General features: G+C 66.6%; 53 protein-coding genes and 1 tRNA gene. 27 read left to right on the top strand and 27 right to left on the bottom strand.

What is annotated here, in order from left to right:
- Positions 1–4: 4 nt before the first annotated feature.
- The 3 genes from AC3WTE_RS03085 to AC3WTE_RS03075 all read left to right on the top strand — a co-directional run bounded on the left by AC3WTE_RS03085 (position 5) and on the right by AC3WTE_RS03075 (position 2290).
- A complete protein-coding gene (locus AC3WTE_RS03085) occupies positions 5–568 on the top strand; it encodes a nuclear transport factor 2-like protein (protein WP_492435571.1) in 564 nt (187 codons plus the stop codon).
- A 95-nt stretch (positions 569–663) separates the two neighbouring features.
- The gene (locus AC3WTE_RS03080) at positions 664–1794 is read left to right on the top strand and encodes an NDMA-dependent alcohol dehydrogenase (RefSeq protein ID WP_492435569.1); all 1131 of its coding nucleotides are present in this window, start codon (positions 664–666) and stop codon (positions 1792–1794) included.
- Between the two features lie 73 nt (positions 1795–1867).
- Positions 1868–2290, top strand: coding sequence for a nuclear transport factor 2 family protein (locus AC3WTE_RS03075; protein WP_492435567.1), 423 nt, complete (start codon positions 1868–1870; stop codon positions 2288–2290).
- Here AC3WTE_RS03075 and AC3WTE_RS03070 read toward each other — a convergent pair.
- The 4 genes from AC3WTE_RS03070 to AC3WTE_RS03055 are packed head-to-tail and all read right to left on the bottom strand — an operon-like array spanning position 2278 to position 7665.
- Positions 2278–3276, bottom strand: a complete 999-nt coding sequence (locus AC3WTE_RS03070) for an NAD-dependent epimerase/dehydratase family protein (protein ID WP_492436260.1) — start codon at positions 3274–3276, stop codon at positions 2278–2280. The two genes, AC3WTE_RS03075 and AC3WTE_RS03070, sit on opposite strands and share 13 nt — an antisense overlap.
- Positions 3276–4241 (bottom strand): SDR family NAD(P)-dependent oxidoreductase, encoded by a 966-nt coding sequence (locus AC3WTE_RS03065; protein WP_492435565.1) that lies wholly within the window; start codon positions 4239–4241, stop codon positions 3276–3278. The genes AC3WTE_RS03070 and AC3WTE_RS03065 overlap by 1 nt, the downstream gene beginning before the upstream one ends.
- A gap of 8 nt (positions 4242–4249) precedes the next feature.
- On the bottom strand, positions 4250–6490 hold the full coding sequence (locus tag AC3WTE_RS03060) for an MMPL family transporter (RefSeq protein WP_492436258.1): 2241 nt from the start codon (positions 6488–6490) through the stop codon (positions 4250–4252).
- An 8-nt stretch (positions 6491–6498) separates the two neighbouring features.
- Positions 6499–7665, bottom strand: a complete 1167-nt coding sequence (locus tag AC3WTE_RS03055; RefSeq protein WP_492435563.1) for a thiolase family protein — start codon at positions 7663–7665, stop codon at positions 6499–6501.
- A gap of 461 nt (positions 7666–8126) precedes the next feature.
- On the opposite strand from AC3WTE_RS03055, the gene AC3WTE_RS03050 reads away from it, so the two are divergent.
- Genes AC3WTE_RS03050 through AC3WTE_RS03030 form a run of 5 tightly spaced genes read left to right on the top strand, consistent with a single transcriptional unit; the run spans position 8127 to position 12466 of the window.
- Positions 8127–8750: a PaaI family thioesterase gene (locus AC3WTE_RS03050; protein ID WP_492435561.1), complete on the top strand. Its 624-nt coding sequence runs from the start codon at positions 8127–8129 to the stop codon at positions 8748–8750.
- Position 8751: 1 nt separating this feature from the next.
- Complete coding sequence (locus AC3WTE_RS03045) at positions 8752–9675, top strand: SDR family NAD(P)-dependent oxidoreductase (RefSeq protein ID WP_492435559.1); 924 nt, start codon at positions 8752–8754, stop codon at positions 9673–9675.
- 27 nt (positions 9676–9702) lie between these two features.
- Complete coding sequence (locus AC3WTE_RS03040) at positions 9703–11064, top strand: cytochrome P450 (protein ID WP_492435557.1); 1362 nt, start codon at positions 9703–9705, stop codon at positions 11062–11064.
- A gap of 10 nt (positions 11065–11074) precedes the next feature.
- A complete protein-coding gene (locus tag AC3WTE_RS03035; RefSeq protein ID WP_492435556.1) occupies positions 11075–12052 on the top strand; it encodes an enoyl-CoA hydratase/isomerase family protein in 978 nt (325 codons plus the stop codon).
- A gap of 9 nt (positions 12053–12061) precedes the next feature.
- Positions 12062–12466, top strand: coding sequence for an HIT family protein (locus tag AC3WTE_RS03030; RefSeq protein WP_492435554.1), 405 nt, complete (start codon positions 12062–12064; stop codon positions 12464–12466).
- Here AC3WTE_RS03030 and AC3WTE_RS03025 read toward each other — a convergent pair.
- Positions 12413–13966 (bottom strand): sensor histidine kinase, encoded by a 1554-nt coding sequence (locus AC3WTE_RS03025; RefSeq protein WP_492435553.1) that lies wholly within the window; start codon positions 13964–13966, stop codon positions 12413–12415. The genes AC3WTE_RS03030 and AC3WTE_RS03025 overlap by 54 nt on opposite strands.
- A 79-nt stretch (positions 13967–14045) precedes the next feature.
- Complete coding sequence (locus AC3WTE_RS03020; RefSeq protein ID WP_020098732.1) at positions 14046–14765, bottom strand: response regulator transcription factor; 720 nt, start codon at positions 14763–14765, stop codon at positions 14046–14048.
- Positions 14766–14898: 133 nt separating this feature from the next.
- On the opposite strand from AC3WTE_RS03020, the gene AC3WTE_RS03015 reads away from it, so the two are divergent.
- The 3 genes from AC3WTE_RS03015 to AC3WTE_RS03005 all read left to right on the top strand — a co-directional run bounded on the left by AC3WTE_RS03015 (position 14899) and on the right by AC3WTE_RS03005 (position 16678).
- Entirely contained in the window at positions 14899–16104 is a 1206-nt protein-coding gene (locus tag AC3WTE_RS03015) for a hypothetical protein (RefSeq protein ID WP_492435552.1), read from the top strand.
- Positions 16105–16153: 49 nt separating this feature from the next.
- Positions 16154–16228 (top strand) — tRNA-Thr (locus tag AC3WTE_RS03010).
- A 45-nt stretch (positions 16229–16273) separates the two neighbouring features.
- On the top strand, positions 16274–16678 hold the full coding sequence (locus tag AC3WTE_RS03005; protein WP_492435551.1) for an HNH endonuclease: 405 nt from the start codon (positions 16274–16276) through the stop codon (positions 16676–16678).
- Between the two features lie 35 nt (positions 16679–16713).
- Here the strand turns inward: AC3WTE_RS03005 and AC3WTE_RS03000 are convergent, their stop codons facing one another.
- Genes AC3WTE_RS03000 through AC3WTE_RS02990 form a run of 3 tightly spaced genes read right to left on the bottom strand, consistent with a single transcriptional unit; the run spans position 16714 to position 19160 of the window.
- A complete protein-coding gene (locus tag AC3WTE_RS03000) occupies positions 16714–17736 on the bottom strand; it encodes a tetratricopeptide repeat protein (protein WP_492435549.1) in 1023 nt (340 codons plus the stop codon).
- Positions 17733–18959, bottom strand: a complete 1227-nt coding sequence (locus tag AC3WTE_RS02995) for an AAA family ATPase (RefSeq protein WP_492435548.1) — start codon at positions 18957–18959, stop codon at positions 17733–17735. The genes AC3WTE_RS03000 and AC3WTE_RS02995 overlap by 4 nt, the downstream gene beginning before the upstream one ends.
- Before the next feature lie 60 nt (positions 18960–19019).
- Entirely contained in the window at positions 19020–19160 is a 141-nt protein-coding gene (locus AC3WTE_RS02990) for a hypothetical protein (RefSeq protein ID WP_492435547.1), read from the bottom strand.
- 125 nt (positions 19161–19285) lie between these two features.
- On the opposite strand from AC3WTE_RS02990, the gene AC3WTE_RS02985 reads away from it, so the two are divergent.
- The 4 genes from AC3WTE_RS02985 (at position 19286) to AC3WTE_RS02970 (ending at position 23705) form a co-directional block, all read left to right on the top strand.
- Positions 19286–20683 (top strand): threonine/serine exporter family protein, encoded by a 1398-nt coding sequence (locus tag AC3WTE_RS02985; protein ID WP_459368086.1) that lies wholly within the window; start codon positions 19286–19288, stop codon positions 20681–20683.
- Positions 20684–20689: 6 nt separating this feature from the next.
- Entirely contained in the window at positions 20690–21055 is a 366-nt protein-coding gene (locus tag AC3WTE_RS02980) for a hypothetical protein (protein ID WP_138228426.1), read from the top strand.
- 95 nt (positions 21056–21150) lie between these two features.
- Positions 21151–23208 (top strand): glycoside hydrolase family 183 protein, encoded by a 2058-nt coding sequence (locus AC3WTE_RS02975; protein WP_492435545.1) that lies wholly within the window; start codon positions 21151–21153, stop codon positions 23206–23208.
- Positions 23209–23210: 2 nt separating this feature from the next.
- A complete protein-coding gene (locus AC3WTE_RS02970) occupies positions 23211–23705 on the top strand; it encodes a hypothetical protein (RefSeq protein ID WP_492435543.1) in 495 nt (164 codons plus the stop codon).
- A gap of 9 nt (positions 23706–23714) precedes the next feature.
- On the opposite strand, the gene AC3WTE_RS02965 is transcribed toward AC3WTE_RS02970, so the two are convergent.
- Positions 23715–25634 carry an acyl-CoA dehydrogenase family protein gene (locus AC3WTE_RS02965; protein WP_492435542.1) on the bottom strand — a complete coding sequence of 640 codons (1920 nt, stop codon included), beginning with the start codon at positions 25632–25634 and terminating at the stop codon, positions 23715–23717.
- A gap of 67 nt (positions 25635–25701) precedes the next feature.
- Here AC3WTE_RS02965 and AC3WTE_RS02960 point away from each other — a divergent pair, with 67 nt between their 5' ends.
- Both AC3WTE_RS02960 and AC3WTE_RS02955 read left to right on the top strand, forming a co-directional pair.
- Positions 25702–26334, top strand: coding sequence for a TetR/AcrR family transcriptional regulator (locus AC3WTE_RS02960; RefSeq protein ID WP_492435540.1), 633 nt, complete (start codon positions 25702–25704; stop codon positions 26332–26334).
- A gap of 20 nt (positions 26335–26354) precedes the next feature.
- Positions 26355–27404, top strand: coding sequence for an oxygenase MpaB family protein (locus AC3WTE_RS02955; RefSeq protein ID WP_492435539.1), 1050 nt, complete (start codon positions 26355–26357; stop codon positions 27402–27404).
- Positions 27405–27500: 96 nt separating this feature from the next.
- On the opposite strand, the gene chrA is transcribed toward AC3WTE_RS02955, so the two are convergent.
- Together chrA and AC3WTE_RS02945 are read right to left on the bottom strand one after the other, a co-directional pair.
- Positions 27501–28658 (bottom strand): chromate efflux transporter, encoded by a 1158-nt coding sequence (gene chrA, locus AC3WTE_RS02950; protein ID WP_492435537.1) that lies wholly within the window; start codon positions 28656–28658, stop codon positions 27501–27503.
- Between the two features lie 17 nt (positions 28659–28675).
- Positions 28676–29128, bottom strand: coding sequence for a lipoprotein LpqH (locus AC3WTE_RS02945; RefSeq protein WP_492435535.1), 453 nt, complete (start codon positions 29126–29128; stop codon positions 28676–28678).
- A gap of 544 nt (positions 29129–29672) precedes the next feature.
- Here AC3WTE_RS02945 and AC3WTE_RS02940 point away from each other — a divergent pair.
- Positions 29673–29987, top strand: a complete 315-nt coding sequence (locus AC3WTE_RS02940) for a DUF732 domain-containing protein (protein ID WP_459368077.1) — start codon at positions 29673–29675, stop codon at positions 29985–29987.
- On the opposite strand, the gene AC3WTE_RS02935 is transcribed toward AC3WTE_RS02940, so the two are convergent.
- From AC3WTE_RS02935 to AC3WTE_RS02915, 5 genes are all read right to left on the bottom strand, one after another.
- Positions 29988–31133, bottom strand: coding sequence for a glycoside hydrolase family 76 protein (locus AC3WTE_RS02935; protein WP_492435533.1), 1146 nt, complete (start codon positions 31131–31133; stop codon positions 29988–29990).
- A gap of 15 nt (positions 31134–31148) precedes the next feature.
- Positions 31149–31835 carry a TrmH family RNA methyltransferase gene (locus AC3WTE_RS02930; RefSeq protein WP_492435531.1) on the bottom strand — a complete coding sequence of 229 codons (687 nt, stop codon included), beginning with the start codon at positions 31833–31835 and terminating at the stop codon, positions 31149–31151.
- Positions 31807–32718 (bottom strand): hypothetical protein, encoded by a 912-nt coding sequence (locus AC3WTE_RS02925; RefSeq protein WP_459368074.1) that lies wholly within the window; start codon positions 32716–32718, stop codon positions 31807–31809. The genes AC3WTE_RS02930 and AC3WTE_RS02925 overlap by 29 nt, the downstream gene beginning before the upstream one ends.
- Positions 32719–32742: 24 nt before the next feature.
- Entirely contained in the window at positions 32743–33555 is an 813-nt protein-coding gene (ttfA, locus tag AC3WTE_RS02920; protein WP_020098707.1) for a trehalose monomycolate transport factor TtfA, read from the bottom strand.
- A 66-nt stretch (positions 33556–33621) separates the two neighbouring features.
- Entirely contained in the window at positions 33622–34230 is a 609-nt protein-coding gene (locus AC3WTE_RS02915) for a TetR/AcrR family transcriptional regulator (protein WP_492435529.1), read from the bottom strand.
- 89 nt (positions 34231–34319) lie between these two features.
- Between AC3WTE_RS02915 and AC3WTE_RS02910 the strand changes: the two genes are divergently transcribed.
- Both AC3WTE_RS02910 and AC3WTE_RS02905 read left to right on the top strand, forming a co-directional pair.
- Positions 34320–35318, top strand: coding sequence for a 3-ketosteroid-9-alpha-monooxygenase, oxygenase component (locus AC3WTE_RS02910; protein ID WP_492435527.1), 999 nt, complete (start codon positions 34320–34322; stop codon positions 35316–35318).
- Entirely contained in the window at positions 35308–36399 is a 1092-nt protein-coding gene (locus AC3WTE_RS02905) for an NAD(P)H-dependent amine dehydrogenase family protein (protein ID WP_492435525.1), read from the top strand. Before AC3WTE_RS02910 ends, AC3WTE_RS02905 begins: the two co-directional genes overlap by 11 nt.
- Positions 36400–36665: 266 nt before the next feature.
- On the opposite strand, the gene clpB is transcribed toward AC3WTE_RS02905, so the two are convergent.
- Entirely contained in the window at positions 36666–39212 is a 2547-nt protein-coding gene (clpB, locus tag AC3WTE_RS02900) for an ATP-dependent chaperone ClpB (protein ID WP_492435524.1), read from the bottom strand.
- A gap of 186 nt (positions 39213–39398) precedes the next feature.
- Between clpB and AC3WTE_RS02895 the strand changes: the two genes are divergently transcribed.
- From AC3WTE_RS02895 to AC3WTE_RS02875, 5 genes are read left to right on the top strand one after another with little or no spacing between them, the layout of a single operon-like run.
- On the top strand, positions 39399–40064 hold the full coding sequence (locus AC3WTE_RS02895) for a GAP family protein (protein ID WP_492435522.1): 666 nt from the start codon (positions 39399–39401) through the stop codon (positions 40062–40064).
- A gap of 25 nt (positions 40065–40089) precedes the next feature.
- Entirely contained in the window at positions 40090–40734 is a 645-nt protein-coding gene (locus AC3WTE_RS02890; RefSeq protein WP_492435521.1) for a CYTH domain-containing protein, read from the top strand.
- Positions 40724–41890, top strand: coding sequence for an FAD-binding oxidoreductase (locus tag AC3WTE_RS02885; protein ID WP_492435519.1), 1167 nt, complete (start codon positions 40724–40726; stop codon positions 41888–41890). Before AC3WTE_RS02890 ends, AC3WTE_RS02885 begins: the two co-directional genes overlap by 11 nt.
- Positions 41891–41905: 15 nt before the next feature.
- On the top strand, positions 41906–42832 hold the full coding sequence (locus tag AC3WTE_RS02880; RefSeq protein ID WP_492435518.1) for an aldose 1-epimerase: 927 nt from the start codon (positions 41906–41908) through the stop codon (positions 42830–42832).
- Position 42833: 1 nt separating this feature from the next.
- Positions 42834–43574, top strand: a complete 741-nt coding sequence (locus tag AC3WTE_RS02875; protein WP_492435516.1) for a potassium channel family protein — start codon at positions 42834–42836, stop codon at positions 43572–43574.
- A 10-nt stretch (positions 43575–43584) separates the two neighbouring features.
- On the opposite strand, the gene AC3WTE_RS02870 is transcribed toward AC3WTE_RS02875, so the two are convergent.
- From AC3WTE_RS02870 to AC3WTE_RS02835, 8 genes are all read right to left on the bottom strand, one after another.
- A complete protein-coding gene (locus AC3WTE_RS02870) occupies positions 43585–45600 on the bottom strand; it encodes an acyltransferase family protein (RefSeq protein ID WP_492435515.1) in 2016 nt (671 codons plus the stop codon).
- A gap of 158 nt (positions 45601–45758) precedes the next feature.
- Positions 45759–47069, bottom strand: a complete 1311-nt coding sequence (locus AC3WTE_RS02865; RefSeq protein ID WP_492435514.1) for a mannosyltransferase — start codon at positions 47067–47069, stop codon at positions 45759–45761.
- 180 nt (positions 47070–47249) lie between these two features.
- Complete coding sequence (locus tag AC3WTE_RS02860) at positions 47250–48476, bottom strand: mannosyltransferase (RefSeq protein WP_492435513.1); 1227 nt, start codon at positions 48474–48476, stop codon at positions 47250–47252.
- A gap of 118 nt (positions 48477–48594) precedes the next feature.
- On the bottom strand, positions 48595–48954 hold the full coding sequence (locus AC3WTE_RS02855) for a heat shock protein transcriptional repressor HspR (protein WP_138228395.1): 360 nt from the start codon (positions 48952–48954) through the stop codon (positions 48595–48597).
- 30 nt (positions 48955–48984) lie between these two features.
- Positions 48985–50175: a molecular chaperone DnaJ gene (gene dnaJ / locus AC3WTE_RS02850; protein WP_492435512.1), complete on the bottom strand. Its 1191-nt coding sequence runs from the start codon at positions 50173–50175 to the stop codon at positions 48985–48987.
- A 28-nt stretch (positions 50176–50203) separates the two neighbouring features.
- Positions 50204–50842, bottom strand: a complete 639-nt coding sequence (gene grpE / locus AC3WTE_RS02845) for a nucleotide exchange factor GrpE (protein WP_492435511.1) — start codon at positions 50840–50842, stop codon at positions 50204–50206.
- Entirely contained in the window at positions 50839–52704 is a 1866-nt protein-coding gene (gene dnaK, locus AC3WTE_RS02840) for a molecular chaperone DnaK (protein ID WP_492435510.1), read from the bottom strand. Before dnaK ends, grpE begins: the two co-directional genes overlap by 4 nt.
- 191 nt (positions 52705–52895) lie before the next feature.
- Entirely contained in the window at positions 52896–53543 is a 648-nt protein-coding gene (locus AC3WTE_RS02835; protein ID WP_492435508.1) for a pyridoxamine 5'-phosphate oxidase family protein, read from the bottom strand.
- 77 nt (positions 53544–53620) lie between these two features.
- Between AC3WTE_RS02835 and AC3WTE_RS02830 the strand changes: the two genes are divergently transcribed.
- Positions 53621–55033 (top strand): aminotransferase-like domain-containing protein, encoded by a 1413-nt coding sequence (locus AC3WTE_RS02830; RefSeq protein ID WP_492435507.1) that lies wholly within the window; start codon positions 53621–53623, stop codon positions 55031–55033.
- Positions 55034–55061: 28 nt separating this feature from the next.
- Complete coding sequence (locus AC3WTE_RS02825; protein ID WP_492436257.1) at positions 55062–55778, top strand: oxygen-binding di-iron domain-containing protein; 717 nt, start codon at positions 55062–55064, stop codon at positions 55776–55778.
- Here the strand turns inward: AC3WTE_RS02825 and AC3WTE_RS02820 are convergent.
- Positions 55775–56737 (bottom strand): HNH endonuclease signature motif containing protein (locus tag AC3WTE_RS02820; RefSeq protein ID WP_492435505.1); only part of this gene is annotated, 963 nt, incomplete at its 5' end. The genes AC3WTE_RS02825 and AC3WTE_RS02820 overlap by 4 nt on opposite strands.

The raw sequence follows: 56737 nt of genomic DNA, 5'->3' as shown, positions 1-56737 counted from the left end.
GACAATGACGTCATTCCCCCGCGCACAACTCGAAGAGTGGGTCGAGCGGTGGCTGCAGGTCAACCGTGATGCCGAGGCAGCCGGTGACTGGAAGCCCATGGCCGACTTCTACACCGACGACGCCACCTACGGCTGGAACATCGGCCCCAAGGAGGACGTGATGTGCCTCGGTAAGTCCGAAATTCGCGACATCGCCCTGGGCTTGGAGATGGAGGGCCTCGAGGGCTGGAAGTACCCGTACCAGCGGGTCGTGATCGACGACAAACAGGGCGAGGTCGTCGGTTTCTGGAAGCAGATCGTGACTGATCCGGACGACGCGTCGGCCCCCGAACGGGAGATCTACGGCATCGGCGGCAGCTGGTTCCGGCTGGAGAACGTCGACGGTGAACCCAAGATCGCCTGGCAGCGCGACTTCTTCGACTTCGGCCACGTGCAGAAGCTCTATCTGGACCTGATGACCGCGGGCAAGTTGTCCAAGGGCATGCAGCAGCGCATCCAGCGCAGCCTGGCCGGCGAGCAGCTGCCGGGCTACTACCCGTTGGGCAAGGCCCCCGTCCCGATCTGGTGAAAACCGGCCAAGCAGTTGGTTGGGGGGTGGGGTGTGACGAACGTAACTATTCCCTCTAGTCTGACTGGAACAGGTTCTAGTGGAAGGCACGTGCAATGAAGACAAAAGGTGCTCTCATCTGGGAGTTCAACCAGCCGTGGTCGATCGAGGAGATCGAGATCGGCGACCCCGTCAAGGACGAGGTCAAGATCCAGATGGAAGCCTCGGGCATGTGCCACTCCGACCACCACCTGGTGACGGGTGACATCCCGATGGCCGGATTCCCGGTCCTCGGCGGCCACGAGGGCGCCGGCATCGTGGTCGAGGTCGGCCCGGGTGTGGACCATCTCGCTGTCGGCGACCACGTCGTACTGTCGTTCATCCCGTCGTGCGGTGAGTGTCCGTCGTGTCAGGCCGGCATGCGCAACCTGTGCGACCTGGGCATGTACCTGTTGACCGGCACCGCGGTTTCCGACGGCACCAATCGCGTGCACGCCGCCGACGGCACGCCCGTCATCCCGATGACACTGCTGGGCACGTTCAGCCCGTACATGGTGGTCCACAAGAGCTCTGTGGTGAAGATCGACCCGTCCATCCCGTTCGAGGTCGCCTGCCTGGTCGGTTGCGGCGTCACCACGGGCTACGGCTCAGCGGTCCGCAGCGGCGACGTGCGCCCCGGGGACGATGTCTGCATCGTCGGCGTCGGCGGTGTCGGCACCGGCGCGCTGCAGGGTGCGCTCAACGCCGGCGCCCGCAACGTGTTCGTCGTGGATCCTGTTGAGTTCAAGCGTGACAATGCCCTGAAGTTCGGCGCCACGCACGCCTACCCGGACATCTTCAGCGCCATGGCCGGCGTCGCCGAGGTCACCGAGGGTCGCATGGCCACCAAGACCATCGTCACCGTCGGTGAGCTGCACGGCGAGGACATCGACAACTACCTCAACATCACCAGCAAGGGCGGCACGTGCGTCGTGACGGCGGTCGCGAACATGGCCAGCCTGGACGTCAAGCTGAACCTGGCGATGCTGACGCTGATGCAGAAGCGCCTGCAGGGCACCATCTTCGGCGGCGGCAACCCGCACCACGACATCCCGTCGCTGCTGGCGATGTACAAGGCCGGCCGCCTCAACCTCGATGACATGGTCACCCGGCAGTACAAGCTGGAGCAGATCAACGAGGGCTACCAGGACATGCTGGAGGGCCGCAACATCCGCGGTGTCATCCGGTACACCGACGCCGACCGCTGAGCCCACTTCCGCCGAGTCGGCCTGGGGGGGCACCTCCCAGGCCGACTCGGCGTTGTTTGCAGGAGGAAAACGCTTGTCCGAGAATCCCGTTGTCACCGCGTCACAATCGTCGTGGCGCTGCGTCCAGAGCCACGACCGGGCGGGCTGGCTGGCACTGATGGCCGACGACATCGTCGTCGAGGACCCGATCGGCGAGGCCGTCACCAATCCGGACGGCACCGGCGTGAAGGGCAAGGAGGCGCTGGCCGCCTTCTATGACACCAACATCGGGCCCAACCAGTTGACGGTCACGTGCGAGGAGACGTTCCCGTCCAGCTCATCGGACGAGATCGCCTACATCCTGGTGCTGCGTACCGAGTTTCCGAACGGCTTCGTGGCCAGTGTCCGCGGTGTCTTCACCTACAAGGTCAACGGCGAGGGACTGATCACCAACCTGCGGGGCTACTGGAACCTCGAGGCCATGAAGTTCGAGCAGCCGGCCGATCAGGCCAACTGATTGTCGACGTAGAACCGGGCCGCTCGGCGAATGGCGTTCACCGTCGGCTCCGGTTCCCAGCCCAGCTCCCGCCGCGCCTTGCTGTTGTCCGCCGGCGACGTCAGGTGCAGCAGCCGCGTGATCGTCAGCAGCGGCGGTATCTTGCCCGGGCGCACCGCGCGGAGCGGCAGCGAGGCATAGGCACCCGCGTACATCACGGCCTTCGGGACACCGAATCGTGGTGGCCGCACGCCGGTTTCGTCGGCAGCGGTTGCCAGGATGGTGCGCAACGGGAGGTAGCTCTCTGAAATGATGTACCGCTGCCCGACGCGGCCGTGCTCGGCCGCCAACAGCAGCGCACGGGCGGCGTCCTCGATACCGACTACTTCCGCAGCCGCATCGGCGGCGTAGAACGGCATCCGGCCGGCCGCGGCGCGCGCCACGATCTCACCGTGCGGCGTCGGCTGCCAATCCCGCGGACCGTAGGTGTTCGACACACACATCGCCACGGCGGGCAATCCTCGTCCGGTCACCGCGTCCAGCACGAGTTGTTCTGCGGCACGGCGCGATCGGACGTAGTCGCCACCCTTGTCCGCCCAGTTGAACGGGGTGTCCTCGGTGACCACAGACCCGTCGCCGCTCACGGCGATGGTGCAGATGGTGCTGACGAAGACGAACTTGTCGAGGTCGGCAGCGACGGCGATATCGAGCACCTGGCGCAGGCCGTCGACATTGGTCCGGAACAACGGCGCCGGGTCCGGCAGCATGGCCCGGGCGTCGACGACGCAGTAGAAGACGACGTCCCGGCCGGCCATCGCGACTCGTACCGCCGCGTCGTCGAAGATGTCTCCGTAGCACGGCTCGACGTCCAGATCGTCGATGCCCTTTGTCGAGCTGCTCTCTCGCAGCAGGACCCGGACGTCGTCGCCGCGCTCGACAAGCTGACGCGTCACATGCGAGCCGAGGAAGCCACTGGCCCCCATGACCAGCGACCTGCGCGGCGTCATCAGGCCCGCGGCCCGACCGGCCGGCCGAGCAGGCGGTCCGACTGCGACCACCACGGCGCGGCATCGGACTCACCGACCCCGGTGATGTCGTTGGCCGCCACGAAGTACTCGTGCACCCGTGCCGGGTCGACGTCCGGAGCGCGTTTTCCCCACTTGACCGACAGGAAACCGCTGTCCCCCATCGACTTCCGATGCAGCACATACGGTGACATGGACCGCGCGCCGCGTCCGACGGTGACGCCACCGAACGTCCACGCGATGTACGGCAGCACGCGTCGCCAGTAGACCTGACTGAATTGCCCGCGTTCGCGCAAGATGTTCGTGCCCGGCATCACGCCCGGATCGAAGTACGCCGCGGACATGCCGGCCGGCACCAGCCGCCCGGCGGCGCGCGCGAGGTAGAACAATCCGAGTTTGGTGCGCGCGTATGCCTGGACACCGTCATCGCTGGGCAGGCACTGCTCGGCGAGCGGCTTCCATTCCGCCGTCTTCACCCGCGCCAGGCGCTGGAACAGCGTCTGGCGGATGGTCGGTGAGCCGACGATCATGATGCGCGCCTGCTCATCGAGCTGCGGACTGATGCGCGCCAGCAGCGCATGCGGGCCGAAAAGGTTGGTGGCGACGGTCAATTCGATGCCGTCGACGCTGAGCTCCCGGGCGTCGTTGCGCAGGACCGCGGCATTGAGCACGACGGTGCTCAGCGGCGGGATGACGCCGTCCGCGACGAGGCGCGCGATCTCTCCCGCGGCGCGACGCACGCTCTCCTGACTGCCCTGATCACACACCACGATGTGGGTCGTGCCACCGGCCGCGCGGTCGCCGAGTAGGGCCTTGAGTTCCTCGCCACGCTTGGCGTTGCGCACGGGCAGCACGCAGTGCCAACCCGGCGTTCCCACGACCCGTCGCGCCAATCCGAGCCCCAGCCCGGAGGTGGCACCGGTCAGCAGCAGACTTCGTGTGGCCATCTGAGCTATCACCTGACTTCCTCCGGAACCGTCGAATTGTCGGACGTTGCAGCCTCATTCAGGCCGATCCGGGCATGCAGCCGGGCCAGCGGCGCCGGCGCCCACCAGTTCGCCTTGCCCAACAACACCATGACGGCCGGCAGCAGGACGGTGCGGATCACGAGGGCGTCCACCAGGATCGCGACCGCCAGGCCGAAGCCGAAGATGCGCAGGAACGACACCTGGGATGCGACCAAACCGGCGAACGTGATCGCCATGACGAGCGCCGCGGCGGTGACGATCCGGCCGGTGCCGGCCAGGCCACGGGCCACCGACTCGCGGCCGGCCGCATCGGATTTGTCCGAGGCGAGCCAGAATTCGCGGATGCGAGCGATGATGAACACCTCGTAGTCCATCGAGAGCCCGAAGGCGACGCAGAACATCAGCACCGGCATGGTCGAAACCAGCGTGCCCACCACCGTGGTATCGAGGCCGCTGAGGTGACCCTCCTGGAAGATCCACACCAGCGCGCCGAACGTCGCGGTCAGCGACAGTGCGTTGAGCACCAGAGCTTTCAGCGGGATGATCACGCTGCCGCTCAACAGGAACAGCAGCACGAACATCACGACGGCGATCAGCCCGAGCATGGTCGGCACCCGGCCGGCGATGGCCTCGACGCCGTCGCGGTTGGACTGTGCGGCTCCCGTGAACAACGGCGTCATCCCGGCCGGCGGCGGCACGGCGTGCAACCGGTCCAGCGCTTCGTCGGACGCCGCGCTGAATGGCAGCGTCGTGGTCGTCACCGTAAGGAAGCTGGCGTCGGTACCGGTGCCGGCCTCCCGGCCGGCAGGACCGACAGCCCGTCCCCCCGCATAGGTGGCACCGGGACCGGCCGCGGCCACCACGGTCGGCACCTTGGAAAGCTCGGCCGCATAGGCGTCGATGGCGGCGTTGTCGTGAACAGCGGTATCGCGAGTGCCATTGCCGTGCAGCAGAACGATGTGCACGGGCAGGCCGGCATCCTGTGTGAAGTCACTGCGCATGTGGTCGCCAACCTGACGAGCCGACGAGGTGGTCGGCAGAATGCGGTCATCGGGGAAGCCGAATTTGATGTTCAGGAAGGGCAGCCCGACGATGACGAGCGGGATCAGGGTCACCGCGGTGGCGAACCTGGGCCGACACATCACGGCGTGAGTCCAGGTGTACCAACGTGATTCGGTCAATGCGCCGCGCTGGCCCGGCTTACCGATCCGCTTGCCGGCGACCCGGATGGCGGCCGGTGTGATGACCAATGCCGCGAGGGCGGCCATGGCCACCACCGACACCGCGCCGTACGCGAAGGACCGCAGGAAGTACATCGGGAAGACCGCCATGGTCGCCAGACACAGCGCGACAGTCGCCGCCGAGAACACCACGGTGCGACCGGCCGTGCGCATGGTGCGGCGCAACGCTTCGTCGGGGTGGGAGCCGTCGCCGATCTCCTCGCGGTACCGGCTCACCAGTAGCAGCGAGTAGTCGATCGCCAGCGCCAGCCCCAGCGCCACGGCGAGGTTGAGCGCGAACACCGAGACGTCGACGAACTCGGCCAGAACTCGAAGGATCGCAACGGAACCCGAGATCGCGAAGGCACCGACTGCCACTGGCACCAAGGCCGCGACCACCCCGCCGAAGACCCACACCAGGACCAGGAATGTCAGCGGCAGCACGATGGCCTCACTGAGGGTCAGGTCGTGCCGGCTCTGCTCGTTGACCGCCGAGTACACGGCACCAGGACCGCCTGCCGAGATCGTGAGGCCCGGATCCCGCTCGCCGACATAGCGTTCCACCAACTTGGTCGATGACGCGATGCCGGCGGTCTCGTTGCCGTCCATGAAGGCGATGACCAAGGCCGAGCGCCCGTCCCTGCTCACCAGGCCGGCCGCGACGGGGTCGGGCGCTTCGAACGGAGACAGCACCCGGGCGACGTGCCCGGTGCTGCGCAGCTCGGTGACCAACCGGTCCACGGCGGCCCGCACCGGCGTGGCGGTCACCGACACCCCCGGGTCCCTGGCCTGCACCAGCAGGTTGAGGTTCACGAAGCCGCGGTGGAACTCTTCGGTGAGTACCTTGTTGGCGCGGTTCGACTGGGCACCCGGGTCGGTGTATCCACCGGCGCCGAGCAGGTCTGCGACCGGGGCGGACAGCACCCCGAACAGCGACATCAACACGACGGTGGCGAGGAGAATCCGCTTGGGTGCGGCGATTACGGCGCGCGAGATCAGATCGAGCATCGCCCGAGTCACGCAGCCGGAGGGAAGACGTTGAGGACGACGGCGGCGCCCAGACCGCCCGCGCTCACGATGGCACCGGCACCGACACCACCGCCGCGGCGCTGCAGTTCGTTGATCAGGGTGCCGGCAACGCGGGTACCCGAGGCACCGTAGGGGTGACCGAGCGCCAGGCCGCCGCCGTGCACGTTCAGCCGGTCCCGGCCGATGTTCAGTGAGCGTTCGTAGGCGATGCCGATCGAGGCGTAGGAGTCGTGGACGTCGTACAGGTCGACGGCCTCGGTGCTGATGCCGGCGCCGTCGAGGGCACGGCGCGTGGCAGTGATCGCGGCGTCGGTCGCGCGCTCCGGCTCGGAGCCGACGACCGACCAGCCGACGATCTCGGCCAACGGGGTCAGGCCGTGAAGCGCCGCAAAGTCCGGGTCGCAGATCATCATGGCGGCGGCGCCGTCGGTCAGGCCCGTCTGGTTGCCCGGCGTCACCGTGCAGTCCTCGCCGAGGAACGACGTCAGTGCGGACAGGTTGGTCATGTTGAATTCGCGGCACGGCAGCTCGTCGGCGAAAACGTCTGTGCCGTCAACGGTTACGGCAACCTTCTCGGCGTCCAGGAGGCCGCCGTCGATGGCGTCCGAGGCCAGGGTGTGTGCCCTGGCCGACCACTCGTCGACCTCTTCACGGGTCAGGCCGAACTGCCGCGCGGTGCCTTCGCCGAGCGTGCGAGCCAGGTCGAGCGCCGGCATTTCCCCGATACCGGGATGCATCGGGGCGATCTGGGTGTCGGTGATGCCGGTGGCCGCGAAGTGCGGACCGGCCAGCGGCGACGCCGAAGGCGTATTGAGACCACCGGCGATGACGCACTTGCCCATGCCCGCCTTGATGGTCGCGACCGCTTGGTGCATCGCCATCATCCCCGACGCACACCAGCCGCCGACCGCGACGGCGGGCGTATCGAGCGGCAGCCCCATGTCCAGGGCCGAGTACCGGGCGATACAGCCGCCGCCCTGCAGCACCTCACCGAGCACGATGTTGTCGATCAACTCGGGGTCGACGCCAGAACGGTTGATCACCTCGCCGATCACGGTGCTCGCGAGGTCGAACTCAGAAACGTTGGCCAGCCCACCTATCAGCGAACGCGTGAACGGGGTTCGCGCATACGCAACGACTACAGGATTGGTCAAGGTTCTTGCCCTCCTCGGCAACGTCGTCCACGTGCGGCACCTCGCAATCCGCGGACTGCTCGAAACTGTCGTATGCGCGCGGACCTAACGGCATGGCTGCTCTTCGTCGTGCTGATCTAAGCGACTAACGGCAATAGTTTGTAGCACGCAATTCACACGCGGTCTATATTCCAACGGCGTAAATATCCACGTCAGCAGCGTTAATTATGAATTTAGCGAACTAGTTAGAACTTGTTCCAATAATCGCTTATGGCAAGTGTTGATGTAACCGCCGTCACAACCGGAACCGCATTGCCGCGCAACCGATAACAGCGTTTCAAGCAAGGGCGATCCCGGTCGCCGATCAACTCGCGGACCGCACAGTCACTTCGCCGCTACCCGCCACTGTGGCAAACCTTCAGCGGCAATCACAGCAAACGATGGGCTCGACAGCGTCCGGTAGAACATGTTCTAGTAGCGGCATGCTCGACTTCAGCACCGACACTCTCAGCCCAGAGGAAGCCGAACGCCTCCGTTCCACATTCGAGCCGCTGACCCAATCCGTCCGCGAATTGATGGACGCGACCGCCCGTAGCGACGCCGGTGCCGACGCCTTCGCGGCCGCGAAGGCCGAAATCGATTCGGCCACCGCACGTTTGCGCTCCAAGCAATTGGAGACAACCTGGGGCCTGCGCTTCACCACCGAAGGCGAATGGCTACCGTGGACCAATGCCGTTGTGGGGCTGCGTAACCCGGTCGCGCCACCGCTGACCGTCGTCCTCGAGGCGACGGACTACGTCTGGTCCGAATTCTCTCTCGGCGCGGCCTACGAGGGCCCGCCCAACCACGCGCACGGCGGCGTGTGCGCCATGATCCTCGACCACGTGCTGGGTGAAGTCTCGTCGAACGACGGCACCACCCGGTTCACCGGCACCATCAACGTCAAGTACCTGCGCCCCACGCCGCTGGGCAAGCTGCGGGCCGAGGCCCGCATCGTGCGCACCGAGGGCTTCAAGGCCTACGGCGTCGCCCACATCGCCGACGACCAGGGCATCACCGTCGAGGCCGAGGGCGTGTTCATCCAGCCGAAGTGGGCCCGCGGCTAGCATGGCCCGGTCCATCGGCACCGACGCCGCCAAGGATTGGCTCGGCGCGCACATCTGCGACCAGACCGGCCGGACGGTCCTGATCACCGGCGCCAACGGTGGTCTGGGCGCCGCCACCGCGCGGCACCTGGCCGCCGCTGGGGCCCAGGTGATCCTGGCGTGCCGCCGTCCGACACAGGCCGAGGCCCTGGCCGCCGAAATTGGTCCTGCCGCACAGACTCTGCATCTCGACCTGGCGGACCTGGACTCCGTGAGGTCCGCGGCGGCCGCATGCGGCACCGTCGACACCGTCATCGCGCTGGCCGGGGTATGCCATGTGCCCTACGGCCTGACCGCCGACGGTTTCGAATTACACACCGGCATCAATCATCTCGGGCATTTCGCGTTGGTCGGCCGGCTGCTGGACCGGATCACCGACCGGGTCGTGGTGGTCACCAGTCGCGCACACGAGTTCGTCGGCCGGCCGGGCTTCGGCAGGCTCGCGCCCGCCGATCCTGGCTGGCGCACCCGCAGGTACTCGGCGTTCGACGGGTACTGCCAGGCCAAACTCGCCAACTTGTTGTTCGCGGGTGAGCTGCAGCGCCGCCTCGCCGCCACCGGAAGCACGCTGAAAGCAGTCTCCGCACAACCTGGTTGGGCCGACACCGACGCGGGCATGCACTCCGGTCGCAAGTGGGGTGACGTCTCGTGGCGCGCCTCATGCCGGGCCATCGGCCAGCCTGCCGATGTCGCGGCCCTGTCGATCGCCTATGCCGCCGCGGCGGACGACGTGGTCGGCGGCGACTACTACGGGCCCGACAGATTCTTCGGAATGCGTGGCCTGCCGGCGCCGGCGAAGGCCGCACGCGCGGCGACCGACCAGGCCCTGATGACCGCGAATTGGGTTGCCGCCGAACACCACACTGGTGTCCGGTACGGCATCTGACCACGAAATCCGACGAGGGAGCCGACAGTGTCAACCGACGCACCGGATGTCGGCCGGCTGCCGCCGGCCCCCGATACCCCGCTGAGCCTGCGCGAACGCATCGCCGCAATCCAGTCGGCGCACAGCGGATGTGAGGTGTTCCGCGACGCCGGGGGCCCGGTCACCACCATCCGGATCGCACCGAGGTGGATGATGCCGCCGATCGTCGCTGTCACCTCACCGCAGGGCGCCCGCGATGTCCTCACCGCGACCTTTCCCACCGTCGACCGCGACTTCCCGTTCATGACCGAACAGCAGAAGCTCAACGGCGGCTCGCTGCTGAACTTCAGCCACAAGGAGTGGGTCGGGCGTCGTCGCATGCTGCAGCCGGTATTCACCACCGCGCGCATCGCCGAACTGGGCGAGCAGATGTACGACATCGCCGCCGATGCCGCGGCGTCCTGGCGCGACGGCGCCGAGATCGACCTCGACCAGGAAAGCCGGCGGATCACCATGCGAGTGCTCGGCCGCACCATCTTGGGATTCGAACCCGGTTCCTACACAGACGAATTGGTCGAACCGCTGCGCCGGATCAGCAAGTACATCGCCGACCGGGGCCGTGCCCCGGTGAAACTGCCGACCTGGGTGCCGACCAGGGAACGCCGCTTCGCGGTCAAGTTCAACAAGGTCGCGCACGACCTCGCCGCGCAGATCCTCCAGGACTGCCGCACCGATCCGCAGCTGAGCGCTCCCCTCGTCCGCGCCATGATGGACGCCCGGGACCCGGAGACCTCAGAACCGTTGACGGACGAGGAAATCTGCCACGAACTCGTCATCTTCCTGGCCTCCGGCTTGGAGACCACCGCAACGACGCTCGCCTACGCGCTGTGGGCGCTGGGCCGTCATCCCGAGATCTTCGACCGGGTCGCGGCCGAGGTGTCCGCAGTCGACGAGGCGGCGCTGCGGACCAACCCGCGCAGCCACCTGCCCTATACCGTGAGCGTCATCCAGGAGGCCCTGCGACTCGGCGGCCCGACACCCGCAGTGATGCGAATCGCCCGGCAGGACATGGCCGTCGACGGCTTCCGGGTGGAAGCGGGCAGCATGCTCCTCGTCGGCGTCTACGCCATGCATCGCGATCCGGGGTTGTGGGATCGCCCCCTGGAATTCGATCCGGACCGGTTCAGCTCAAGCCGTTCGCGTATGCAATGGCAGTTCCTGCCGTTCGGCGGCGGACCGCGCTCGTGCATCGGCGAGTTCTTCGCTCTCACCGCGGCGACCCTGGAGCTGGCGTCCGTTGTCCGTCACTGCCGGCTGACGTCACGCGAATCGACGTTCCCCATCACCGCGCCGCTCACCATAGTGCCGGACGGGCCCATCCCGGCCCTGGTCCAAACCGTCACCTCCTAGAAAGACCGCCGTGCCACGACGAGCCCCGGTCCCTGCCGCCGACCTGGACCTGGAAACCCTGACGCTGCACCAGGACGGCCGCGTCCTCACCGCGCGGTTCGACGACCCGCCCAACCAGTTCCTGTCGTTGCGGCTGGTCAAGGACATGGACCGGCTGACGCGCGCCGCAGACCAGGACCCGTCGATCGGCGCGGTGATCCTGACCGGGACCGGCGACAAGTTCATCTCGCACTCCGAGCCCGAACAGGTGCAGCTGTTCTTTCAGATGGCGACGCCACCGCTGCCGTCGCGCGCCGTGACCTGGTCCATCAAGCTCAACAACGCCGCCATGCGGGTACCGGCGCTGCTCAAGGCAACCGAGACCCGCGGCGGCGACTGGGGCACCGGCATCGTCTACAGCGCCGTCCTCAAGCGGACCATCACCCGAATGAACCGCTCGGGCGTCGTCTACCTCGCCGCCATCAATGGCACAGCGCTGGGCGGCGGATTCGAGCTCGCGCTGTTCTGCGACTTGCGCATCGCGGCCGATGCCGACCACGTCCGGATCGGCCTGATCGAGATTCTCGCCGGCCTGGTGCCGGGAGGCGGTGGCAGCCAACGACTTCCGGCCATGCTCGGCATGTCCGCCGCGCTCGAACACATGTTGGAAGGCCGCCCGCTGACCGCGCGCGAAGCACTCGAGGCGGGCGCCGTGCACCGGCTCGTAGCCGCCGACGGGCTGCTCGACGACGTGCGGGCCACCGCACAGCGACTGTCCCGCCGCTCCCCTTACGCCATCGCGGCGGTCAAGCGCGCCGTGTACTTCGGCGGTAATCGATCCCTGTCCGGTGCCCTCGACTTCGAGCTCGCGGGATTCATCGGGACCGGCCGGAATCCACGAAAACACTTGACGGCCGACGCTTTTCAGCAGGACTACGAAACCATCGGCGACAGCCCCTTCGCCACGCACATCGATCCCTGGCTATCGGGCACCCGCGTCGAGCAATAGGCTGGACTCATGCCGTCCGTCTTCAGCATGATCATCAACCGCGACCTGCCGGGCCGATTCGTCTACGAGGACGACGACGTCGTCGCGTTCCTGACCATCGAGCCCATGACCCAGGGCCACACACTCGTCGTGCCCCGGGCCGAGGTGGACAACTGGCAGGACGTGGACCCCGAGCTGTGGAACAAGGTCATGGCGGTGTCGCAAAAGATCGGCCGCGCGGTGTGCCAGGCCTTCGACACCGAGCGGGCCGGCATGATCATCGCCGGGCTCGAGGTGCCGCACCTGCACGTGCACGTGTTCCCGGCCCGTAACCTGTCCGACTTCGGGTTCGCGAACGTCGACCGCAACCCGTCACCGGAATCACTCGACGAGGCTCAGGCCAAGATCATCGCCGCCCTCGGCACCGCCGGCTGAGCCGGCCAATTCGGCAGAGTCGGCCGCGCCGTCGATGCGCGGCAGGCGCACCGTGAACCGGCAGCCCTGCCCCGGCGCGGTGGTCACCGTGACGACGCCGCCATGCGCCCGCACCAGCGAGTCGACGATCGACAGCCCCAGGCCCGTGCCGCCGCTGGACCGGGTGCGGGACGAGTCCGTGCGGTAGAAGCGCTCGAAGATGCGCTGCGCGTCCTCGGCCGACAGGCCCGGACCCTGATCGCAGACCTCCAGCACGGCATCGCTGCCCGCGGTGCCGACGCGCACCGTGATGCCCCCGGACTCCGGAGTGTGCTGCACCGCGTTCATCACCAGATTGCCCAGCACCTGGCGCAGCCGCGCTTCATCACCCATGACTTCCGGGGTGCCGGGACCGTCCAGCACTTCCAGCGACACCGCCCGCCGCGGCGCGATGGATCGCGCGTCATGCACCGCGTCGGTGGCCAGGATCAGCAGGTCGACGGGGCGCTGCTCCAGCGGTCGCTGCTGGTCCAGCCGGGCCAGCAGCAGCAGGTCCTCGACCAGCAGGCCCATGCGGCGCGCCTCGCTCTCGATGCGGCTCATCAGCATCTCGACGTCGCTGGCGGCGCCCTGCCGGTACAACTCGGCGAATCCGCGAATGGTGGTCAGCGGTGTCCGCAACTCATGACTCGCGTCGGTGATGAAGCGCCGCATCCGTTCCTCGGACGTGCGCGCCTTCTCCGCCGACTGTTCCGACGACGCGACCGCGTTCTGAATCTGCGCGAGCATGCCGTTGAGCGCCAACGACAATCGGCCCACCTCAGTGCGTGAGTCCCGTTCCGGAACACGACGGTCGAGCTGGCCGGCCGCAATGTCGGCGGCTGTGCGCTCGACCTCGTCGAGGGGCCGCAGGCTGCGGTGGACGGCCACATAGCCGGCGATACCCAGGATCAGCAGCACCGCGGCCCCGATGCCGACCTGCGACCACGCCAGCGCGCGCACCGTCGATGCCACGTCGGAAAGGTCGATCGCCACCGTCGTCAGTTCGCCGTCCGGGCCGCGCACCGTCATGGCGCGCCATTTCACGTCGGAGTGCTGGATCGAGCCGACCGTTGTCGGCACGGGGCCGACGTCGTTGCTGTCCGGCAGCGCGGGCTGGGCGTCGTTGTCATTGACGGCGATCCACACCCGGCCGTCGGGGTCGATGCCGCGGACGTAGAAGTTCGACGGCGGCCGCGCCGGGTTCGGGCCTTCGATGGGCGCGGCCGGTATGCGCCGCGGCTCCTGCGCCCAGCTGCGGGACGCGTCCAGCAGGGTCTCGTCGACGCGGTTGATCAGGCTGTGCTGCATGATCGACGTGACGGCGACGCCGGAGGCCAGCAGACCGCAGGCCGCCAGCAGCACGGTCGCGGCGACCAGCCCCACGCGCAGGGGAATGCCGCGGGTACCGTGGCCCGTCCCGTCGCTTCGCTCGCCCTGAGGGCCCGTCCCGTCGCTTCGCTCGCCCAGCCGGCCTCTCATCACTCCATTGTTGGTGATGTCCCGCCAAAAATAGTGGCTCAGCGCAGTCTGTTCTTCGCGCGAGCGCTCATCAGCGCCATCACCGCGGCTCGCGCAGGACGTAACCGACACCACGCAACGTGTGCAACAGACGCTTCTCGCCGGTGTCGATCTTGCGGCGGAGGTACGACACGTACGACTCGACGACGTTCACGTCACCGCCGAAGTCGTAGCGCCACACGTGGTCGAGGATCTTCGGCTTCGAGAGCACCGTGCCGGCGTTGATGATGAAGTAGCGCAGCAGGGTGAACTCGGTGGGCGACAGCGAAACGGGCTCGCCGGCCTTCCACACCTCGTGGGTGTCCTCGTCGAGTTCGATGTCGGCGAACGTCAGGCGGGCGCTGCGCGGTTCTTCGACGCCGCGGCCCGTGCGGCGCAGGATCACCCGCAGCCGCGCCACGACCTCTTCGAGGCTGAACGGCTTGGTGACGTAGTCGTCACCACCGAGCGTGAGGCCGGCGACCTTGTCCTGCAGGCTGTCGCGGGCGGTGAGGAAGAGGGCGGGCGCGTCTATGCCGTCGGCGCGCATCCGGCGCAGGACGCCGAAGCCGTCCATGCCGGGCATCATGACGTCGAGGATCACCGCATCGGGCTTTACCTCGCGCGCCTTGTCGAGCGCCGCCGGGCCGTTGGAGGCCGAATGGACCTCGAAGCCCTGGAACTTCAGACTGACGGAAAGTAGCTCGACAATATTGGTCTCGTCGTCGACTACCAGGATGCGTGCTTCGGGCGTCGCCTCGGGAACTGCAGCCATGGCCATGGAGCCATGGTCCTCGCGGCCCTTAAATCCTCCCTGCCCAGTAGCTGTGAAGATACTGTGAGTCACACAGGCATTTGCCAGGCCCCTCGCACCTCACGCCCACCAGGTGTGACCGGCGCCATACACTTGGCCGATGGACCTGGGTAAAGCCCTGTCAGACCTGGCCCTCACGCCGCTCCGGATCGCCAGCGCCGGCCTCGAGATCGCCGGCGGCGCGCTGTCGAGCGTGCAACACGCGCTCGGCGACACCACCCCGGGCTCGCCCGTCATGTCCATGCTCGGCCTCGACGACACGCTGAGCCGGGCCGGCCGCCTCACCCGACTGGTCGACGACGACGCTCCGCTGGGCCGGGCGCTGGCACCGGGCGGCGTGCTCGATCGGTTGCTCCGTCCGGGTGGCCTGGTGGATCAGATCAGCCAGGACGGAGGCATCCTCGACCGCCTGACCGCCGAGGGCGGTGCCGTGACACGGGCACTGGCACCAGGCGGTGTCATCGACCAGTTGACTCTCGACGGTGGCCTGTTGGACCGATTGACATCCGACGACGGCGCGTTGTCCCGAGTGCTCGCTCCCGGCGGCTTCGCCGAACAGGTGCTCGCCCCCGACGGTGTCGTGGACCGGGTACTCAGCGAGGACGGCATCGCCGCCCGCCTGATCGCGAAGGGCGGCCCGGCCGACCGCGTCCTCGCCGACGGCGGTGTGGTGGACCGCGTACTGTCTGCCGACGGCATCCTGGACCGGGTCCTCGCCCCAGGCGGCGTGGCTGACCGCGGACTCGCCGAAGGCGGCGTCGTGGAACAGATGCTCGCCGACGGCGGCCTGGTGGACCGGGTCCTTCGACCGGAAGGCATCGCCGATCGATTGGTCGGCGAAGGTGGTATCGCCGACCGGCTGTTGGCCGACAACGGCGTGGTCGACCGGGTCCTGCGCACCGACGGCATCGCCGATCGCCTGCTCGGCGATGGTGGGCCGGTCGACAAGATGCTCGCCGACGGCGGCCTGGTGGACCGACTGCTCAGCGAGGGCGGTATCGCCGAACGGCTGCTCGACGAGGGCGGCGCGATCGATGTCCTCACCGCACCCGACGGTGCCCTGATGAAGTTGAACGACGTCGTCGACAACCTCAACCAACTGGCACCCGTACTCGCCGGGCTCGCCCCGACCGTCGACAAGCTGTACGACGCGGTACTCGTCCTCAACGATGCGGTGAATCCGCTGAGCAACATCGCCGGGCGAATCCCACTGAGCCGCCAGCGCGGCAAGCGTGCCACCCGGGCAGCCGCCGCGCGGCAGGTCATCGACGAGAACGGCCAGCACCAGCCGGGATCCGGCCACTGACTCTGACGGGTTAGGATTCGGGGCGGTTTCGAACGTTTTCGGGCCACATGCCTCCCTAGCTCAGTGGTAGAGCACCGCTCTTGTAAAGCGGATGTCGTCGGTTCAATCCCGACGGGGGGCTCCAAATAGGTAGCGACCAATTGTCGGTGGCTCGTCGTAACGTCGCGCTATGAGGTCATGCCTTGGTTGTGGCACTCCGCTCGTGAGGCGCAGCCAGAAGAGCTACTGCGGTAATGCGTGCCAAGCTTCAGCACGCCGCGATGCGAGCACTAAACAGTGGCTCGAAACGGGTGTCGGGCGCATCGACAGCCACCAAGGCCATTACATCCGGGACTACCTTCTCGGCGCTCAATCCGGCTGCTGCGCGATCTGCGGCGGAGACACGACCTGGCACGACCTGCCGCTGGCGTTGGTACTGGACCACATCGACGGCAACCCGACGAACAACCGCCGGGAGAACCTGCGGCTGATCTGTCCGAACTGTGACTCGCAGCTGCCGACGTACAAGAGTCGCAACCGCGGCAACGGTCGCCACTTCCGTCGCGAGCGTTACGCCAATGGGCAGTCGTACTAGGGCAGACGAACTTCCGCCATGCCGGTCGACTCTCCCTACTGCCGGGTGAAGCGCCCGATCCAGGCCAGCGCAAGGCTGACGACGAACAGCATCGGAGCGCCGATCTGCACCACCTCCAACTGCCAGGGGCTGACGGCCGTGAGCATCCCCAGGACCACCGCGACAATGACAATCACAAGCCGCACCGCCAGCAGCGGCCGGCTTTTCAGGGCCGACACCAAGGTCCGGCGCCCGACGGTGACCACCAGCTTTCCCAGCGCGGCGCCGAGGGCGACGGTCGCCACACCGATCCCGACCCGCGGTGCCACACCCAGTGTGTTGCCCGGAGCTGCCGTGACGAGCAGCAGCCACAGCAGGAACAGCACTCCGGCAGTGCACCACCGCAGCCACCGGGCCATCGCGAGCGCGATGTTGCGGCGTGCCAAACCGCCGAGGGCGGGGTCGAGCGTGCCGGCGCCGAGAAAACCCCGCAGCGCACCCAATATCCGTCCCCGCGCCATCCGATTGACCGCCAGGTTGTGCGTCGCTATCGCATGATCGGGTTGCAGCCGGAGTGCTGCGGTGTATTCGGCATCGGATTCGGCGGTTCTGGACAACTTCCGAAAGATGTTCCCGCGCAGGACAAACAGGTCAGGATCCGAGGGCTCCAGACGGATCGCTTCGGTGACCTCGGTCAGCGCGGCATCCAGCCAGCCTTCATCCGACAGGATCTGGGCATACACCAAGTGGGTCCGGTACTCGTTCGGGTTGCCACAGACCGCTCGCCAGGCCATCCACTTCGCCTCGTGCAGCCGCCCCTGTCCACGAAGCGCCAAGGCGTACAAGCGAATCGCGTGCTCATTGTCAGGGGCAGATTTCAACGCCGCATAGAGCCGGCGCTCGGCGCCGATGTAGTCTTCGAGCCCGATGGCGGCCTGGGCGTCGAAGATGAGCAACGCCGGATCATCCGGCGCCATCGACAGCGCGTGGGCCAGCACCTCGCGGGCGCGCTGATGGTTGTCGACGTCGAGGTATACCCGCGCCTGCTGCAGCGCGGCGTCGACAGCGTCGGCTGTCACCGAATCTTGTTGCGGCGCAGGTACTTCGCCAGGTCGTCGTAGGTGCCGTCCCGATTGCCGAATTCGACGACGTTGCGCGCGGTATCGAACCACGGACCGGTCGACGGGTGAACCTGACGCAGCGCCGCCTCCACGTCGGACATTCGCACCGGCCGTACCTGCCCGGTGTGCAGCGAGTCGGCCATCGCCAATTGCGTTGCGGTGTCACAGACATGAGCCAGATCTGCGCCGGAGAACCCCGCCGTACGAGCCGCGAGCGCGGACAGGTCGATCCCCTCGATCGGGCGATCCTGCAGATGCAGCCGCCCGATACTGGCCCGGGCCGCGGTGTCGGGTAACCCGACGAAAACCATCCGGTCGAACCGTCCCGGTCGGCGCAGCGCCGCATCGACATCCCATGGCGCGTTCGTGGCGCCCAGGATGTAGACCCCGTCGTTGCTGGCCGAGGCCGAATCCAGTTCCTCCAGCAGGGTATTGACGATGGTCCGGATGCCGGACGTGCCACTCAACGCGGATCGCCGATGGCCCAGTGCGTCGACCTCATCGAAGAACAGCACGCACGGCGCGTTACGCCGCGCGGTGTCGAAGACCGAGCGGATGCTGCGCTCGCTCTCACCGAACCAGCGGTGCAACACGTCGGCGATGCCGACCTGATAGAAGTTCGCGCCCAGCTCGCCCGATACGGCCTTGGCGATGAACGACTTCCCACACCCTGGCGGGCCGTAGAGCAGCAGGCCGCCGCGAGCCGACATTTTGTAGGCCTTCATCAGCTCGGGGTTCCGAAGCGGCCCGAGCAGCGAGAGCTCCAGCTGTTTCTTGACGGCGTCCATGCCACCGACGTCGGCGAGCCGCACCCCACTGCGCGTGACCGCCTCGAAGTCGTCCTCTCCCACTGCCTGCGCGGGTTCATCGACAAAAGCAGGCTTGACGATGTCGGATACCTGGTCTTCGGCAGCCTCCCAGTCGAACGATGACTTCGGTTGCGGGACTTCAGGTTCCGGTACCGGGACCGGGGTGGCGAGTGCCGCAGTGCATTGCTGCAACAACCTCTGCGCCGTGGCGTCGGTCGGGTCGGCCGCCAGTACCGCACCGCAGTGCGCCAATGCCTCGGCGTGCCGCCCCCGCTCGGCCAGCAGTTCCGCCAGGTGCAGGCGTAGGGCCAGCGCGTCCGGACTCTGCTCGACCGCTTGAACCAACTGCGCGATCACCGGATCGTCGGTCATTCCATCCCCCTTGCCCAAGCCGGCCTCAATCCTAGGTCGGCAGTCCCGTCAGCTGCCCGGTCACCGAGGCCCGTACCATCCGGCCGCAAGCCAATGCTGCCCGCCGATCGCGAGCGCGATCGTGACCAGCAACGCCACCACCACCGGCCACCAGCGGGCCGCACGCCGCCACAGCCGGTCGCCCGGCTCACCGTCCCCCACGCACGACTCCCTCTGAATACGTTCCGCAAGGTGTAGTCGGCTGACCGGTGGTCAACCGAACGCCACCCGGCAGTGATCTGGCACACGGCGAAGGCCGGGCGCCCAGGGGACCTACGATTTTGGTTGTGACACTGCGTGACCGCGTAGCCGCTGCTCGACGCCGCGTACTCGGCGACCGGCCGTCCACCGCCGATACCGCGGGGCTGCCCGTCATCACGCCGCTGCAGCCCATCGACCAGAGCGACGAACATGCCGTCACCGAGGTCGTGGAGCTGGCGATGAACGTCGGCGAGGTGCTGCTGGATTCCGGCACCGGCGCCATCGACACCAGCAAGCAGATCGCGTTCGTCGCCGCCACCTACGGCCTGACCGACTGCGCCGTGGACGTCACCTACAACGCCATCCACGTCTCCGCCCGCCGGGGTCCCGGCCTGCCGCCCACCAATTACATGCGCACGGTGAAGTACCGGTCGCTGGACTACACCCGGCTCGAACAGGTGGACGTCCTGATCCGCCGGATCGGCCGCGGGCACCTCGGCCTGGGGCCCGCCCGCGCGGCGTTGGACTACATCGTCGCCGCCGATCATCCGTATTCGCGCAAGGTCGCGCTGTCCGGGTGGGCGCTGATGGCCGCCGCGGTGACACTGATGCTCGGCGGCAGCCCCACGCTCGCAGTCGTCTCATTCATCACCACCGCCGCCATCTACGGAACCAACGTCGCGCTCGGCAAGCTGGGCCTGCCGTACTTCTTCCAGCAGGTGATGGGCGGGTTCATGGCGACGGTGCCGGCGGCGTTCGTCTACAAGCTGGCCATCGAGCACAGCGCCGTCGTCGCGCCGTACCGCATGATCGTGTCGGGCATCATCGTGCTCATGGCGGGGCTGTCGCTTGTCGGTTCGGTGCAGGACGCCATCACCGGCGCGCCCGTCACAGCCGCTGGGCGATTCATCGAAGTCATGGTCTACACCGCGGGCCTGGTCGGTGGTGTCGGCATCGCGCTGCGGCTCACCGCCGCCCTCGGCGCGGGCCTGCCGCCGATGCAGCAGGAAGTGCTGCCCTACGCACCGCTGCCGGTCATGGTGCTCACCGGCGGGCTCGCGTCGGCAGCCTTCGCCCTCGCCAGCTATGCCTCGCTCAAAGCGCTGACCACCTCGTTCGCCTCGGGCGCTGTTGGTGCGGGCCTGGTCGGGACGATCCTGAACGCCGGGCTCGGGCCGATCGTCGCCTCGGCCACCGCCGCGACGGTCGTCGGCCTCGCCGGTGGCATGTTGGCCCGGCGCGCGGTGGTGCCGCCCATCATCGTGGCCGTCGCCGGCATCACCCCGCTGGTGCCCGGTCTCGCGGTGTATCGCGGGCTGTCGGAGATCATGGCCGGCCAGACGGTGGCGGCCATCTCCAATCTGTTCACCGCCGTCATGGTCGGGTGCACACTGGCCGCCGGGGTGACACTCGGCGAATGGGTGGCGCGCACCCTGCGCCGTCCGCGCCTTCCGCGCCGACTGCTCGGGTCGCGCGTAGCGTAGAGCGCCATGTCCGAGACCGGAATCTGGATCGCCTGGGGCCTGCCCACCCAGGGCCGTGAACTCCAAGCCCTCGCCGCCCTGCGCAATGCGCGGGGATACCTGCAGGCACTCGTCGACGACGGGCGGATCGAAGAGTTCGACATCACGATCCTGCGCCCGCAGACCACGGAGTTGGGCGGCTTCGTCCACATCAAGGGCACGCGCGTGCAGATCGACATCCTGCGCCGCACCGGGGATTTCGAGCGCTGGGCCACCGGCATCCAGCTGGTCGCGGGCCGGGTGGCTTTCGTCGACAGCTGGGTCGACCGGGGCATCGACCACGCCATCGAGTTGTACGAGGATGCGCTGCGCGAGGCCGGCCTGACCAACTGACGGTATCGGAACAAAAACAACCTGCCGAAACGCTTCCGCGGCGCGTTCCGATGTTGTTCCATAGATTAGTTAGCTGGAGTAACAGGGGAGGCACCATGGGCGCCACCAGATATGTCGGCCGGGCCGGTCGGCTCGCCTTCGCACTCGGTATCGGAACCGCGATCGCATCCGGGCAGGGCACCGCATGGGCCGACCCGTCCGGGCAATCCGGCAGCAGCGCGCCCTCGGGTCCGGCGGCGTCCTCGCCGGCCTCCACAGGAGGCGAAAACGCCGCTACGTCGGGCACTTCCGGAACCGGCACCAAGCCACCGCACAGCAAGCCCCAACCGAAAAAGGACGACCCGAAACCTGGGTCGTCGGCGACGGGGACCGCCGGCGACGCGACTGATCCGTCCGACGCGGACACCAAGACGGAAACGAAGACCGAAACCAAGACGGACAAGCCTCCGACCAAGGGCCGCGACCGCGGCAACCTGCAGAGGAACAGCGGCGCCGTCGACCCCGCGAAGCCGCCGACCGTCACTCCCCCGAAAACCCCGAGACTCACACCGCTGACCGTCTCCGCTACGCCCGTCAAGCCGCTCGCCACCCAACCGACCACGACGCCCACCCCGGTCAGCGTGGCCGCCGTCGCACCGACGGCCTTGAAGATCACCACCAGCGCGGTCACGACCTCGCCGACGCCTGTCGCCGCGACGACGAACGTGATCACCCCGACCGTCACCGCTCCGGCCGTCACAGCACTGAACCCGGTGGCCGCCGTCGTGAATGCCGTGGCCGGCGTGCTGAATTGGGCCTTCAATCCGAATGGCAGCCCGGCACAGCCGACCCTGGCCTGGACGGTACTGGCCTTCGCCCGCCGAGAATTCGACAACCTGCTGACGGCGATCAAGCCGCAGAACGCCGCGGCCGCTCTGGTCACCACGAGCCAACCACTGACCGCCACCGCGGTGGTGGCGGCGGCGACAGTGAGCAACCCACAACCGGCCTTCCCCACTCCCGGCCAGCAGATCAGCGCCTCGACGACCTTCGTCAACTGGGTCACCGGCAACTTCGACCCCAACAACACGTACACGCGGTTCGGGGTCTGGGGCACCGACGTCGGCACCATGTGGGACAACGGGATTCCCGACAATCCGAGCACCCCGATCAACGAGCACCAGGTATTGATGGCGTTCGGCGACACCTTCAGCGGGCCCAACATGACCGGCAACTGGCTGAACAACATTCTGTTCCGCACCTCGAACACCGACCTTTCCAAAGGCATTTCGATCCCGGACGGCCAGTGGTTGAACGGCAACATGTTCGGCGGCACTCCGCTGTCGTCACCGACAACGGCACGCCAGATCATCCTGCCCTCTGGCCTCCCCGCCGGACTGCCCTCCGGAGTGACGCTGATCCCGACCTCGGGCATCTCGCTGCCGACACCGGGCACCCAATTCGGTGCCACGCAGTATCTGAGCTTCATGTCGGTCAAGCAGTGGGGCGCGCCCGGTCAATGGACCACCAATTACTCGGCAATGGCTTACTCGACCGACAACGGGGAGAACTGGACCATCGCGCCGCAGAGCGTGCGGCAGAACTGGGGCGGTAACGCCAATTTCCAGCAGGCGGCGCTGCTGCGTCCCGGAGACGGCTACGTCTACTCGTACGGCACACCGAACGGTCGAGGTGGCGCGGCTTACGTGTCCCGCGTGAGCGAAACCGACATCCTCGACGCCTCCAAATACCAGTACTACAACAAGGGCAACCCCGGCTGGTTCTTCGGCCTCGGCGCCGTCAAAGCCGGCTGGTACAACGACCCGTCGATGGCCACCCCCGTCTTCGGCCAGAGCACCGGTGCGTGCGGAATCGCCCAGGCGGGCAACAACGTCGGCGAGATGTCCGTCCAGTACAACAAGACGCTGAACAAGTACGTGACCCTCTACGCCGACCAGTTCAACAACGTCGTGATGAGCACGTCGGACACTCCGCAGGGCACCTGGTCGCAGGCGAAAGTCCTGATGCCGCAGCAGAATGGCGGCATCTACGCACCGATGATGGACCCCTGGTCGCCCTCGACCCTGGGCACCGGCACCGACCTGTACTGGAATCTGTCATTGTGGAGTGAGTACAACGTCATGCTGATGAAGACCGATCTCACCAAGGTGTAGCCGTGATCCGCGTGCCTCTCCTGACCGCTGTCGCCGTCGTCCTGGCGACAGCGATGGCACCGTTGTGTGCGGCTGATCCCGTTGCACCACAACAGGATCAGTTGTGTCCGCCGACGGCCGACGAAGCGACCACCATGCCGACGACTCCGGCACCCGTATCGGGGGCCAACACGCCGCTGCAGTGCCGTCAAGGCCGCTGGCAGCCGGTCGCGCTACCTGCCGAACCCAGTGACCGGTGGTGGAGTACCGGCCCGGCCATCGCGCTGCACGGCCAGGGCATGCGCAATCCGAACCTGATGTCCGGCACATGGAGTGGTACCCCGCTGTCCCCTGGGAACCAGTGCCATGTGACCCAGCGCGTGGTGGTCAGCGCCGGCGTGGTCAGCGCACCCGCGGCGACCGACGGCGCGCCTGATGAGACCATCCACTTCGACGTCGCGCCGACCGCATCCTCGGTCGAGTTCTCCGGTTACTGCCTCTGGACGCGAGTCGGCTGAGTCGTCAGACTACGGCGTCATCTCGTACCGACCCGCCAGATCTCGCACGGTACGGACCATGCGCTCGTAGCGCTCCGGATCGTCCACCGGGTCGGCGATCAGATCAAGCGCCAGCTTCTTCTGCGCGGCAGTCGCGCTGGTCTTGCAATGCAGCGTGGTGGCGTGCCGCGAGAAGTCGGTGACCAGGACCTCGAAGAGCTGGTCCAGCACGTCGTCGTCGGTCCCGTCGATGGCGGCCTGTTCGAGGATCAGCTGCGCGTAGGGCAGCAGAGTGAAGAGCTCACCGATGGCGAACAGGAAGTCGATGTCGTCCTGCTGGGCCGCGGTTGGCGTGGCGGCCGCGAGGAGAGTCTGGAAACCGTTGGCCTGCTTGAGGAAGACCGCCACATTCGGCAGATGCGCGAATTCCTGAAGGATGGCGCGCCAGTCGGCGAACGCGACCCGGCTCAGGCCACGGCTGGGGCCCTGCGCGAACAGGAAGTCGTCGTTGGTGAAGTCGCGGCGGCGACGCACCCGTGGCAGCGCAGTGCTGCGCAATGCCCTCGGGGCCTTCGGAATCCGTGCGATCTGCGGCACCACTGCCGAGCCTGCCGCCCGCAGGCCTGTAGCTACGGCCCGCGTCGCCGCGTTCGGCGAGTACTCCACGGGCAGCTGCTGCAGCACCAGCAGACCGGCGTCGGCGGGACGGAACATGAAGTTCTGCATGAACTTCAGCGACAGCGCCATGTTGACGTGGACGGTGCCCTCGAGGCGGGGCAGGCCGACCGAACCCAGCAGCGCCATCGGGAAGAACATGTCGTTCTCGAAACCCCGCGCGGCGATGGTGTCCGAGAGCAGCGTGACGATCTTCTCGCCCTCGCGGGTGACGGTCATCTTCTCGATGGCATTGAACAGCAGGTATCGCCGATCATTCGGCGATGCCGACCGCATGTAGTCGATGGCGCGCTCGCTGTAGAGCTTCATGCCCGCCAGCCGGGCGTAGGCCTCGGTGAGCATGCGGCGAATCTGCGGGAACTCGGTGACGTGCTGCCCGAACAGGATTCGATTCTCCGCGTGCGTGACAGCCTCGTACATGGCGTGCTCACAGGTGCCCATGGCACCGAACCCGAGGTTGAACTTGCCGATGTTGACGGTGTTGATCGCGGCGTGGAACGCGCCCTTACCGGCGTGCAGGATGTCGTCTTCGGAAACGGCATAGTTGTCCAGGTCGAAAGCCGCTACGTACATCTGGCCGTTGACGACATTCTTGCGCAGCTTGTAGTCGGAGTGCTGACTGTCGACCGCGAAGAAGAGATACCCCTCGAAATCCTCGTCGGGCTTGCCACCGTCCAGCGCGGTCGAGCTGTCCAGGATCGGTTTGTCGGCGCGGCGGCCGAACACCGAGACCATGCGGGCGAGATTGCCGTTGCCGATGTAGTACTTGCCGCCGTTCGCGCGGTAGGCGTCCGCCGAGTTGTCAGAGCTAGGCGTCAGCACCATGTCCGTGGAGTACACGTCGGCGCCGTGTTCCTTTTCTGACAGGCCGAACGCGAAGATCTCTCCGGCCTCGAGAAGCTCGGCGGCGCGCTTGCGGGCTGCGGTGTTCGACGACTGCCAGATGGGGCCCAGCCCCAGGATGGTGACCTGCCAGACGTACCAGTACTGCATGCCGTAGAAACCCAGAATCTCGCTGAACATCGCGTTGCGCGCGGTATCCCAGCGCTTGTCGGGGTCACCGCCCGCCTCCGACGCGGGGGTCAGGAACGTCGCGAAAACCCTTTCCTTCTTGAGGAATTCGATAAATTCCGCATACCAGACGCGGTCGCGATCCTGCTGCGTGAGCCAGGCCTTGCCGTGGCTTTCGAAGAACTCGATGGTCGCAGAGAAGATCTGCTGGGTCCGCTCGTCGAAGTCGGCGAAGTCCGGCTTGCGCGGGTTGAGCATGGTCATGTGGGCAAATCCTACAGAGATGAAGCAAAATTATTCAAACAAGAATAATCGTGCTACGTTCGGTGGCGTGAGCACCGATGCCGTCGCACCACCCCGGGAGCGGGCAGCCCATTTGGGCCCGGAGCGGCGCCGGCCGCAGATCCTCGATGCCGCGCTGCAGATCGCGGCGGAGTCGGGCACCGCGGCGGTGACCATCGGCGCCGTGGCCAAACATCTCGGCGTCACCCGGCCGGTGATCTACTCGTGCTTCCGCGACCGGGTGGAACTCCTTGCCGCACTGCTGGACCGGGAAGGCGAATCCCTGCGGGAGACGCTGCTTCAGGCACTGCACACCGGCCGTGGCGACGACCCGGAGACCGCCTTCATCGACGGGTACCGCGCGCTCTTGCACGCCGTCGAGAACCAGCCGGACACCTGGCGGTTCGTGTACCTGGCGCACGTGGACCCGGCGGTCGCAGACATGGTCGCCGAGACCCGCCGGGCACTCACCGCGAGTTCCTCGCGGTGGATCGCACCGGCGTTGACCACGTGGTGGCAGACCACCGACCTCAACCGCAAGATGCCGATATTGACCGAACTGTTCGTCTCCTCCAGCGAGGCCGCGGTCCGGTCCCTCCTCGACCCGGAAAACGACTGGGACGCAGACAGTCTCGGCGAGTTCTACGGACGACTCATGTGCCGCGCATTCGCCGCGGCCTAGCAACCAAGGGAGCAATCGTCGTGACGCAGCCAGTACAGCCCCTCGCCGACTACGGATTCTTCGGCCCCGACTCGGTCACCTGGAAGGTGTGGGGACACACCACCACCGCGGTCACCGGCCTACAGCGTGCCGTCGTGGTCGAGGAACTCGACCCGTCCCTGATCGCCGCGGTCGACGCCACCCAGGCCAACTACGACCGGCCCCGCACCCGCTATGACCGTACGGTTCGCTACTTCGCGACCGTCGCGTTCGGCGACAGCGAGTCCGTGGTCAAAGCCGCCGACGTATTGGTCAAGGTCCACTCCAAAGCCATTGGCACCGAACCGGTCAGCGGCAACAAGTACGACGCCAACGACCCGCACTCGCAACTGTGGATTCTGCTGACGGGGTGGCATTCCGTGCTGACCGCCTACGAACTGTACGGCGGCGGCAAGCTCACCCCGGAAGAAGAGAACCAGTACTGGGAAGAGTGCGCCATCGCCGCCGAGTTCCAGACCTGCGACCCGGCCGACGTGCCGCGTACCAGCGCCGGCGTCCGAGCGTACTTCGATGCGATGCGCCCCCACCTCGCGGTCAGTGAGGCCGCCCGCAGCATGATGGACCACCTGCTCAACGCCAAGGTGGTGCTGCCGCCGGCGCCGCTGCCGCTGCGGCCCGCCGTCGAGTTCATCAACCTGGTCCTGCGCGCGGGCGCCATCGCGACCATGCCCCGCTGGATGCGCAAGCTCAGCGGTTTCGATCAGCCGCGCGCGGTCGACATTGCCGTACGTCCGCTGCTGAAGCTGGGCTACGGGATCGTCGACGCCAATCCGCGGCTGAAATTGGCTGTGGCACATCTGATCGCACCGTCGGTAGCCCCCGTGGCCGCACCGTACATCCTGGGCGTCGCACCCGCGTCGGATGAGGTGCTCACGCCGCAAGAGGCGCGTAACCGGTACGGCTACCCGAAACCTGCTGACGCACACCATGATCTGCGCGCCAAGCAGCAGCAACGTGTCTTCGGCGAAGGCCGAGAGCCCAGCGACGAGGGGCTGATCGAATCGCAGGCGTACCTCGGAAGCCTGGCCTAACCCGCCAGCAGTTCGGCGACGAGTTCTCTCACCCGTTCCGCCGGGACGCTCGCCGCACTGTGCCGGGTGCTCGATCCGAACTGCTGCTGACGCCGCTCAGCTGGGTAGCGGCAACCCGAGCGCCGTCGCGAGAACGCCGGCCACGGCCGCCAGCAGCAACGTGACCACCACGTTTAGTCGGCTGAATACAGCAACCACCGCGACGGCCAGCACCACGTACTGCCACGCCTGACTGATCGACATGGCCAACGGCACCGCCGAGCCTAGGATCGCTCCGATGGCGGCCGGGCCCGCACCGTCGAGGAACGCCCGCACGTAACCGTTGCCACGAATCCGGTCGAAATGCTTGGCGCCCAACAAGATGAACAGGAACGACGGGCTGAATGCCACCACCGAGGCCAGCACCCCGCCGACCAGGCCCGCGGCGGCATAGCCGACGACGGCGACGGTCTGGACCACCGGCCCCGGCGTGATCTGGCCCAGCGCAACTGCATTGAGGAACTGTGGCCCCGTCATCCAGTGGTATTGGTCGACAGCGTCACCCTGCATGAGCGGAATGATGACGAAGCCGCCACCGTACGACAACGCGCCGACTTTCAATGCCACCCAGCACAGCGAACCCAATGTGCCCAGCGTCAGCGACTGGAATGCCAGCAGCGGCATGCTGCGTGCACCGGATCGGGGCAGCGTCGTCGTCCGCACCAATTCGATTACGCCACAAGCCAGCAGCACCACCACCAGCCATGGGCCCAGCACGGCCGCGGCGATCGCCCCCAGCACCAGATACACCGACCAGCGGACGGCGCTGCTGCGCCGCCGCCAGCTCGCGGGGATCAGCGCGGCTCCCGCATGCACCGCGACGGCCGCCACGGCGGCACCCGCACCCGCACCGGCCGCCAGGACCCACCGCGGCGGCGTATCAGCCAGGAACAGCGCCGCCAGCGCGAGGATGACGATCAGCCCCGGCACGATGAACGCGATGCCACCGACCAGCGCACCCAGCCGGCCACGTACCCGCCAGGCGCAGTAGATCGACAGCTGCGTCGACGCCGGCCCCGGCAACAGGTTGCAGGTCGCGATGGCGTCTTCGAATTCGGTGGCACCGATCCAGCGGCGCCGCTCCACACACAGACTGCGCAGCAGCTTGATGTGCGTGGGCGGCCCACCGAAACCGATGAACCCGATAATGCCCCACTCCCGCAGGACGGTGCCCAGTGGCACTCGGGGCGAAACATCGTCTGCCGGTGCGGTCACGACCAATCATCTTGGTGCTAGGGACACGTCACGTCCATCTCAAAGGGCTCACTCACCTGCCGCGGCGACCGCGGATCACTCAAGTCGCTGCCGGTGGCGGTGCCTTTGATGGTGTACGACCTGCCCCGCACCGCGGCTGCGGCGTTGTTGGCCTCACCGGGCTCGGAGTCGGTGTAGCCCAACGCAACGCCATCCACCGTGCCGAGCCCGACGGTGCGCACCTGTGGCGGATTGCTCGTGGTCACCACGGCACCGACCCCTCTGGACACGTCACCGATCCCGATCGTGACATAGTCACCGGCCTGGTGGCAGGTCACTCCGCCCCTGACGGCACGGGGCTGCCCGTCGACGAAAACCTGCGGCATCCGCATTTCCGAATCCGGCGAGCCGACATTCGCTTCGCCGGATTCATTCGTCGAACAGGCGGCCAGCCCTACGGCCACCACACAGATCACGACACTCTTGCGCACCAACGTTGTCCTCCTTCGGTTCCGGGATATCTGGCGGCACAAAGCCAGGGGTTACCCAGTGCGAAGGGGATCAATCGTCAGCGGCGAAGAGCTATGCGCAAACGGTGACGTAACCCAGTGGTCCGGTCACGCACGGCGGGGTGATGTAAACGCTCGGACCGTCCCAGCCGGGACCGCCGCGCCACCCGGGACCACCCCAACCCCGGCCCGGATGGCCACCCCAATCGTCATCGCCGTGGCCCCAGCCACGATCCATCGGGATGACAGCCGGATCATTCACCGGCGCCGCTGCGGAAATGCCCGCGCCGAAACCCAAAAACGCAGCTCCAAGGCTTGCTGCAAGTGCTGTAGTCGACGCAATCTTCTTGAACGTGGCCATAGCCAACCTCCGAAATAACACAATCAAATAAGCAATAAACGCCTTCGGAGTATAGGACGCTGACGGATCTGAATAAATTCCTGGGCTCGCCAATGAGCGACTCCGCCCCGGATCGACAGGCCTCGCGTAGCCTGTCAGCAAATCGACTTTGTACGAGGGATCCGGATGAAGCGCACACGCACGGCAGCTCTGCTCGCGGCGGTCTCGTCGGCGGTCACCATCGTGATGGCGGTGCCCGCCCACGCCGACGATCAGGTCGACCCCATGTTCCTGCAAGCCCTGCACGACAAGGGCTTCATCATGCCGAACAACACCGCCCTCAAGCTCGCGCACGGCACCTGCACCGCCATGCGAAGCGGCGGCGTCAACTCGGCGCTGACCTACCTCAAGAAGAACGCCGGCAACATGTCCAACGACGACGCCGTCAAGTTCGGCGGGCTGGCCATCTACGCCTACTGCCGGGAGCTGGCGCCCAAGTAATCAGGACTCGGCCGGTGCGTCAGCAGTCAACACGTGGGCCGCCTCCATCAGCATCCAGCCGGCCACCTGCACCGAGAGGTCCCGTTCTGGGATATCTGATGAATTGACCGCGCCGTCAACGGATTTCGCCTTCTCGCCGGTGTCCTTCGGCAACTCGGCAGCCCGGTTCCAGAACGCGCCGAACAGCGGGATGCCGTTGACCGACTGCCGGTAGTCCCATGCCGACTCTGCCGAGTTGAGCACCAGCTCGCGGGCAGTGGCCCTGGCCGCTTCGTCGTCCTCGGTGTCCCCGGGCAGCGTGGCGGCCACCAACGTCAGGTAGCGGGCCAGGATGGCACCGAACAGACCACCGTCGCCGCCACCGGCGCCCCGGATCACACCGTCCTCGACCATGTGGTCCTTGACTGCCGCCACCAGCCGACGCACCCGCTCGGCATGCCGTGAATCCCCGGTTCGCACGGCCAGTTCCACTTCCAGTCCCAGCACCACGCCCTGGCAGTAGGTGTACTGGGCACGCACCATCGAGCCGGCCTTGATGCCGTCGAACACCAGGTGCGTATCAGGGTCGATGAGCGTGTCGTCGATCCAGTCGGACATCTGCTGCGCCCGCCGCAGCCGGTCGTGGCGGGCCAGGAAGATGCCGGCCGGGCCGTTGGCGGGGGCGTTGAAGAACTGATCCTGTTTGCGCCACGGGATGCCGCCGCCGTCCTCGGGCACCCAGGCGTTCAGGAACTGGTCGGCAAACGTCTTGAGCGCCTTGGGCCGCGCCACGCCGGCCAGCCGGCCCGAGCGCTCCAGGGCCAGCGCCATCCACGCCATGTCGTCGTAGTAGTTGTTGGTCCAGGGCCCGTTGTTACGCAGCCGATGTCCGCGGATTTGACGGCTGATGCGGTCCAGGCGGTACTCCTGCGGGTCGCGCAGCTGCGCATCGATCATGCAGTCGAGCAGGTGCGCCTGCCACCAGTAATCCCAGCTCTTGAACAGCCGGTCGGCCCGCGTCGACGGCCAGGCCACCACGCCCAGCTGGGTTCCGGGTATGCCCCAGAGCCGCCGGATATGCCGATTGAACACAGCCGTTTCGGCGCTGGCCGCACGGTTCGCCCAAACCGCATCCCCGTCGCTCCGCTCCACCGGACGCTGATCCATGCGGTCCATCCTGCCCTACCAGGCCCGATCGAGTCCTGCATGTTGAGTGATCCAGGTATGCATGACGATCCCGGCGGCGACCCCGGCGTTGATACTCCGGGTGGAGCCGAACTGCGCGATGGAGACCGTCATCATCGACCCCGTCTTGGCGTCGTCCGTGATACCGGGCCCCTCCTGCCCGAAGATCAACAGGCAGGCGCGGGGCAGCGTCGTCTCCTCCAGCCGCACCGAGCCGGGCACGTTGTCCACGGCCACGGGGGTCAGGCCGGCACCCTCGGCGAAGGCCAGCAACTCGGCGGTGGTGGCGTGGTGCATGAGTCGCTGATAGCGGTCGGTCACCATGGCGCCGCGGCGATTCCACCGTCGCCGGCCGACGATGTGCACGGTGTCCACGGCAAACGCGTTCGCGGTGCGGACCACCGCGCCGATGTTGGCGTCGTTGCCGAAGTTCTCGATCGCGATGTGCAGCGGGTGCCGGCGCTGATCGATGTCGGCGATGATCGCCTCACGTGTCCAGTACCGGTAGGCATCGACGACGTTGCGAGTATCGCCCTCGCGCAACAACTCCGGGTCATAGCGCGGATCGTCGGGCAGCTCGCCCGGCCACGGGCCAACGCCGGGCCCGGTTCCCCACTCGGTGGGGCCTGGCACGTCGGCCTGATCGGCGACGTGATCACTCACGCGAAATCCACACCGCCGCATGGGTTCCCACCACGGTAACGGTGGCGTACAGCAACGCCTGGTTGATATCACCCTGCGTGCACAGCGAGGCGCGGGTCGAGATCGCGCCCAGCTTGGAGTCCGGCAGCACCAGCAGCGTGGCACCGTAGATGTCACACATGTGCGACAGGCCGGGCGGCGGCAGGGTCGGCGCCACCGCGATCATCAGCGGGCCGCCCCGCTTGGCGGAGTCCGTTTTGTATCGGCTTGCCAGGCCGCCGATTTCGAGGCCGAGCAGCATATAGCCCTTGCCGGTGAACGCCGTCGGATCTCCCAGCGCCGCGGGGATCAACTGCCCACCGTCGGCCCGGAAGCCGTCGACACTGGTCGCCTTCAGGGTCAGTCCGGTGTCGGACTCATTGGTCGGCGTCAGGCCCACCGGGTACGCCGCGCCGTAGGCCACGGTGGTGTCCTTGATGCGGTCGGCCGGCGAGTACAGGTAGACGCCGCGCACCTGCGACTGGTCGCGCATCGGGCCCAAACAGACCGTGCCGGTTACCTTGTCGGGGTTCTGGACCACCGCCGGATTGATCTTCAGGTTGGGAACGCCGTCGCAGCCACCGATCACGTTCGACTCGAGAGGGTGCGCCAGCGCGCCGTACAGACCGAAGCGCAGCGTCTCGGGCTTGGCGTGTTCACCGCCGGCCTTCGCGGCGGCCATGTCGACATCGACCAACACCTGGTCGTCTTGGAAGCGCAGGTTGGAGACGGACACGTTCCAGCCCAGCAGCGACTGCGATTCGCCGATTTTCGCACTGGGGGCACCGTAGATGCTGTTGTCGGCGGAACCGCCACCCGAACAAGCGACCAGCACACCGGCCAGCAGCACAGTCAGCAGCCGCGAGGCCAACGTGCGAACAGACATGCGGCTCAGGTTAGCCGGACGACCTCAGCGCTGATAATTGGGCGCGGGACGGCCGTTGCGGGCCGGAGCGAACTGCGTGTAGCGACCGATGTCGGCGCGGCCGGGAGCCTGGTTGCTGCGGCCGGCGGGCAGTTCGTTCTGACGCATCGGGCCGGCGCTGAGCGGGCGGCTCGGCGAACCGCTACGACGGGCGACGGCCTGGCCGGCGACGCTGTTCTGGCCGGACGGCACCGGCGGCAGCACCCGCAGCAGGTCATTGAACTGACGGACGGTACGCAGACCCTCATCCCATTGCGCGCGGGTGCTGGTGATCGGCATGGACACCAGGGTCCAGTTCTGCTCGTTCCACATGATCTCGGCGCAATCCGGGGCGGTGTGCGAGAACGTCACCATGCGGCGGTCGCAGGCGCGCCGGGCGGCATCGAGGTTGGTGGAGTAGACCATGCGGGGTCCGATGGCACCGAGGAGCCAGATGTCGTTTTCCCGCGGTTCCGGGATGTCCTTCAGCCGGACGTCCACCGCGACGTTGGTGCCGACCTTGCGGTGCAGGGCGATGACGGTGGCCACGTCGTCGAGGTCGAAGATGAACACGGCCTCACCGCGGATCTGACCGAGCACGACGTTGCGGGCGTGTACGTTCTCGCCGACGGTCGACATGATGCCGCGGCTCCACCGCTTGACCAGGTCGGGAGTCTCGTGTTCGTAGTCGAACCCGTGTGACTTGGCCCAGGACTTGCGGCGCCGGCCGAGGCCACGTCGACGGTCGATGTCGACGTACAGCAGCACTGCCGCACCCACGAAGCAGAGCGCGGAAAGCGTGAACCAGAGCGGGACCATCGGGCCAAGCCTACTGGTTGCTACCCGGATTGCTCGAACTCGAATTGGTAACAAGCTGGTCACATGCTATTTGAGGTACGCCACGATCGCGTTTGTGAGCCCCCGTCGGGCCATGTCGAGATCGGTATACGTGCCGAGCTGACGCTCCGAGGCGATACCGCGCATGGCGCCGGGGATGAAGGCGGCCACCTCGCGCACCCGCTCGGGGTCCACGTCCAGGTCCGCGAAGGCCTGTTGGCAGGTCTGCAGCCAACTCCGCCCCCATGACGAGAGCTCCGCGGCCGTCTTCGGATAGAGCCGTTCCAGTTCGGCATGATCCCGCGGGAGCGCCGCCCGCAGATTCTCGATGGCCCGCGAGTCGCCGACGGTCAGGCCGTCGTACAGCAGGTCGATGATGGTCGCAACGCGTTGCCGCAGCGTAGCGCCGCTGTCGTGGTGGCTCAGCATGCCTGCGCGACGCTCGGCGGTGCGGCGGAGAACCGCGGCCCAGAAGCCGTCAATGTCGCCGAACTGGTACTTCACCGCACCCCAGGTGGCACCGATCTCCTTGGCGATCCGGTTGGCCGATACGGCGCCCGGGTCTCCGGTGGCCAGCGCCTTGCGTGCGGCCTCCAGCATGCTTTCCCGGGTGGCGTCGCCGCGCTTGTTGGTCCGGCGCACGCTCACCTCTGTCATCTTCAGCAGGCTAGCCCCTCGCCCACAGTTTCGCAGAACCCTCTACCAAACCCTTCACAAGTTTCACAGAGCCCCCTACGATTCGGGTCATGGCCAAGCCCACGTTGCCCATGAAACCGACGGGATGGTTCCAGGTCGCCTGGTCGGACGAGGTCGGTGTCGGCGCGGTGCACGCCATGAAGTACTTCGGCGAGGAGATGGTCGCCTGGCGCTCGGAATCCGGCGCGGTCACCGTGATGAACGCCTACTGCGAGCACCTCGGTGCGCACCTCGGCTTCGGCGGTCACGTCGTCGGCGACACGATCCAGTGCCCGTTCCACGGCTGGCAGTGGAACGCCGCCGGCCACAACGTCTGCATCCCGTACCAGGACCGGCCCAACCGCGGCCGGCGGATTCGCACCTACCCCGCGACCGAACGGAACGAGGCCATCTACATCTGGCACGACGTCGAGGGACGCGAGCCGTTCTTCGAGGCGCCCGATGTGTTCGCCTCGTTCCACGACGGCAGCACCGCCGCCGACTACTACCCGCAGCAGCGGCTCTTCCGTGACGCACTCGAGTTGCATCCGCAGTACGTGCTCGAGAACGGCGTCGACTTCGCGCACTTCAAGTTCGTGCACCAGACCCCGATCGTTCCGGTCTTCACCCGCCACGACTTCGCGGCGCCGATCTCGTACGTCGACTTCACCATCACCTTCGAGGGCAGCGACCAACAGTCGATCGACGACGTGCGCAGCGGGGTCGAGGCCATCAACGGCGGTTTGGGCATCGCGGTCACCAAGAGCTGGGGAATGATCGACAACCGCACCATCTCGGCCGTCACCCCCGTCGACGAGTCCACCTCGGACGTGCGGTTCATGGTCTACATCGGGCGGACGCCCGGCAAGGACAGCCCGCGAGCCGCTGAGCGTGCTGCCGCGTTCGGCGACGAGGTGATCCGGCAGTTCACCCAGGACATCCACATCTGGTCGCACCAGCGCTACTCCGATCCGCCGGCGCTGGCCACCGCCGAATACGAAGGCTTCACCGCAATCCGCAAGTGGGCCATGCAGTTCTATCCCGAAAGGTCGAACGAAGATGTCTCCTGAGTCAACGCCGGCGATCCGCGTCTTCCAGGTGGCGACCGGCAACGTCGGCACCGAGATGATCAAACGCATCGGCAAGCGCTCCGACCTCGAACTGGTCGGGTTGCATTGTTACACAACGGAAAAGGTCGGGCGCGACGCCGGTGAGATCGCCGGCATCGGGCCCATCGGCGTCATCGCCACGGGGTCGGTCGACGAGATCATCGCCGCCAAACCCGACGTGCTGACCTTCCACGGCGTCTTCCCCGACGAAGATCTCTACGTGAAAGTCCTTGAAGCCGGGATCAATATCGTCACGACGGCCGACTGGATCACGGGCTGGCATCGCGACACCAACCATCCCCACCCTTCCGGAAGGCCGGTCAGCCAGGTCCTGGCGGAAGCGGCCGCACGTGGTGGTTCTACGTTCTACGGCACCGGCATGAACCCGGGCGTCAACCAGATCCTGGGCGTGGTGTGTTCGGCCGATGTCGCCGAGATCGAGAACGTCACCACCATCGAATCCGTCGACGTGTCCTGCCACCACAGCAAGGACACCTGGATCGAGGTGGGATACGGCCTGCCCGTTGATGATCCGTCGATCCCGGCGAAGCTGGAGAAGTACACCCGGGTGTTCGCCGACAGTGTGCTGATGATGGCCGACTGCTTCGGGCTCGAACTCGACGAGGTGAAGTTCAGCTACGAACTCGGGGCCTGCACCAAGGATGTCGACCTCGGCTGGTACACGCTGCCCAAAGGCTCGCTGGGCGGCAACTACATCAAGTACCAGGGCATGGTCGACGGCGTGCCGCGCATCGAGACCCACCTGGAATGGCAGATGACACCGCACACCGAGCCGAACTGGAACATCAAGGGCTGCTACATCACCCAGATCAAGGGCGATCCGTGCGTCTACAACAAGCACATGATCTACCCGAAACCCGGTGTGGACCTGTCCAATCCGAACAACTTCGCCTCGATCGGCATGACGGTGACCGGGCTGCCCGCACTCAACGCCATCGCCTCGGTGGTCAAGGCGCCGCCCGGACTGCTGACGAGCGCCGACGTGCCGCTGCGCGGATTCGCCGGCCGCTTCAACATCTAGCACGGTGATCGTGCACCCGCTGCCTCAGGCGAGAAGTACGTAGCTTCAATCATCAGGCACTGCCTGCCATCCTGATTGAAACCAGGCACCATTTTCGGACCTCAGCGGTCCTTGAGTTCAATCTCCAACGTCAATTGACCGTCCCGATTGAACTCACGTACTTTTCCGTCCGCATCTTGTTGCGGCGATCACGTGAATCCGCCCGTCCCCCATAGTGAAACCCCCTATTTGCAATGAAATAGGGGGTTTCACTTTGGGGGAACAGCTCAGCCGAGCACCAGGCTCTCGCCGTCCGCGCTGAGGTTGACCGGGACGACGTCGCCGTCGTGTACCTGGCCGGCCAGCAGCATCCTGGCCAGCTGGTCGCCGATGGCCTGCTGCACCAACCGGCGCAGCGGACGGGCACCGTAGAGCGGGTCGAAGCCGCGGTCGCCCAGCCACTTCTTGGCCTCCAGCGACACCTCGAGCTGCAGTCGCCGCTGGGCCAGCCGCTTCTGCAGCTGAGCCAGCTGGATGTCGACGATCTGCACCAACTGACTGGGTTCCAGGGCGTCGAACATCAGTACGTCGTCGAGACGGTTGATGAACTCCGGCTTGAACTTTGCCCGCACCGCCGCCATCACCTGCTCCTCGGTGCCACCGGCGCCGAGGTTCGAAGTCAGGATCAGGATGGTGTTGCGGAAGTCGACAGTGCGGCCCTGACCGTCGGTCAGCCGTCCTTCATCGAGCACCTGCAGCAGTACGTCGAACACGTCCGGGTGGGCCTTCTCGATCTCGTCGAACAGCACCACCGTGTACGGGCGTCGCCGCACCGCCTCGGTCAGCTGGCCACCGGCGTCGTAACCGACGTAGCCCGGAGGGGCACCGACCAGACGAGCCACGGAGTGCTTCTCGCCGTACTCGCTCATGTCGATGCGGACCATGGCGCGTTCGTCGTCGAAGAGGAAGTCCGCCAACGCCTTCGCGAGCTCCGTCTTACCGACACCGGTCGGTCCGAGGAACATGAACGACCCCGTGGGACGGTTCGGGTCGGCCACACCGGCACGGGCGCGACGGACCGCATCACTGACGGCCTGCACCGCGCTCTTCTGGCCGATAACCCTCTTGCCCAGCTCCTCTTCCATGCGCAGCAGCTTGGCGGTCTCACCTTCCATCATTCGGCCGGCCGGGATGCCGGTCCACGCCGACACCACGTCCGCGATGTCGTCGGGGCTGACCTCTTCCTTGAGCATGACGTTCTCGCGGGCTTCGGCAACCGGGAGCGCGGCGTCGAGTTGCTTCTCGACCGCCGGAATCCGGCCGTACCGCAGCTCGGCAGCCTTGGCCAGGTCACCGTCGCGCTCGGCCCTGTCGGCCTCACCGCGCAAGGTCTCCAGCTGTTCCTTGAACTCGCGGACGATGTCGATGGCGTTCTTCTCGTTCTGCCACCGCGTCGTCAGCTCAGCCAGCTTCTCCTTGTAGTCGGCCAGCTCCGAACGCAGTTTCTCCAGCCGCTCCTTCGAGGCGTCGTCCTCTTCCTTGGACAGCGCCATCTCCTCGATCTCGAGGCGACGGACCAACCGCTCGACCTCGTCGATCTCGACGGGCCGGGAGTCGATCTCCATGCGCAGGCGGGAAGCGGCCTCGTCGACGAGGTCGATGGCCTTGTCCGGGAGGAACCGGCTGGTGATGTAGCGGTCAGACAACGTGGCAGCCGCCACCAGCGCCGAGTCGGTGATGCGCACACCGTGGTGTACCTCGTAGCGTTCCTTGAGGCCGCGCAGGATGCCGACGGTGTCGTCGACCGACGGCTCGCCGACCAGCACCTGCTGGAACCGGCGCTCGAGGGCGGCGTCCTTCTCGATGTACTTGCGGTACTCGTCGAGCGTGGTGGCACCGACCAGGCGCAGCTCGCCACGGGCCAGCATCGGCTTGATCATGTTGCCGGCGTCCATGGCGGACTCGCCGGTCGCGCCGGCACCCACGATGGTGTGCAACTCGTCGATGAAGGTGATGACCTGCCCCGCCGAGTTCTTGATGTCGTCGAGGACGGCCTTGAGCCGCTCCTCGAATTCACCGCGATACTTGGCGCCGGCCACCATGGACCCCATGTCCAGGGAGACGACCGTCTTGTCTCGCAGGCTCTCCGGCACGTCGCCGGCCACGATGCGCTGGGCCAGGCCCTCGACGATCGCGGTCTTGCCGACGCCGGGCTCACCGATCAGCACGGGGTTGTTCTTCGTGCGCCGCGACAGGACCTGGACGACGCGACGAATCTCGTTGTCGCGGCCGATGACCGGGTCGAGCTTGCCTTCCCTCGCGCGGGCGGTCAGGTCGGTGGAGTACTTCTCCAGCGCCTGGTAGGTGCCCTCGGGATCGGGGTTGGTGACGCGAGCACTGCCTCGGACCTTCACGAAGGCGTCCCGCAGCGTCTGCGGCGCGGCACCATGGTTGACCAGGATCTTGGCGACATCGGAGTCGCCGCTGGCCAGGCCGTACAGCAAGTGCTCGGTGGAGACGTATTCGTCGTCCATCTCGGTGGCCAGATGCTGGGCAGCCGTCAGGGCTGCGACCGACTCACGAGACAGTTGCGGCGTCGAGTTGGCACCACTGGCGCTCGGCAGCTGGTCGATCAGCCGCTGCGCTTCGGCCCGGATGGTCGCGGGTTCGACGCCGACGGCCTCCAGCAGCGGTGCGGCGATGCCGTCGTTCTGCGTCAGCAGGGCCATCAACAGGTGCGCCGGACGGATCTCCGGGTTTCCGGCGGCAGTCGCCGCCTGCAACGCTGAGGTCAGCGCCGCCTGAGTCTTCGTGGTCGGGTTGAACGAGTCCACGACACCTCCCTTTAGTGTTGAGAAAATGCTTGTCGGTCAGTTCAACGCAGTCAATGTTGAGTCTGTTCCGCTCAAGTCTAGGAAATTTCGACCACTTTTCAAAACAGCCACAAGTCCTTTTCCAGGCTGCCCGAATGCCCTTTCCGGCACAGGCATACTTGTCGCGACCGCGAAGGGGTGCAGCGAATGACCGATTGGGTTTCGGTATTGACCGAACTGATTCCTCTGGCATTGGTGATCGCCCTGTCGCCACTGTCGATCATTCCCGCAGTGCTGGTGCTGCAATCCCCCCACGCCCGAATTACCGGTCTGACTTTTCTCGCCGGATGGCTCGTAGCCATCGCCGTGCTCACCGGGGTGTTCGTCCAGCTCTCCGGTCTGATGCCCGAGGCCGGCCAGCCGTCGACCACGGCGTCGTGGGTGCGCATCGTGATCGGCGTCCTACTGGTTGCCTTCGGCATCTACCGCTGGGCCAACCGCAAGCACGACGCGCAGGAGCCGGCCTGGATGCGGAAGCTGACCAGCGTCACCCCGGCCCGGGGTTTCGTGACCGCCGCGGTACTCGCGGTGGTGAACCCCAAGGTGCTGTTCATGTGTGTCGCCGCCGGCCTGGCCATCAGCACCGATGAACTCCCCCGCGCGGCCACCTGGGCGTCGGTGCTGTATTTCGCGGTGGTGGCAGGCAGCTCGGTCGCCATCCCCGTCCTGACCTACGCGGCCGCCGGCGAGCGACTGGACCCGGCCATGGCCCGGCTCGGCGCCTGGCTGCACCGCCAGCATGCAGTGCTGGTCGCCGGAATTCTGATCGTCATCGGACTCCTGGTCGCATACAAGGGCCTTAGCCACCTGTAGCTGGTCAGGCGGGTTACCGTTAACCATGTCCGAATCCGACTTCGGCGATTTCGAGTTCGAGCGGAAGTTCCTCGTCCGCGATCTGCCCGCCGTCACCGCGTCCGACCCGAGTCCTGCCCTGATCGTGCAGGCATACCTGTTCGCGTCGGACGGGTATGCCGTCCGGGTGCGGGTCCAGGGTCCCGCGCCGGCCGATCTGAGCAATCCGCCGATCGACCTCATCGACGCCATCGGCAGCGACTCGCTCGGCACCATGACCGCCAAAGGACCGGCAGCCGGTGGCACCCGCTACGAGGCCGAGCGTGAACTCGATCCGCTGGTGGCCGGCGAAATCATCCGTCGCGCCGACCATGTCGTGACCAAGGTGCGGTATTCGGTGTGGCTCGGCGAGGACGGCTGGATCGTCGACCGGTTCCTGGGCGGCAATGCCCCACTGCTGCTGGCCGAGGTGGAACGCGGCGGACCGGTGGTCGATCTGGCGATCCCGATGTTCTGCGTCACCGAGGTGTCCGAAGACGACCGGTTCCGGAACGAGTACCTGGCCCACCAGCCGTACGGGACATGGGCTGACGCACACCGGCGCGAACTCGATCTGCTGGGCCCCACCTTCGTCAGCACGTTGGGGCAGAACCACTTCGACACCACGTCACCGACGCCCGATGGGACTTGACGACCGCGAAGCCCTGATGACGGTGCGCGCCGCGGTCGCCCCTGCCCGCGGCGGGGACGGCGTGATCAGTCGCTTCTACGCCCGCTGGTTCGCCACCGACCTGGCGGCGCGGGATCTCTTTCCACCCGACCTGACCGCCCAGCGCACCGCATTCGGTCAGGCGCTGTTCTGGGTGCTCGGCGAATTCATCGACCAGCGGGCCGAAGAACCCGTGGCGTTCCTGGCTCAGCTCGGCCGCGACCACCGCAAATACGGTGTGACACCTCAGCATTACGTAGCACTGCACGACGCGTTGCTGGCGACCCTGCGGGCGGAGCTCGGTGACCGCTGGGACGCCCGCGTCGCCGAAGCCACCACGCACGCCGTCGACCTCATCGTCGGCGTCATGCGCGGCGCCGCCGACTCCGAGCAGACCCCGCCGTATGTCGACGGCACCGTTGTCGAGCACCTGCGGGTGGCGCGCGACGTGTCGGTGGTGCGGCTGCAACTGGACCAGGCGCTCTCGTACCACGCCGGCCAGTACGTCGCGGTGCAGGTGCCGCAATGGCCGCGGCGCTGGCGGCACCTGAGTCCGTCCATGCCCGCCGATGCCACTGGCGCCATCGAGTTCCACATCCGGTCGGTCAGCGGCGGCATGGTGAGCACCGCGATCGTCAACCAGACCATGCCCGGCGACCGCTGGCGACTGTCGAATCCCCATGGTGGAATGAATGTTTCACGCTCCGACGGAGACGTGCTCATGGTCGCCGGCAGCACCGGGCTGGCACCGCTGCGGGCGCTGCTGATGAACTTGTGCCGCGAGGCCGAGAACCCGCGCGTGCACCTGTTCTTCGGCGGCCGCTATCCCTGCGACCTCTACGACCTGCGCACGCTGTGGGAGATCGCGGCCACCAACCCGTGGCTGTCGGTGACGCCGGTGTCCGAGTACTCCACCGACCCGCCGTGGGCCGCCGACTATCCCGATGTCCAACCGCCCCGCGGGCTGCACGTCCGGCAGACCGGGCTGCTCCCCGACGTGGTGACGAGCTACGGCAGCTGGGGCGACCGGCAGATCCTGCTGTGCGGCGGACCGAAGATGGTCGCCGCGACCGAAGCCGCTCTGATTGCCAAAGGCGCTCCGCCAGAACGTATTCAGCACGACCCGTTGGCCCACTGACGCTGGAGGATTCCGATGGCCGAACTCGATACCGTCGTACTGCACGACCCCGAGTCGACGATGACCGCGACGTTCGTGCCCGCCGCCGGGATGATCGGCACGTCGTTTTCCGATGGGGATCTGGAGTTCCTGGGCCAGCGGCGCGGGCTCGACGCCTATCTGACCAACGCCAAGACCATGGGCATCCCGCTGCTGTATCCGTGGGCGAATCGGTTGGGCGCCAACACCTACGACGTCGACGGTGGCGCTGTCACACTGACGCCCGGATCGGGCGGCGTCCGCACCGATGAGCACGGCTCGCCCATGCACGGCATCCTCGCCGCTTACCCGGGCTGGCTGATCACCGAGCAGTCGGTCAATTCAGTCACCGCCGCAGTGGATTTCAGCCGGCCCGGCCTCCTCGCATCATTTCCCTTTCCGCACGTACTGACGCAGCGCGTCACGCTGACCGGGCGGGTATTGACGATCGAGACCAGCGTTCGGCCGTCCGCGTCTGCGGCAGTGCCGCTGTGTTTCGGCTATCACCCGTACCTGACCATTCCCGATGTGCCGCGGGCGGATTGGGTGCTGCAGACGCCGGCCCTACGCCACCTGCCCACGGACGATCGCGGGTTGCCCACGGGCGCTACGGAGGGTTGGGCGGCCCGCTCCGGGCCGCTGGGCGACACCGCCTACGACGACGGTTTCGACCAGGTGCCCGACGGCGCGCAGTTCATTCTCAGCGGCGGTGCCCACCGGATCACGGTGACGTTCGAAACCGGCTACCCCGCCGCCCAACTGTTCGCGCCGCCGGGCGACGCGTTGGTGGCCATCGAGCCCATGGCCGCGCCCACCGACGCCCTGCGCCGCGGCGGCTATCGCCTCGCTTCCCCGAGCCGGCCGGTGACAGCGCGGTTCTCGATCGGAGTTTCCGAAATACCCGCTGGTGCCGCACACTCCTGACGTGACTACGCAAGACCGCCTCGACAGGTGGGAACACCGCGCGGAGTGGCCCCTGGCCGCCGTGGCCGTCCTGTTCCTGGCCGCGTACAGCGTCGACGTCCTGGTCCAGCCGCACGGGCTCGTCGCGCGGCTCGTGTCCCTCTCGACCACGCTCGCGTGGGCGGCGTTCACCGCGGACTACGCGGCACGTCTCTATCTGGCCCCCGACCGCAAGGACTGGTTCTTCCGGCATCTGGTCGACCTGGCCATCGTGCTGCTGCCGCTGCTGCGGCCGCTTCGCCTGCTCCGGCTGGTCGTGCTGGTGGGCGCGCTGCAAAAGGCCATCGGCAACGCCATCCGCGGCAAGGTGATCATCTACACCATCTCCGGTGCCGTGCTGTTGGTGTATGTCGGGGCGCTGGCGGTGTACGAAGCCGAGCGCGGCGCACCCGATGCCCACATCACGAGCTTCGGCCTGGCCGTGTGGTGGGCGATGACCACGATCACCACCGTCGGCTACGGCGACATGTATCCCGTCACCACCACGGGCCGAATCATGGCCAGTCTCATGATGATCGGCGGGATCAGCCTGGTCGGTTCGATCACGGCGACCATCGCGTCGTGGATCGTGCAGAGCGTGTCGGACGACGATCAGAAACAAGACGCCGCCACCGCGGCGCACATCGACCAGCTGCGGGGCGAGATTGCCGAGTTGCGGGAGTTGGTGCGCAGCAACGTAAGTGAATCAGCCACCGCCAACTGAGCGGCGTCAGTCAAGGCTGGCCGAGCAGCGCATCTACCGTCGGGGAAATCTGGTCGGCCAGCTTCTCCGCGGCCCCCGCACTGAGGTGATCGGTGTCGTAGAAGTTCAAGACCTCGGCGCTCTGTGCCCTACACATGAGCTCATCACAGATCACCTTGGCCGGGTCGATCACCCGTGACCGGTTTCCGAGCCCGGCATGCAGCTTGTGAAACCACTCGGGAGTGCCGCCCCAGTACCGTTGTTCGATGCTCATCGGGACGTCGCAGGTGAATGTCCGCCACCGCCTCGTCTCGCATTCGGGCCCCGGCCTCTCCAGCTCTGGCGATACGCCGACCAGGTCGACACCCACCTGCGCCTGGTCCAATCGCGCCAGCAGCGCCGGCGTGCCGGCCGTCACCAAAGGCTCGCTGTCCGCGGCCAGAACTTGCGATTCATGTGCCAGGCTGGGAAACAGTTCGCGCTGACCCAGGTAGATCGGCCAGCGCCCGGCGATGATGACGCGGACGTCCCTTCGGGCCTTGACCGCGTCGAGGACCCACTCCAGCGCAACGTTGTTGTGCTGTTCGCATAGCTCAAGACGGGTCCGCTCCAATCCATAAGGAATGGCCGGCAACTTGGCGGCACGCGGCAGGTAGGGCGGGCAGGTACCCCGGGCCATCGCAACCACATTGACCGGCCGGCCGTGCACCGCCTTCACCACACCCGGAAGCAGTGCCTGCGCATACGAATCGCCCCACACCACCACCGACGGCCGAGCCGGATCGAAACCAGGCAGCGGGCACACCTCGTATTCGGGTTTCTGAACCAGTGCGGTGTCGTGGATGCACTCGGCGGGAAATGCGGTGTCATGCTTCGCGTGCGCGACAGTCGGCCAGTTGTGCGCTTTCGCCAGCTGGTCGGCGAACAATTCCGACCCGAGTGCCAACGCACATGTAGCAGCGATGGCCAACAGTCCGGTCAGCACTGTCCTGCGGCCCGCCGGAGCGCGAAAGCGCGGCTCCCAGTATCGGTAGCTGGCAAAGGCCAGCACCAGTGCGAAACCTACGACGATCACCCGCAGCCATACCGGTGGTTCCCTGAGATACCACGTCGCGATGATCGACAGCAGCGGCCAGTGCCACAGGTACCACCCGTAGGAGAGCTTCCCGATGCCGACGACTGGCGCGGACAGCAGATATCGCCCACCGGGATCCTCTGCGGTGACGTGGGCCCAGATCATCCCCGCCGTCGCGACAGTCGGAATCAGCGCCCAGGCGCCGGGGAACCCGTATACCGGCAAACCCAAAACGATCACGCCGACCAAAGCGCCGGCCGACATCAGCCAGACGAACCGCCGCATGACTACGGAGCCCGCAGGAGGTCTGACCACCGCCAGGAGCGCGCCGATGCCGAGTTCGTAGGCTCGCCCGAAGGGCAGATAGAACGTTTGAGTGGGTGCGAAGCGCCCGAGCACTACTGCAGAGACCAGAGAAGCTGCGCAGACCAGCAGGATCAAAACGATCATCACGCGCCGCCTGTCACGGCCCTGCCGGCGCACGAGGTAACCGGTGACCACGAAAAGCAAAGGGACGCCGAGATAGAACTGCTCCTCGACCGCCAGCGACCAGGTGTGCAGAAAGACATTGGGTAGGTATGTCGGGACGAAGTAGTCTCCGAGAAACAGGCTGAAATAGAAGTTCGACGTCGACGTGGCCGCTGCGATTCCACTCTTGGCGACGGCCTGCTGTTCCCCGACGGGGTTGAACACCAGCATCCCGAGCAGGATGACGACCACGATCATCAGCAATGCAGCCGGAGCGAGCCGACGGAATCGGCGCCCGTAGAACTCCCACCAACTGACCGATCCGGCCCTGTTCTGCTCGGCGGTGAGGCTGCGAAGAATCACGAAGCCCGAAATCACGAAGAAGACGTCAACGCCGGCGAAACCGCCGGCAAAGCCAGGGACTCCCGCGTGAAACGCCACGACGGCGACGACGGCGATCGCACGCAGCGCGTCGATATCCCGGCGATACGACGACGTCGTCAACCCGGCATTCGAAGTCCCGAAAACGGCCGTTGACGTCGGCTCGACCACCGGCATAGCCTCGCTTCGCGGTATCGCGGGCCGCACCGGGCCGCACAAATTACTTGGGCGTTAATTAATCGCAGCGACAATATCGACAGCGTGCGTCGGCCGCAACCGAGTCAGCCGATAGGCCGGATTTCCACGCCTGGGCGTTCTTTGTCGGCGCTACCGCTCCTGGCCGACAGCTGGTCGTCGCCCGATTCCCGTACCGCCGCGGCCACCGTCAGTGGCGGAAGGTCGCCGGCAGTCAGAGCCCGCCGGGCCCGGACTCCGGTGACGACGATCCAGCCCAGGGTCGCCACCGTGAGGATCGGATAGATCAGTCCGGCCCAGGCCTCGTACCAGGGGCGGCTGATCTCCCAGCGATTCGTCTGCAGAGTCGCGAGCGCGTTGGGCACGGCGGTGACCGCCACGGTCAGCCACACCCACCACAGCGCCCGCGCACCCGGCTTGTCGCGCCACGGCCCGTGTAGTAGCCAGACCAACAGCGGCACCACCAGCACCCAATGGGCAGTCCACGACACCGGCGAGGCGAGCAGCTCGAACAGGACGACAACCAGCAGCGACCCGAGCCGATCACGACGCTGGGGATATAAGCCCAGCGCCCACCACGCCGCAACGGCCAGCGCGGCGGTCAACGCGACAACCACAATCCATTGCACACCCATGCCGGGGTCATATCCCAGCACGCGAGCGATGCCCCCGCGCCAGGACTGGTTGTAGACGTTGCCGATGGTGAAGAGCCTGTCCTTGCCGATCCAGTCGGTGAAGAAGTACCGAACCCTGTCTCCGGCAACAAGATACGAGACGCCGAGCGTCGCGAAGAACACCACCGCCGAGAACGCCGCGGCCGCCCAGCGCCGCATCCCGACGAAGTACAGGCCGGTGATCGCCGGGGTCAGCTTGACGCCCGCGCCCAGTCCGACGAGCAGGCCCGACACCCACCAGCGCGAGCTATATGCCGCCGCCATGACCATCAGCAAGAGAAAGACGCCGACGGTCGCGTGCTTGATGTTGCCGACGATCGGTTCGAACCACAGCGCAGCGGCGGTCCACAGCATCGCGGTGCGCTTGTTGTCGGCGTCGATCATCTTCTGACTGATCCGGACGATGGCGTACAGCGCGGCGACGATACCCACCCGCCAGGCGAGCGCGACCAGCCCAAAGGGCAGCAGATGCAGCGGGTAGAACACCATGGCCGCGAACGGCGGGTAGACGAACGGCATCGTCTCGTTGTGTGCCGGATCGAGATAGGCCGCGTCATACAGCGTGGCCGGATGGTCCAGCGCCGCGCCGCCGGCCACGTAGATATGGAAGTCGATGGGGTCGGTCATGCTGCTGACCACCACCGACACCACGGCGCTGATCAATAGCACCAGCGGAGCCAGCGACTGCCAGCGCCGCGTTCCCCAGCCTGTTAAGGCGCCCATGTATCCCCCACGCGTCGACGTTCGTCGCGTCTAGATTAGATACAAGAGCGCCTTGTTGCAGTACTTTGGGCGCCGATAGTTATTGCCCCACAAGACAATTCAAAACTAGCAAATTATGGCAAACATATTTGCGGGGCTCAGCTGGGAAACCCGGAATTCGAGCAATGTCCGGAGGTCTGCTTACTTAATTCCGGGGTCGGCCGCCACCGCTACGCGACGACCCGTCACCACCATCCAGCCCAGCGTCGCCATAGCCACAATGACGTAGATCGAGCCGGCCCACGCCTGGTACCACGGTCGGCTGAACTGCCACAAGCCAGGCTCGGCGAGCGCCAGCAGACTGGGAACGCTGACGAACGTCACCCCGACCCATACCCACCCGAGTACCCGAGCGCCCGGTTTGTCGCGCCACACGCCCGTAAACAGCCAGATGATCAACGGCACCAACCAGATCCAGTGGTGCACCCAGGAAATCGGTGACGCGAGCAGCCCGAAAATTTCGACGACCAACAACGAGCCCAACCGGTCGCGCGTCTGCGCACCCGCGCCCAGCGCCTGCCATGCCAGCACGGCCAACACAGCCGTGACGGCGAGCACCGACAGGACCAGCGGCCCGTGCCCAGCGTCATACCCCAGAATCCTGGAGATGACACCACTCCAGGATTGGTTGATAGCCGTGCCGACCGGGACCGCAAACTTGCCGATCAGACCAGTGAAGTAGAAGCGCGTCTCACTCGGCACCAGAAGCACCGACAGACCGACCGTGGCAGTGAATACCACCGCCGAAGTCACGGCTACTGCCCAGCGGCGCATCCCGACGAAGTAGAAGCCGGAGATCGCCGGGGTCAGCTTCACGCCCGTGGCCAACCCAACCAGCAGACCCGACACCCACCATCTGCTGCTGTACGCCGCGTACATCACAGCGAGGGTCAGGAAAACCCCGAGCTGCCCCATGTTCAAGCAAACCCGCACCGGCTCGAGCCAGATGACACCCGCAGTCCACAGCATCGCCTCTTGACGTGTGCCATTGCCCACCAGAAGCTGCGCCATTCGCACGATCCCGTACGTCGCAGCCAGAATTCCCAACTGCCACAACAGCCCTGCGACTGCGAACGGCAGAAAGTTCAGTGGGTAGAACAGCATCGCGGCGAACGGCGGATAGATGAACGGCAACGGCTCAGTCGGTGACTGACCCGCCATCGGCGACTGGCCGGAATAGACCAGCGAATACAGTGTGTTGGGGTGCTCCAGCGCTGCGCCACCCAGGAGGTAGACGTGCAAGTCGACCAAATTGGGCGGGCTCGGGATCGTCACGGCGAGCAGAACTACGGCACTGACAATCAACAGCGCCGGTGCCAGACGCTGGCGGCGGTCGGTTAGCGGCGCGACGTCAAGCAGTGCTGCCATGATGTAGGACGTCTCCCCCGGGCTGAATATTTCGGCCTGCTTATTTGCCAGATATTGATCTGGGCAAAGAATAAGGGGATGAGCACCCTGCGGCCAAACCGACCGCCAGTTTGCTGGGTTACTTGCTTCCGCGCCGCGGCTGCCACAGCACCAGTGCGGTGCTGGGCTTGCGGACGCGTTCGAGTTCGGCCGTCACTTCGGACAGCCGGGCCTGCAGCGCCTCGACCTGATTGGTCAGCTCGATGATGCGCTTGATGCCGGCCAGGTTGACGCCCTCGTCCTGGGACAGCCGCTGCACCTCGCGCAGCAGGTCGACGTCGTGCTGCGAATAACGTCGGCCTCCGCCCGAGGTCCGCTGGGGGCTGACCAGGCCGAGCCGGTCGTATGTCCGCAACGTCTGTGCGTGCATACCGGCCAGCTCGGCGGCCACCGAAATCAGGAAGGTACGGGCTTCCTCAGTCTTTCGTCGTGCACTCACTGTGTCCTCGGTTCTTCGCGCAAGCGCTCATCACAGGGACCCGGCCCAGCCGGCCCGCGGATCAAATCCACTGGCCCGCTCCGCCTTTGCGTACGCCTCCAACGCCTCGGCCGCTTCGCCTTCGAGGTTCGGCGGCACGGCCACCTTCACCGTGACCAGCAGGTCGCCATGGCCACCGGCACTGCCGCGCTTGGGCACACCGCGCCCACGCACCCGCAAGATGCGTCCGTCGGACGTACCCTTCGGCACGCGCACACCGACCTTGCCTTCCAGCGTCGGCACGGAAAGCGTTGTCCCCAAAGCCAACTCGTGGAAGCTCACCGGAACGGTGACGGTCAGGTCATCACCGTCACGACCGAACACCTTGTCGGGCCGGACGTGCACGGTGACGTACAGGTCGCCCGAGGGCGCCCCGCGCAGACCCGCTTCACCTTGCCCCGCGAGCCGGATGCGCTGACCGTCGGTCACACCCGGAGGGATGCGCACGTTGATGGTGCGCGTCCGGGTGGAGACGCCGGTGCCTTTGCACTCGTCACACGGGTGCTCGATGATCGACCCGCTGCCTCGGCACTCGGTGCACGGCTCCGAGAAGCCGAACGCACCCTGATTGCGGTTGATGACGCCGGCGCCGTTGCAGTTGGGACACACTTTCGGACTGGTGCCCGGGCGCGCGCCGCTGCCGTGGCAGTTGGTGCAAGGTGCCGGGCTGGTCAGGCGCAGCGGCATCGCCACGCCCTTGGTCGCTTCGAGGAAGCTCAGCTCGGTTTCGGTTTCCAGGTCGTTGCCGCGGCGCGGCCGGCTGGGGCGCGGCTGCTGCGCACCCCGGCCGAACAGGCCGCCGAACAGGTCACCGATGTTGGCGCCGCCGGTCTGCCCGGCCTGGTCGAACAGGTCGCCCAGGTTGAACTCCGACGTGTCGCCGCCGAAACCTCCGAAGCCGCCACCGCCACCACCGCCGCCGAAGCGACGGCCGAATCCACCGCTGGCGAAAAGCCTTCGGGTTTCGTCGTATTCGGCACGCTTGGCGTCGTCGGTGAGAACTTCCTTGGCCTCGGTCGCTGCCTTGTAGCGTTCCTCGGCTGCCGGGTTGTTCGGGTTGCGGTCCGGATGGTTGTCGGCCAGCACCTTGCGCGCGGCGCGCTTGATCTCATCCTTCGTGGCGTCAGAGGTGACGCCGAGTTCCTTGTAAAAGTCCTTCTCGACCCATTCACGTTGAGCCATGTCGCGTCACCTCCTCAGCGTCGCTCGGTTACTCGTTTGATTCTGGTTTCTGTTCGGTCGCAGCGGTGGCATTGGTGGGCGTGTCGGGCGTATCAGCGGCGGGTTCGGCGTCGACGACACCGACCATCGCATGCCGCAGCACCTGCTCCCCGAGCTTGTAGCCGGGACGCATGACGGTCCCCAACACCGGGTTGGAGCCGTCGCCCTCGTGCTGAACGGCCTCGTGGAGCGACGGGTCGAACTCGTCACCCTCGGCGCCGAACGACGTCAGACCGAGGCTCTCCAGCGCACCGGAAAGCTTGTCCGCCACCGACTTCAGCGGGCCGGCCTCCAGATCACCGTGGGCGCGAGCCCGCTCGAGATCGTCGAGCACCGGCAAGAACTGCTGCACGACAATGGCTTTGGCGCGCTCCGCCGCAGCCTGTTCCTGGCGGATGGCCCGCTTGCGGTAGTTGTCGTACTCGGCCTTGAGCCGCTGCAGGTCTGCCTTGAGCTCGGCGGCTTCGTCGGACACCGGAGACCCGGCGGCCTCAGCGGAGGCCGGGGCCCCCGGCGCCGACCCCTCAGGGGCCGACGCCGGAGCGCCCTCACGCTTTTCGCCGGTTTCCGGATCGATGCGCCGCTTGTCGGTGATGGTCACCGGCTCGTGCGAATCGTCCTGGCTCACTTGTTCTCCTGATCGTCCTCGACAACCTCGGCGTCCACGACGTTGTCATCGGCAGCGCCGCCCGCAGCGGCACCCGCGGCTCCACCGCCGGCGGCCTGCTCAGCCTGAGTGGCCTCGTAGATCGCCTGGCCCAGGGCCTGGCTCTCGACACCCAGCTTCTCCATGGCCGTCTTGATGGCGGCGATGTCGGTGCCGGCGAGTGCGGTCTTGGCCTCGGCGATGGCACCGTCGACCTTGGTCAAGGTGTCCTCGGGGACCTTCGAGCCGCCCTCGGCTTCACGCTGGTCCTTGACGAACTTCTCCGTCTGGTAGACCAGCGACTCGGCCTGGTTGCGGACGTCGGCCTCTTCGCGACGCTTCTTGTCCTCTTCGGCGTGCGCCTCGGCGTCCTTGATCATCCGGTCGATCTCCTCCTGGGACAGGCCGGAGCCCTCCTGGATCTTGATCGTGTTTTCCTTGCCGGTGCCCTTGTCCTTGGCGGTGACGTGCACGATGCCGTTGACGTCGATGTCGAAGGTGACCTCGATCTGCGGCACGCCACGCGGGGCCGGCGGGATGCCGGTCAGCTCGAAGCTGCCGAGCAGCTTGTTGTGCGCAGCGATCTCGCGCTCGCCCTGGAAGACCTGAATCTGCACCGACGGCTGGTTGTCGTCGGCCGTGGTGAAGGTCTCGGACCGCTTGGTCGGGATGGTGGTGTTGCGCTCGATCAGCTTGGTCATCACGCCACCCTTGGTCTCGATACCGAGGGACAGCGGGGTGACGTCAAGCAGCAGAACGTCTTTCACCTCACCCTTGAGCACACCGGCCTGCAGCGCGGCACCGACGGCCACGACCTCGTCCGGGTTGACGCCCTTGTTGGGCTCCTTGCCACCGGTCAGTTCCTTGACCAGTTCGGTCACGGCGGGCATACGGGTCGAGCCACCGACGAGGACCACGTGGTCGATGTCGGAGACCGAGATGCCGGCGTCCTTGATGACCTGCTGGAACGGCTTGCGGGTGCGGTCGAGCAGATCCTGGGTGATGCGCTGGAACTCCGAACGGGTCAGCTGCTCGTCGAGGAACAGCGGGTTCTTGTCCGCATCGACCGTGATGTACGGCAGGTTGATCGACGTGCTCTGGCTCGAGCTCAGCTCGATCTTCGCCTTCTCCGCAGCCTCACGCAGACGCTGCATCGCCATCTTGTCCTTGGTCAGGTCAATGCCGCTGGTGCCCTTGAACTTCTCCACCAGCCAGTCGACGATGCGCTGGTCCCAGTCGTCACCACCGAGGTGGTTGTCACCGGAGGTCGCCTTGACCTCGACGACGCCCTCGCCGATTTCCAGCAGCGAGACGTCGAAGGTGCCGCCACCGAGGTCGAAGACCAGGATGGTCTGTTCCTTCTCGCCCTTGTCCAGGCCGTAGGCCAGGGCGGCCGCGGTCGGCTCATTGACGATGCGGAGCACGTTCAGGCCGGCGATCTGGCCGGCTTCCTTGGTGGCCTGACGCTGGGCGTCGTTGAAGTAGGCCGGGACGGTGATCACGGCGTCGGTGATGTCCTCACCGAGGTATGCCTCCGCGTCGCGCTTCAGCTTCTGCAGCGTGCGCGCGCTGATCTCCTGAGAGGTGTAGTTCTTGCCATCGATCTCGACAGTCCAGTCGGTGCCGATGTGCCGCTTCACCGAACGGATGGTCCGGTCGACGTTGGTCACTGCCTGGTTCTTCGCGGGCTGGCCGACCAGCACCTCGCCGTTGCGCGCAAAGGCGACGACCGACGGGGTGGTGCGGGAGCCCTCAGAGTTGGCTACGACGACGGGGTCGCCGCCCTCCAGCACCGAGACGCAAGAGTTGGTGGTCCCGAGGTCGATACCGACCGCACGAGCCATAGTGATGCCTCCTGATAGACATTGTTGGATGATCTGAGCGAACTACGCTCAAGCTTGCTATCAGACGGGGCCGCCTGTCAAGCCGAACTTGAGCCAAGTGCACTCAACTTGTTGTCGCTGAGTCCAACCTGGGCGGTTCGTGATCTATTCCCGATTCCCCAACAATGCCTACCCGACCCTATCCACGCTGGTCAGGCGCCTCCCGCGGCGATCATCGCCCGCACCGAGTCCGGCAGCTCCGCCGTCGACCAGTCCGCCCGCCGGGGCTCCCCGTAGGTGACGGAGAACGGCACGATGCCGGCCCAGGCGGTGGTCTCCTCGTCGGGTTCGGCCATCGGGCCGCAGTTGACCTTGTAGACCCAGTCGCCGTCGGCGATCGGCAGCGAGATGACATTGGTCGCCGCGATCTCCTTCGGCAACATCGCGCGCACCTCGGCGGTACGGCCGGGGATCAGCAACTCGCTGAAGCGCTCGAGCAGGGCTGCCCGATCCACCCGGCGCGCAGGTTGCGCCTCGCCGTACAGCACCGCGGACCGGTAATGCACCGACGAGTCAAAAGTGCTGTGCGCCAACACAAGTGCATCCATCGCCGTCACACAGAAGGCGGCCTGCCTCCCCGCGCCATTGACGCCCAGCGTGCCCGCGCCGGTCGAACCGTGGATGAGAATCCGATCCTCATGACGGACGTACAAAGTCGGCACCGCAAGGGGCCGGACCGTGCCGTTCGGACGTGCCACGTCGCCGACGTTCAGCACGCCCCACCACTGCTCATCGAGAAACTCCTCGAGGGCGGCGCGCGCCGTCGACTGTCGGCCGTACTTACGGGTGACCTTTTCCATGCTTCAAGATCACCATCAATGCGGCCTCGTCTGAATAGCCAGAAATGATGTTCTGTCCAGGCCAGTATTCTATCGAGATGGCCCGTCACACCCGGCTGGTGCATCTACCTCTCGACAGCACCGACCTCAGCGGCAGGTCGATCGCGAGTCAGCTCGTGGCCTTGATTGCTGCCGGGCAGGTCGGCGACGGGGACTGGCTGCCGTCCACCCGCGCGCTGGCCCACGACCTCGGGGCCTCACGAACGATGGTCGCGGCCGCCTACGACGAGCTGGTCGCCGCCGGATTTCTCGAAGGCGTGCCCGGTGCCGGCACCCGGACCACCGCCGGCGCCACGGCCGCGGCCCGGGCCGGGCTGTCCAGCCGCGCTCCTCGCCTCGACGACCAAATCGCGGTGCCGAAGCGGGCTGACGCAGCGCACCAGACCGACTCCGCCGTTGACCTTCGCCCCGGCTCCCCTGATACCGCGCTCATCGACATGCGGGCGTGGAACCGTGCATGGCGGGCCGCGGCGGCGTACCGACCGACGACGCTCTCGCCGTGGCAGGACACCGACGGCGCCTTCACCGCCGCCATGTCCCACCACCTCCGCATCAACCGGGGCGTCGACACCGACACTGTTTTCGACATCCCCGGATCAACTGCCGCCGTCCAGACACTGGCTGCGGTCAGTGGCCTCACCCGCTGTTATCTCGAGTCGCCCTGCTACCCCGCCGCGGCGGAGGAATTCGCCCGCGCCGGCTTGGAGCCCATCTTCATCCCCGTCGACCATGACGGGCTGCGCGTCAGCACGCTCGGCGATGAAGCCGGCATTGTCTACACGACACCGGCGCATCAGTACCCACTCGGACACCGACTATCGGTGAACCGGCGAGCCGAACTCGTCGCATGGGCCAAGCGGACCGGGTCGATCGTCATCGAAGACGACTACGACGGCGAGTTCCGCTACGGCGTTGCGCCCCTGCCCGCCATCCGGTCGATTCCCGGCGCCGGGGCACACGTCGCCTACGTCGGCACCGCGTCGAAGATGCTCGCGCCGAGCCTGGGCGCCGCCTGGTTGGTGCCACCCCTGCCCCTGCACGACGCGGTCCAGACCTATCTTCGCGATCACCGGATCGCGGTGTCCACCATCACGCGTATCGCCCTCACCGAACTGATCACCGCTGGGGACCTGCAACGACACCTGGCGAGGGCCGGCCGTGAATATCGTTGCCGCCGCGACATTCTGATCACCGAGCTCGAAGCCCGGTGCCCGAATCTGGAGGTGCTCGGTGTCCAGGCGGGGCTGCACGTCGCCATCCTGCTGCCCGACGGGCACCGCGACCGCGACATTGCCCGACGGCTCAAGGCCGACAGCCTCATCGTCACTCCACTGTCGACGTTCCCCCAGCGGGCCGGCTCCGAGATCAATGGCCTGGCAGTGAATTTCGCGCGCATCAACCGAGCGACCGCGCAGCGCTTCGCCGAGGCCATTGCCGCAGCGCTCACCTAGCGCGCACCATTGGCAGATGAATGCCGACCTGAATACGGCAGTCGACGAGATTGCCCCCGATATCTACCGGATCTCCACCTGGATACCTGGTATCACCGAGCAGGGCTTCACCTTTAATCAGTTCCTGCTGACCGGCGACGAGCCATTCCTCTTCCACTGCGGCCAGCGGCAGCTGTTCCCGCTCGTATCGGACGCCATCAGCCGGGTCATCCCACTACCGACGCTGCGCTGGATCTCCTTCGGGCACCTCGAGGCCGACGAGTGCGGCGCGATGAACCTCCTGCTGGCCTCGGCACCCCATGCCGAGGTCATTCACGGCGGACTGGCGCTGATGCTGTCACTGGTCGACATGTGCGACCGCCCACCCGTCGCCGCCCCGGAAGGCGCGCTGGACGTCGGCGGCCACCGGCTGAGATTCATCGCCACACCGCATGTCCCGCACAACTGGGAGGCCGGGCTGTGGTTCGACGAGACGACCTCCACCCTGCTCGCCGGCGATCTCCTCACCCACACCGGACAGTGCCCGGCGCTCACCGAATCGGATTGCGTGGCACCAGCACTGGAGGCAGAGGCCATCTTCCACGCCACCGGACTCACAACGAACCTCGCACCGACGCTCGAACAGCTCGCCTCCTTGAATCCGTCGACATTGGCCCTGATGCACGGCTCGTCCTTCGCCGGCGACGGTGCGAGTCAGTTGCGAGCCCTCGCCGACGGATACGCCGCGCTAGCGGGCGCCGCCTAGAACGGGGCGGGTTGGTCCCAGTCTTCTTCTGCGGCGAGGGCTTGTTCGAGTTCGAGGTGGCGGCGCCATTCCTCTGTGGCGACGCGTTCCTCATTGATCATCCGGGCTTCGTTGATGAGTTCCTGGCGTTCTTGGGCTCGGGTGCGTTTGCGTTTGGGCATGCAGTACCCGCGGCCCGGTGTACGCACCGGCTCCTGATTGAATTCGGGCGGGCCACTCGGTGTGGCCAGTTGTGGGTACCAGTGCGCGCCTTCGGGTTTGGTGATGTACGTGTGCCCGGTGGGGGCGGTCCACACCACCGTCCCGTCTGGGAATTGTTGATCGCGCCAGTTGTGGAAAGTTTTCAACAAATGATGAAACCGGCATAGGGCTTTGAGGTTGGAAGGATGGGTCGGCCCTGCCGGGTAGGGCACGGTGTGGTCGATGTCGCACGCTTGCGCCGGCCGGTCACAGTCCGGGAAGCGGCAGGTCAGATCGCGGCAGCGCACGAACTCGGCCAGCTTCGCCGAGGGCCGGTAGCGCGGCTCGGCTGCATCCGGCGGGACGCCCACCTGCCGCACCGTCGCACCGTCGGCGAGACGAGCGACCTGCTCGGCCGGGATCTGCCCATATCCGGGCAGGAATCCCGGCGCACCGCCGTCGAGGGTGTCGGGGCCGGCGAGCACGTGGATCACCGCGCGGGTCCCGACGGTCGGGCCCGGCAGTTCCGCAGCCCCGGCCGCGGGGCAGTCGGCCCGTGCGCATTGGCAGTGCAGCCGGTCGCCGCGGGCGAGCGCGTCGATGGCGGCAGCACGCCGCTGATCATGGGACCGCCCGTCGTTGCGGCATACCCCGCGTGCCAAGTCGTCCAGGACCGCGTCGAGCACCGCGGCGGTCGCCGCATCCACTGTTCCGCAGACACTGGCGCAACCCGGGCCGCAAGCACGAATGTCGAGGTAACGGGCTTGTGACGGGGGCCG

This window comes from Mycobacterium sp. FW102-FHT13B02 (assembly GCF_058790275.1).
Note: the sequence above shows the minus strand (reverse complement) of the source record. Positions and strands in the feature narration are given on the sequence as shown.

What these genes read in the sequence shown, in the direction of transcription:
- AC3WTE_RS02885 (WP_492435519.1), top strand. Translation starts at nt 40,724, where the DNA reads ATGGGACTTGACGACCGCGAAGCCCTGATGACGGTGCGCGCCGCGGTC.
- AC3WTE_RS03005 (WP_492435551.1), top strand. Translation starts at nt 16,274, where the DNA reads ATGAGGTCATGCCTTGGTTGTGGCACTCCGCTCGTGAGGCGCAGCCAG.
- AC3WTE_RS03060 (WP_492436258.1), bottom strand. Translation starts at nt 6,490, where the DNA reads ATGCTCGATCTGATCTCGCGCGCCGTAATCGCCGCACCCAAGCGGATT.
- AC3WTE_RS02965 (WP_492435542.1), bottom strand. Translation starts at nt 25,634, where the DNA reads ATGACCATGCTCAACCCGCGCAAGCCGGACTTCGCCGACTTCGACGAG.
- AC3WTE_RS02905 (WP_492435525.1), top strand. Translation starts at nt 35,308, where the DNA reads ATGTCTCCTGAGTCAACGCCGGCGATCCGCGTCTTCCAGGTGGCGACC.
- AC3WTE_RS02940 (WP_459368077.1), top strand. Translation starts at nt 29,673, where the DNA reads ATGAAGCGCACACGCACGGCAGCTCTGCTCGCGGCGGTCTCGTCGGCG.
- AC3WTE_RS03030 (WP_492435554.1), top strand. Translation starts at nt 12,062, where the DNA reads ATGCCGTCCGTCTTCAGCATGATCATCAACCGCGACCTGCCGGGCCGA.
- AC3WTE_RS02835 (WP_492435508.1), bottom strand. Translation starts at nt 53,543, where the DNA reads ATGGAAAAGGTCACCCGTAAGTACGGCCGACAGTCGACGGCGCGCGCC.
- AC3WTE_RS02895 (WP_492435522.1), top strand. Translation starts at nt 39,399, where the DNA reads ATGACCGATTGGGTTTCGGTATTGACCGAACTGATTCCTCTGGCATTG.
- AC3WTE_RS02935 (WP_492435533.1), bottom strand. Translation starts at nt 31,133, where the DNA reads ATGGATCAGCGTCCGGTGGAGCGGAGCGACGGGGATGCGGTTTGGGCG.
- AC3WTE_RS02890 (WP_492435521.1), top strand. Translation starts at nt 40,090, where the DNA reads ATGTCCGAATCCGACTTCGGCGATTTCGAGTTCGAGCGGAAGTTCCTC.
- dnaK (WP_492435510.1), bottom strand. Translation starts at nt 52,704, where the DNA reads ATGGCTCGTGCGGTCGGTATCGACCTCGGGACCACCAACTCTTGCGTC.
- AC3WTE_RS02925 (WP_459368074.1), bottom strand. Translation starts at nt 32,718, where the DNA reads ATGTCTGTTCGCACGTTGGCCTCGCGGCTGCTGACTGTGCTGCTGGCC.
- ttfA (WP_020098707.1), bottom strand. Translation starts at nt 33,555, where the DNA reads ATGGTCCCGCTCTGGTTCACGCTTTCCGCGCTCTGCTTCGTGGGTGCG.
- AC3WTE_RS02980 (WP_138228426.1), top strand. Translation starts at nt 20,690, where the DNA reads ATGTCCGAGACCGGAATCTGGATCGCCTGGGGCCTGCCCACCCAGGGC.
- AC3WTE_RS03020 (WP_020098732.1), bottom strand. Translation starts at nt 14,765, where the DNA reads ATGGCCATGGCTGCAGTTCCCGAGGCGACGCCCGAAGCACGCATCCTG.
- AC3WTE_RS03015 (WP_492435552.1), top strand. Translation starts at nt 14,899, where the DNA reads ATGGACCTGGGTAAAGCCCTGTCAGACCTGGCCCTCACGCCGCTCCGG.
- dnaJ (WP_492435512.1), bottom strand. Translation starts at nt 50,175, where the DNA reads ATGGCTCAACGTGAATGGGTCGAGAAGGACTTTTACAAGGAACTCGGC.
- AC3WTE_RS02830 (WP_492435507.1), top strand. Translation starts at nt 53,621, where the DNA reads ATGGCCCGTCACACCCGGCTGGTGCATCTACCTCTCGACAGCACCGAC.
- AC3WTE_RS02975 (WP_492435545.1), top strand. Translation starts at nt 21,151, where the DNA reads ATGGGCGCCACCAGATATGTCGGCCGGGCCGGTCGGCTCGCCTTCGCA.
- AC3WTE_RS03050 (WP_492435561.1), top strand. Translation starts at nt 8,127, where the DNA reads ATGCTCGACTTCAGCACCGACACTCTCAGCCCAGAGGAAGCCGAACGC.
- AC3WTE_RS02995 (WP_492435548.1), bottom strand. Translation starts at nt 18,959, where the DNA reads ATGACCGACGATCCGGTGATCGCGCAGTTGGTTCAAGCGGTCGAGCAG.
- AC3WTE_RS03080 (WP_492435569.1), top strand. Translation starts at nt 664, where the DNA reads ATGAAGACAAAAGGTGCTCTCATCTGGGAGTTCAACCAGCCGTGGTCG.
- AC3WTE_RS02865 (WP_492435514.1), bottom strand. Translation starts at nt 47,069, where the DNA reads ATGGGCGCCTTAACAGGCTGGGGAACGCGGCGCTGGCAGTCGCTGGCT.
- AC3WTE_RS02910 (WP_492435527.1), top strand. Translation starts at nt 34,320, where the DNA reads ATGGCCAAGCCCACGTTGCCCATGAAACCGACGGGATGGTTCCAGGTC.
- AC3WTE_RS03085 (WP_492435571.1), top strand. Translation starts at nt 5, where the DNA reads ATGACGTCATTCCCCCGCGCACAACTCGAAGAGTGGGTCGAGCGGTGG.
- AC3WTE_RS03065 (WP_492435565.1), bottom strand. Translation starts at nt 4,241, where the DNA reads ATGGCCACACGAAGTCTGCTGCTGACCGGTGCCACCTCCGGGCTGGGG.
- AC3WTE_RS03045 (WP_492435559.1), top strand. Translation starts at nt 8,752, where the DNA reads ATGGCCCGGTCCATCGGCACCGACGCCGCCAAGGATTGGCTCGGCGCG.
- AC3WTE_RS02860 (WP_492435513.1), bottom strand. Translation starts at nt 48,476, where the DNA reads ATGGCAGCACTGCTTGACGTCGCGCCGCTAACCGACCGCCGCCAGCGT.
- AC3WTE_RS02930 (WP_492435531.1), bottom strand. Translation starts at nt 31,835, where the DNA reads ATGCGGCGGTGTGGATTTCGCGTGAGTGATCACGTCGCCGATCAGGCC.
- AC3WTE_RS02880 (WP_492435518.1), top strand. Translation starts at nt 41,906, where the DNA reads ATGGCCGAACTCGATACCGTCGTACTGCACGACCCCGAGTCGACGATG.
- AC3WTE_RS02915 (WP_492435529.1), bottom strand. Translation starts at nt 34,230, where the DNA reads ATGACAGAGGTGAGCGTGCGCCGGACCAACAAGCGCGGCGACGCCACC.
- AC3WTE_RS03025 (WP_492435553.1), bottom strand. Translation starts at nt 13,966, where the DNA reads ATGAGAGGCCGGCTGGGCGAGCGAAGCGACGGGACGGGCCCTCAGGGC.
- AC3WTE_RS03070 (WP_492436260.1), bottom strand. Translation starts at nt 3,276, where the DNA reads ATGACGCCGCGCAGGTCGCTGGTCATGGGGGCCAGTGGCTTCCTCGGC.